This is a genomic window from Achromobacter sp. GQ309 (assembly GCF_059759315.1).
In genome coordinates this window covers 513,082-570,752 of sequence record NZ_JCAXDP010000004.1, presented here as the reverse complement: position 1 = coordinate 570,752, position 57,671 = coordinate 513,082, and the positions used below count along the sequence as shown (strand labels likewise).

Sequence of the window (57,671 nt, the reverse complement as noted above, 5' to 3'; positions counted from 1 at the left end):
CGACGTCGAACATCGTGCTGGCAGGGTTCTCGCAAGGCAGCGCGATGACCCTGCACACGGGTCTGCGCTTGAAAGAGAAGCTGGCCGGCATGATGGCGCTGTCTGGCTATCTGCCGCTGCTGGACACCGCAGAAGCTGAGCGTCAGCCTGCCAACAATGCCACGCCTATCTTCATGGCGCATGGCCAATACGATCCGGTGGTGTCGCTGGCGCGCGCCGAAGCGTCGTTGGCGGAATTGAAGCGCCTGGGTTACGACGTGCGCTGGCGCACGTATCCGATGCCGCACTCGGTCTGCGCCGAGGAAGTGGCGGACATTTCGGACTTTTTGAACGAAGTGCTGGTCTAGCGCAGCACGGGCCAGGAACGACGACGGGCGGCGTGCAAGACGCGGCTCGTGTTCCTGGCTGATGGGCGCGCCGGCATTGCGCGCCTACGATGGGATGAGCCCTGCCCCGTCACGATTCAAATCTGAAGCGGCTCAAAATCCTATTTTGTATACCAACTGGTATTCCAGCCTCGCATTGTCCCGGCTCGGAAGGCTTGCGTCCATAGAGAAAAACGCCAATCTCAAAACGCTTGTCGCCTCCTTGTCTTGAATATAGTATTCGATCCAAGTCCTACCGGCCCGGGCCTTCTCTGTTCGGGCTTCCCTGTTGTTGCAGTCGATCCATCCCATTGGCCGTGTTGCGCCGATCCGTCGGCGCATTCAAGACGCAGGAGAAAGTCCCGTGAAGACCTTGCCCTTGCCCCGCCTGGCAGGCGCGGCGCTGCTCGCGCTGCTTGCCCCTCTGGCCGCTCAGGCCGAAGCCCTGAACCCTCCCGTGAAGGTGCGCTACGAAGAAGTGGTGCGATCGATCCTTTACGTGCCGAAGTATGTCGCGCTATCGCAGGGCTATTTCAAGGACGCCGGCCTGGACGTGTCCATGAAAACCTCGCAAGGCACCGACAAGGGCATGACCGCCCTGCTGTCGGGCAGCGCGGACATCGTGCTGATCGGGCCCGAGGCGTCCATCTACGTGCAGAACAGCGAATCACCGGTCAAGCCCAAGATCTTTGCCGGCCTGACCGCCACGGACGGCTTTTTCCTGCTGTCGCGCAAGCCGGTCGACAAGTTCGACTGGTCCATGCTCAAGGGCAAGGAAGTGATCGGCTTTCGCCCGGGATCGAATCCCATCGTGTTTCTGGAGACCGCGCTGCGCAAGCATGGCCTGGATCCTCAAAAAGACGTGAAGCTGCTCAACAACATCGGCATCCCCGCGCGCGCGGGCGCCTGGATGGCGGGCCAAGGGGAGTACGGCATCTTCCTGGAGCCCGAGGCCGGCGAACTGGTGCGCAACGGCAAGGGGCACATCGTCGCGTCCGTGGGACATGAAGTGGGCCAGGTGGACTACACGGTCTTCACCGCCACCGACAAATACATCCGCGACAACCCCAAGGTCATCCAGGCCTGGACCGATGTGGTCGCGCGCGCCGAGAAATACGTGAAGGACACGCCGGCCGCCACGCTGGCCCCGCAGATCATGACCTTCTTTCCCGGCATGGACCAGGCCGCGGTGACCGAGGCGATCGAACGCTACAAGCAATATCAGATCTGGAAGACCACGCCGCTGGTGACCGCGCAGGCGATGACGCAACTGCAGGACATGCTGGTGGCCAGCGCCGTGATGAAGGACACCGCCCGCGTCAAGTACGAGGACGTGGTGATCGCCGACTTTGCCAAAAAGGCGCAATGATGGGCGCCGCCATCCATAACCTGAAACCGGCGCCCGCCACGGCCAAGATCGAACTGCGCGAGGTCTGTCTTTCGTACTTCACACCGGAAGGCGAGACCGAGGCGCTGTCCAACGTCTCGTTCAGTCTGGCGCCGGGCGAGTTCGTCAGCCTGATCGGGCAAAGCGGCTGTGGCAAGAGCACGCTGCTGTCGTTGATCGCGGGTTTGATTCCGCCGACCTCGGGCGCGGTGCTGGTCGACGGGCAGGCGGTGACCAAGCCGAATGCCCGCATCGGCTACATGCTGCAGCAGGACTATCTGTTCGAGTGGCGCACCATCCTGGACAACGTGATGCTGGGCGCCGAGATCCAGGGGCGGCGCGACGCGCGCAGCGAGGCGCGCGCCGTGCACCTGCTTGAAAAATGCGGCCTGGGCGCGTTTTTGTCGCACACGCCGCGACAGCTGTCCGGCGGGATGCGTCAACGCGCGGCGCTGGCGCGCACGCTGGTCACCGAGCCCGACGTGATCCTGCTGGACGAACCGTTTTCGGCATTGGATTCGCAGACGCGGCTGGCGATTTCCGACGAAGTGGTGGACATCCTGCGGCGCGAAGGCAAGACGGTGGTGCTGGTGACACACGATATCGGCGAGGCCATCGCCATGACTGATCGCGTGATCGTGCTGTCGCGCCGGCCGGGACGTTTAAAGAGCCAGTACCGCATTCATTACGGCGACGGCCAGGTCCGACCCACGCCGTTCCAGGCGCGCTCGCGGCCGGAGTTCAACACCTACTTCAAACAGCTCTGGGACGAGCTGGATGTTCACGTGGAGGGCTGACCCATGAACGCGCCGATTGCCAATACCGTTCCGCTGCGCGCCGTGCCCGGCCCCAGCGAGAAATACCTGAACTACCTGCGCCGCGACCGCGCGCGCCGCCGCAACATCCGCGTGGCCCAGGCACTGCTGCTGGTGGTCTTTCTATGCGCGTGGGAAATCCTGCCGCGCATGCACATCGTCAATCCGCTGCTCACCAGCTATCCCAGCGCGCTGTGGCCCACGTTCCTGGAACTGTGGAACCACGGCAGCCTGGGCAAGCACATCATGACGACGCTGTCGGCCACGCTGGTCGGCTTTGTGCTCAGCATGGGCATCGGGATCGTGGTGGCGGCCGCACTGTGGTGGTCCGACTTTCTGTACAAGGTGCTGGACCCCTTCCTGGTGGTGGCCAACGCCATGCCCAAGATCGCATTCGTGCCGATCTTCTATCTGTGGCTGGGTTCCGATTACGCGGTCTACGGCATGGCGGTGGCCATTGCGGTGTTCGTGACCATCATGGTCGTGTACGCGGGATTCCGCGGTATCGACCTGAACAAGGTGAAGCTTGCCCACACCTTTGGCGCCAGCCGTTGGCAGGTGCTGACCAAGGTCGTGCTGCCGGGCAGCGTGCCCACGTTGATCGCGGCCGTGAAGATGAACATCGGCCTGGCGCTGGTGGGCGTGATCGTGGGCGAGTTCCAGTCGGCGGATTCGGGCCTGGGCTTTCTCATCATGAACGGCAGCCAGGTGTTCAAGCTGAACATCGTCATGACCGCCATCGTGATGCTGGCGCTGATTTCCAGCGTGATGTATCTCATCATCTACCGCGTCGAGTCCGCCGTGGCGCGGCGTTACGGCTAAGGAGGCAGCATGGAATTCCCCCAGTGGGTGAAGGATCGCGTCATGGCCCGTCAGGGCTGCCTGCATCCCTATGACGAACTGCCGGCCGCGCGCACCGCGGTGGTGGTGATCGACATGCAGCAGTATTTCCTGATGCCGGGTTATCAGGGCGAATGCGCCCCCGCGCGCGAGATCATCGACCCCATCAACCGCCTGTGCGGCGCCGTGCGCGATGCCGGCGGGGTCGTGGTGTGGGTGCAGACGGCGTCGGACAACGCGGACGTATTCTGGTCGCATCATCATGGCGTGATGCTCACGCCCGAACGCAGCGCCCGCCGCCTGGAGACCCTGCGGCGCGACTCGCCGGGCTTTGCGCTGCATCCGGACCTGCACGCGCAGGCCACGGACCCGCGCGTGGTCAAGCGTTTCTACAGCGCCATGGCGCCGGGTTCGTCGGAATTGGAACCCCTGCTGCGCGGGCTGGGCGTGGATACCCTGCTGATCGCCGGGACGGTCACCAACGTGTGCTGCGAATCCACCGCGCGCGACGCAATGATGCGGGACTTCCGGACCATCATGATCGACGACGCGCTGGCCGCGGTGACGCCGGCCGAGCACGAAAACGCGCTGCACGGCTGGATGCTGTTCTTCGGCGACGTGCTGTCGGTGGACGAAGCGGCCGCGCGGCTCAAACCCGCGCAGCCGACGCGCCGGACCGCCTGAAGCGATCCGGCGCGACGGGTGACGGGTCCAGACCCGGGCCCAGCCCAAGGTCCAGACCCAGATCCTGAATCAGACTCAGCCCAGGTCCAGCCAGACCCGGCGCATCGTCGGGTCCTCGGGATCGCGATCGTTCGTGAAGCCCAGGCTGGTCATCAGCGCCAGCATGGGCCGGTTCGTCGACAGCACCAGGCCGTCGATGTATTCCAGGCCCTGCTCGCGCGCGGCGTCGATCAGCGCCGTCATGAGCTGACGTCCCAACCCGCGCCGTTGCCAGTCGTCGCCGATCACCAGCGCGTATTCCGCGCCCCGGCCGTCGGGATTGCGCAGGTAGTGGGCAAAGCCCACCAGCACCTCGCGCGGATGGCCGCGATTGGCGGGATTGGGCACCTGCGTCGCCGCCACCAGGGCGAGTTCGCGGTGATAGTCCACCTGCGTGTAGCGCGACACCATGCGCGGCGTGAGTTCGCGCATCATCGACACGAACCGCATGTAGCGCGACCGCTCCGACAGGCCGCGAATGAATTCCTGCAGCGCCTCGCCGTCTTCCGGGCGGATCGGGCGCAGCACCCACGGGATGCCGTCATCGAACCGGCGCACCTGCACCAGCCGAGCCGGATACGGGTGGATCGCCATGTGCGGGTAGCCCGTGGTCTGCGGCGAAGCGCAGCCCGGCGTATCGGTCAGCGTCATGCGTAGGCCGCCGGCGCGCAGATGCGTTTCGCCCGCATAGAGCGGGTCGATGTCCAGGGATTCGATGTCGGGCAGTTCCGACACCAGCTCGGACACCAGCACCAAGGTTTGCTGCAGCGCCTCGGCGGCCAGGTGGCCGACCCGGGGGGCCAGCACGCGCCGCCACAGCCTGCTGCGCTCGATGAGTTGGCGCGCCAGATAGCCGTTCAGCGGCGGCAAGTCCATGCCGCGCTCGGCCAGCGACAGCACCGCGTCCGGCCCGCCCGCGCCAAAGCGGATGACAGGGCCGAATTGCGGATCGCGACGCACGCGGATCGCCATGGGCCGTGATTCGGCTTCGGCTGCCGTAGCCGACGCGGCCGCGTCGGACAGCGGCACATAGAACAGCGACAGCAACGTGCGGATTTCAGCCGTATTCAGTTCGCGCCGGCAATCGGCGCGCACGCGCGCGACGATCTCGCGCGCTGCCGCCAGATCCGGCACGTGGCTGGCAGGTTCGGGCGGCTGCGTCTGCAACAGCAACTGCTGGTTGTAGTGGTGCGACGCCAGCACGCCGAACGCGTCCGCGGCCGACTCGGGCGTGCGGAACGCCGACGTGCCCGCATCGTCCAGCATGCGCCGCAACGGACGCATGCCGGCGTCGCCCATGAAGCAGGTCACCACGGGTTTCTTGGCGGACGGCGCGATCTGCGCCAGTTCGCGCGCCACTGCGGGCATGTCGGCCAAGGCGTCGGGCGCCAGCAGCACCAGCACACCGTCCACGCCGGTGTCGTCCAGGACGGCCTCGAGCATGGCGCGGATGCGCTCGGGCGTCATCGGCAGATAGGTGATGACGGGGTTGGCGGTGCCGGCGTCGGGCTCCAGCATCTCGGCCAGCGCGCGCTGCGTGGCGGGCGCCAGGTCGGCGCGCAGGACGGCGGCGTCGGGGCCGATCAGATCCATGGCGAGCTGCGGGGGTCCGCTGCCGTTGGAGATGAGCGCCACCCTGCGGCCCTTGGGGCGGCGCGTGTAGCCCAGCACCTTCACGGCCGAGAAGAGCTGCACGAAGTAGCGCACACGCACCGCGCCAGCCCGGCGCAGCGCCGCATCGAAAACGGCGTCGCTGCTGTCGGCATCGGAGCGGCCGGCCTTGAGCACGATGACCGGCTTGATGCTGGCCGCGGCCCGCAGCGTGCTCATGAACTCGCGGGCGGGCCCGACGTCTTCCAGGTAGAGGACGATGCTGTCCGTGCGCGGATCGCTGGCCAGGTAGTCCAGCAGCTTGGGCAGGCCCACCACGGCTTCGTCGCCCAGCGACACGGCGGTGGAAAAGCCGATGTGCACGTCCTCGGCCCAGTCCATGACGGCGGCCATGATGGAGCGCGACTGCGCCACCAGCGCCACGCGGCCGCTGCGCGCCAGCACCGGGTGTTGGCTGAAGTTCAGGCCCGCGTGCGGCCGCTGCGCGCCGAAGGAGCGGGGCCCCAGCAGTTCGCAGTGGTTTTCCTCGGCCCAGGCCCGGCACAGCGCCAGCGTGCCGCGCGGGTAGGGGTCGGGCAGTTCGTGAGGCAACAGGATCACGGCGCGCGGCGACAACGGCGCCAGGCGGCGCAGCGTCTCGGGCAGCACGGCGGGCGACACGCAAACCAGGGCCAGATCAGGCCGGTCACCCGCGGCCAAGCCTTCAAGCCTGTCCGGCAGGTCGGGGGCTGCGCCGGGTTCGACGGCGGCAACCGTGGTCTTTGCCTTCAGGGCGGGAGACAAGGAACTTGCCGCGGGCAGCGGCCGATCGGCCACGATCACCAGCGAGGCGGGTTCGAACATCGGCGCAAGAGCGTGTCTCAACATGGGGAGGTCGGGCCAGGGCCTGTTCACACTAATCTAAAATAGCGTTCATCGTATCAAGACAAGCCCGCTGTCCGCTTGATGAGGACACTGCCCGACGCCGCTTTGTGGCGCCGCAGCCGCTAACACTGCCACCTATGACTTCCAACGCCACTACTCCCATTCGCACCCGCTTTGCGCCTTCGCCCACCGGTTTCCTGCATCTGGGCGGCGCGCGCACCGCGCTGTTCTCCTGGGCCTTCGCGCGCCACCACAAGGGCACCTTCGTGCTGCGCATCGAGGACACGGACGTCGAGCGGTCCACGCCGGAAGCGGTGCAGGCCATCCTGGACAGCATGGAATGGCTGGGCATGCAGCCGGACGAAGGCCCGTTCTACCAGATGCAGCGCATGGACCGGTACCGCGAAGTCGTGGCCCAGATGCTGGCCGCCGGCACCGCCTACCATTGCTACAGCTCGCCCGAAGAAGTCGAAGCGATGCGCGAGGCCGCCCGCGCCCGCGGCGACAAGCCGCGTTATGACGGCACCTGGCGCCCGGAACCCGGCAAGACGCTGCCCGCCATCCCCGAAGGCCGCAAGCCGGTGGTGCGCTTCAAGAATCCCCAGGACGGCGCCACGTCCTGGAACGACATGGTCAAGGGCACGATCAGCTTCGACAACACCGAACTCGACGACCTGATCATCGCGCGTCCGGACGGCACGCCTACCTATAACTTCTGCGTCGTGGTCGACGACTGGGACATGGGCATCACGCACGTGCTGCGCGGTGACGACCACGTCAACAACACGCCCCGCCAGATCAACATCCTGCGCGCGCTTGGCGCCACCCTGCCGGAATACGGCCACGTGCCGATGATCCTGGGCCCGGACGGCGAAAAGCTGTCCAAGCGCCACGGCGCGGTCAACGTCATGGAGTACGACAACGAAGGCTATCTGCCCGAAGCCATGATCAACTACCTGGCCCGTCTGGGCTGGAGCCACGGCGACGACGAACTCTTTTCGCGCGACCAGCTCGTGTCGTGGTTCGACACCAAGCATCTGTCCAAGTCCGCGTCGCAGTGGGATCCCAAGAAGCTGAACTGGGTCAACGCCCACTACATCAAGCAGATGGACAACGCCGAACTGGCCGAACGCGTCGCCACGCGCGTGGCGACGCGCGGCGGTTATCCCGAGCAGATCGACCTGCCGGGCGTCATGGGCCTCCTGAAGGACCGCGCCGAAACGCTGGAGCAACTGGCCGATGGCGCCATGCTGTTCTGCGGCGAATTCAAGGGCGCGCCGGCTGAGCTGGCCGAACAGCACCTGACCGCGCCGGCCCGCGAGGCGCTGGCCGATTTCGCGCAGCGTGCGCAGGATGCGGAGTGGACGCGCGAAGCGCTGTCCGCGCTGATCAAGGGCGTGCTGGCCGACCGCGGGCTGAAGATGCCGCAACTGGCCATCCCGCTGCGCGTGGCGGTCACCGGTCAGACGCAGACGCCTGCGGTGGATGCGGTGCTGGCACTGCTGGGCAAGGAAACCGTGCTCAAGCGGCTGTCGGCGATCTGAATCCGGGTGTCAGACACCCTCCGAAAGCCTACCGCCCAGGTGTCTGACACCCTTGAGAGATAACGGCCACAAACCCGCGACGGTCTCGGCAGGGTGTCTGACACCTGCATAATCCAAGGATGCCTGACACCCCCATAAACAAAGGGCCTTTTCATCCAACGATGAACAAGGCCCTTTCTGTTTTCAATCTGGCGTAACGCCAACGCCCTCACCCCTGCTGCATCCCCGCCCTCGCCTTGAGCGCCCGGGCAAAGAACGCCCCCAGCAGCGGCAACAGCACGGCCGAGCCGCCGAACAGCGCGCCCGGTCCGATCTCGTCCACCACCGCCCCCGCCAGCGCCACGCCGGCCGCCTGCCCCATGAACAGGCACGACGCGAACCACGCGACCGCCGTGCCGCGCGCCGACGGCACCATCTGCGTTGCGTTCGTCTGCAGCGTCGCGTGCAGCAGGTAGTACCCAAAACCCGCCAGGACGCTCGCCAGCAGGCTCCACATCCACACCGGCCCCAACAGGTACGACAGAAACGCCACGCCCAGCACCAGTCCGCCCGCGACAGCCAGGCCTCGCTCGCCGAGCCGCTTGAGGATGCGCCCCGCGACGACCGTGTAGATCAGCCCGCCCACCGCGTACACGGCCACCAGCGCGCCCGCGGCCGTCAGCGAGATATCGAAGCGCTCATGCAGGTACGACGGCGCAAAGGCCAGCGCGCCGAACACCAGCAAGCCTTCGATGAACACCGTCGCCAGCACCACGCGCGCCCACCGCGTGCCGAGCACCAGCCGCGCCTGCGCGATAAAACCTTGCCGTGGCGCACCGGGATCGACCTGCGCAAATCCGGCCGCGCGCTGGCGACGCACTTCCAGATGCAGCAGCACGCCCACGATCAGATAGCCCGCCACGAGCGCGGCAAAGGCCCAGCGCCAGCCGACGGTATCGGCGAACAGGCCGCCCGCAAGCTGGCCGGCGGACATGCCGAGGATGGTGCCGGTCAGAAAGCGCGCCAGCGTCGCCTGCCGGCGTTCATAGGGGACGTTGTCGCCGATCCAGGCCATGGACAGCGGCACGATGCCCGCGCCCGCGGCGCCCGACAAGGCGCGGCAGAACACCAGCATATCGAGCGATCCGGCCATGACGGCGCCGGCGCTGCCCAGCGCGCACGCCACGGTGGCGACGCTGACCACGCGGTATTTGCCGTAACGGTCGCCCACCGGACCGAAGAACATCTGCAGCACGCCATACGCCACGGCAAACGCCGTGACCGCGCGCGCGGCCTGGCCGGTGGTGGTGCCGAATTCCGCCGCCAGTTGCGGCAGCATGGGATCACAGATACGGAAAGCGCTGGCGCTGACGAAGGCGGCCAGCGCCAGCAGCGCGATCGCGCGTGCTTCGGAGGACAGGGCGGGCATGGATAACCGGCGGCGGGGCGAAAGTCGAAGCCCGCACCTTACCGCAGCCCGGCCCGCTTGGCGAAACCGCCGGGCGAAGTGTCCGCCCGGCGCAACGCTCAGTAGGCGAGGCGATAGCCCGCCGGCATGCGGCGCGCCGTGAGCAGCATGCCGCCGCTCTTGAGTTCACGCAGCGACAGCTTGGATTGCTCGACCTTTTCGACGCGGTAGCGGTTCAGATAGATCGGATCGGTGGGGTCCACCGGCTCGCCCGCCGACTTGGTCGTGCGCATCGTGTAGACGCCGTTCTCCACGCTCCAGCAGCCCGTCTCACGCAGCGCGGGACGCGTCTTGCGGCCGATCTTGAGCAGGGATTCGTAGGACATCGTGCCGTCGGCCGACAGCACGATCAGCGCTTGCATGTCGCCGGCCACGTCGCGCGGACGCGAATTCGACAACCAGGTGCCGACCATCGGGTCACCAGCCTTGGCGGGCGTGCACGCCACCGGCTTGGGCGGTTCCGCGGGCTGGGCCTCGGTGATGGCGGCGGGCTTCCTGGCGGCGCAACCGGCCAGGATCACGAGGGCGCAGGCAACGCCTGCCGTACGCAAAAACACACTGCTCATGACTTCCTCAAGACGTCCGCCGACGCGCCGCGCCGATCACACCGGCACGTCCCAGGCGCAGCGGACTTCACGCACTCTAAATAGGCGCCAGGGAAGAATCAACGAGGATCCGCGCCGTGTGCAAATGCGCAACAGTGCGGCCGCGAGCGCGCCCGGAATCCGCGCGGAAACCGCAAAAATGCGTTGGTTTCAAGCGACAGAGCCTCTCTATATATAGAGCGCCCCGAAACGGCTACAGCGGCAGCCGCTGTTCGTGCTTGATCTCGCGCAGCGCCACGATGGTGCGCGTCTGCCGGATGCCCGGCATGTTGAAGAGGAAGCGATGCAGGAAGCGGTCATAGGCTTCGGGGCTTTCCACCAGGATCTTCAACAGGAAGTCCGAATCCCCGGTGACCGCATAGCACTCCAGGATTTCCGGCGCATCGCGTACCGACCGCTCGAAGTGTTCAACGGTGTTGGCCGAGTGCCGCTCCAGGCTGATCTGCGCAAACATGCAGCCCAGCCCCACCTTGCTGCGGTCGACCTGGGCGCTGTAGCCCTGGATCACCCCGCTCGCCTCCATTGCCTTCACCCGCCGCCACACCGGCGCGGCCGACAGCCCCACCTTCTCGGAAAGCTGCTGCGCCGAGGCCCGGCCGTCTTCCTGCAGGGCCTTGAGGATGCCGATATCGGTCTTGTCCATTCGTTTGTCTCCTGATTTTTTTGGAATACGAAATGTTCATTGCGAATTATAGGGATAGCACGATCCAAAAACGCAATAAACCTGATCCCTCGCGAACCTATCATGGTGCCAAATACGAGGAGCATTGACTATGGACGGTACCCCCGCCGCCGCACCCGAGCTGGACCTTGAGTATCAGCTCGCCGACAACCTGACGCGCGAGTCCGGCCGCATCTTCCTGACCGGCACGCAGGCCCTGGTGCGCATGATGCTCACGCAGCGCCGGGTGGACCGCGAGCGCGGCCTGAACACGGCCGGTTTCGTGTCGGGGTACCGCGGATCGCCGCTGGGCGGCGTGGACATGGCCATGTGGAAGGCGCAGAAGGCGCTGGACGCCAACCAGATCACCTTCCTGCCGGGCATCAACGAAGACATGGCCGCCACCGCGGTGATGGGGACGCAGCAGGCCGGCGTGCGCGACGACCGCAATGTCGATGGCGTGTTTGCCATGTGGTACGGCAAAGGCCCGGGCGTGGATCGCGCCGGCGACGCGCTGCATCACGGCAATGCCGCGGGCGCCTCGCGCAACGGCGGCGTGCTGGTAGTGGTAGGCGACGACCACACCGCCGTTTCCTCCTCGATCCCGCACGCCAGCGAGGCCTCGCTCATCGGCTGGCAGATGCCCATCGTGCATCCGACGTCCATCGACGAATACGAGACTTTCGCGCTGTGGGGCTGGGCGCTGTCGCGTTATGCCGGCACCTGGGTCGCCTTCAAGGCGGTGTCCGAGACCATCGAAAGCGGCCACTCCTTCACCCCTGCCCCGATCCAGACCTACGACATGCCCGCGGATCCGGACATGCCGTCCGGATCGCTTGAATATTCGGCCCGCGACTTTCTGTCCCTGGCGGTCGAGACGCGCATGAACCAGCGCATGAAGGCGGTGGCTGCCTTCGCGCGCCGCCACAGCCTGGACAAGCTGACCTGTCCGGCGCCCAAGGCAACGGTGGGCATCGTCACCGTGGGCAAGGCGCACCTGGACACCATGGAAGCGCTGGCGCGACTGGGCGTGGATACGGTCACGGCGAACGCGCCCGTACGCATCTACAAGCCGGGTCTCACCTGGCCGATGGACGAGGGCCGTCTGCTCGAATTTGCACGCGGCCTGTCGCACATCCTGGTCGTCGAAGAAAAAGGCGCGGTGGTCGAAAGCCAGATCAAGGACATGCTGTTCAACCTGCCCGAGCGCCCCACGGTCGTGGGCAAGAAGGGTCTGGACGGCGAGCCGATGGTGACGTCGGCCGGCCAATTGCGCCCGTCGCTGCTGGCCGCGCCGCTGGCCGGCTGGCTGTCGCGCGCCGCAGGACTTCCGGTGAACCGCGACCTGTCGGCATTCGAATGCCAGGCCCCGCTGTCCAACGACGCGGACGGCATGCGCCGCCGCCCTTACTTCTGCTCGGGCTGTCCGCACAGCACGTCGACCAAGGTGCCCGAGGGCAGCCAGGCGCTTTCCGGCGTGGGCTGCCACTACATGGCGGCCTGGATGGACCGCGACACGGGCGGCCTGACGCAGATGGGCGGCGAAGGCGTCGACTGGATCGGCCTGTCCCGCTACACGAAGATGCCGCACATCTTCCAGAACATGGGCGAAGGCACGTACTACCACTCGGGTTACCTGGCCATCCGCCAGGCCGTCGCGGCGCGCGCCAACATCACCTACAAGATCCTGTTCAACGATGCCGTGGCGATGACGGGCGGGCAGCCGGTCGATGGCCCGATCTCGGTCCCGCAGATCTGCCAGCAGTTGCGCGGCGAGAACGTGGCGCGCATCGTGGTCACCACGGACGAGCCCGAGAAGTACCAGGGCGTGGACCTGGGCCCCGGCATCAAGGTCCACCACCGCCGCGAGCTGGACGCGCTGCAGCGCGAGCTGCGCGAAATCCCCGGCGTGACCGTGCTGATCCATGACCAGACCTGCGCCGCCGAAAAGCGCCGCCGCCGCAAGAAGAACCAGTTCCCGGATCCGGCGCGCCGCATGCTGATCAACAGCGCGGTGTGCGAAGGCTGCGGCGACTGCGGCGTGAAGTCGAACTGCCTGTCGGTCGTTCCGCTGGAAACGCCTTTTGGCCGCAAGCGCGCGATCGATCAATCCAGCTGCAACAAGGACTATTCCTGCGCGGAAGGCTTTTGCCCCAGCTTCGTGTCCGTGATGGGCGGCAAGCCCAGAAAGAGCGCGGCGCCGAAGGCCGACCAGGAACACCTGCGAGGCCTGATCGCCGGCTTGCCGCTGCCCGACATCCACGCGCTGGAGCATCCCTATCGCCTGCTGGTCGCCGGCATGGGCGGCACGGGCGTCATCACCATCGGCGCCATCGTGTCGATGGCCGCGCACCTGGAAGGCCTGTCGGCTGCCGTGCTGGACCTGACCGGGCTGGCGCAGAAAGGCGGCACCGTCGTCAGCCACATCCGTCTAGCCCCCGCCGGCGCAACCGCCGGCCCCGTGCGCCTGGACTGGCAGCAGGCCGACGCGGCCATCCTGTGCGATCCGGTCGCCGCCGTCGCGCCCGATTCGCTGGGCGCCCTGCGCCGCGGCCACACCAAGGTCACGGTGAACACCTACGTGGCGCCGGTCTCCGACTTCACGCGCAATCCCGACGCCGCGATGCGCCCCGAAGCGCTGCTCGCCAAGATCCGCCACGCGGCCGGCGACACGCACACCGCGGCGATCGACGCGCACGAAGCCGCCCTGGCGCTCTTCGGCGACAGCATCCTGTCGAACATGTTCATGCTGGGCTATGCCTGGCAACGCGGCGGCGTGCCGCTGTCGCAGGCGGCCATCTACCGCGCGATCGAACTGAACGGCGTGGCGGTCGCGGCCAATCGCGCCGCCTTCGACAACGGCCGGCTCGCGGCGCATCAACCTGACGCGCTGCAAGGCGCCTTGCGTCCCCGGGCCCAGGTCGTGCAGCTTCACGTCCCCGAAACGTTCGAACGCGCCGTGGCGCGCCGTGTCGAAGACCTGACGGCTTATCAGGACGCCGCGTACGCCCGCACCTACCAGCAGGTCGTCGACGCCGTCGCGGCACGCGAGCGGGAGCTGGCGCCGGACGCCAAGTCGCCGCGCCTGGCGATGGCGGTGGCGCGCGGCCTGTACAAGCTCATGGCTTACAAGGACGAATACGAAGTGGCGCGCCTCTATACCGGCGACGCGTTCAAGGCGCAGCTGGAGGGTCAGTTCGAAGGCGAGTACAGCCTGCGCTTTCACATGGCCCCGCCGATCTTCGCGCGCAAGGATCCGCGCACCGGCGTGCCGCGCAAGATGACGCTGGGTCCGCGCACGATGTCGGCACTGAAATTGCTGAAGCGTCTGAAGGGCCTGCGCGGCACGTGGTTCGATCCGTTCGGCCACACGGCCGAGCGCAAGATGGAACGGGCGCTGGTGAAGGAGTACCGCCAGACCATAGACCAGCTCGTTGCAGGGTTGACCTCGGACAACCTCGCGCAAGCGGCTACAATCGCCGCCCTGGCAGAAAACATTCGCGGTTTCGGCCACGTGAAGGCCGCGAATGTCGACAAGTATCGGACCGATCTGGCCCGGCTCATGCAGAGCTATACAGCACCGGCCTCACACGCCGTCCCCTTGCGGAAAACCGCATAAACAGCCGGTCTGAGTGGTCACTGACCTGGGCGCGCCTTACGGGGCGCGCCTAGTGCATTTGGTTACAATCTTTTGTGGGATTCGTCTTATCTTCTTCTTGTCCCTGTAAACCTCGATCACTAGAATTAGTGGCCAACGAGGGGTGCTACACTACATCTTGTGGTCGCCCAAGCGCGGATTCCCGCCGGCCACGCCTTACGGACTAGCCTGTCCGGACGTTGCGACCCCCATCACAAGATCCAATTTTGACCCGACATGACGCCGTCATGCCGTTATCTACGCGCTTTTACGCACAGGAGCTTCCATGCAGACTACGATCGCCTCTGTGACCCGGCCTTCGGCCGTGCCGCCCTCCCAAACCGACTCCCCCGCCGACGCCAATAGCGGCAAATGGGCCAGCTACAACATCATCCGCCGCAATGGCTCGGTGGTTGGCTTTGAGCCCAGCAAGATTGCCATCGCCATGACCAAGGCCTTCCTGGCCGTCAATGGCGGCCAAGGCGCCGCATCCGCCCGTGTGCGCGAACTCGTCGAAACGCTGACCGGCCAAGCCGTCAACGCGCTGGTTCGCAACCGCCCCAACGGCGGCACCTTCCATATTGAAGACATCCAGGACCAGGTCGAACTGGCGCTGATGCGCTCTGGCGAGCATGACGTCGCGCGCGCCTATGTCCTGTACCGCGAAAAGCGCACGCAGGAACGCGCCGCTGCTGCTGCCGCCGAAGGCCAGCAGAAGGCCGCCGCCGCGCCGCAGGAACACGTGCTGAACGTCACCGACGGCGGCGTGCGCCGTCCGCTGGACGTCGCCGAACTGCGCGCGACCATCGTCGCCGCCGGCGAAGGCCTGTCTGAATTCATCGACGCCGAAGCCATCCTGAAGGAAACGGTCAAGAACCTGTACGACGGCATCCCCGTCGACGAAGTCTTCAAGTCCGCCATCCTGTCCGCGCGCGCGCTGGTCGAAAAGGATCCGGCCTACAGCCAGGTCACCGCCCGTCTGCTGCTGCACACGATCCGCAAGGAAGTGCTGGGCGAGGAAGTCTCGCAAGACGGCATGGGCGCGCGTTACGCCGAATACTTCCCCACGTTCATTGCCCGCGGCATCGAAGGCGGCCTGTTGTCGCCCGAACTGGCCAACTATGACCTGACCAAGCTGGGCAAGGCGCTGAACGCCAAGCGCGACCTGCAGTTCGGCTACCTCGGCCTGCAGACCCTGTACGACCGCTACTTCCTGCACATCCGCGGCACCCGCATCGAACTGCCGCAGGTGTTCTTCATGCGCGTGGCCATGGGCCTGGCGCTGCGCGAAACCGACCGCGAAACGCGCGCCATCGAGTTCTACGAGATCCTGTCCTCGTTCGACTTCATGAGCTCCACGCCCACGCTGTTCAACTCGGGCACGCTGCACTCGCAGCTGTCGTCGTGCTACCTGACCACCGTCTCGGACGACCTGGAAGGCATCTACGACGCCATCAAGGAAAACGCGCTGCTGGCCAAGTACGCCGGCGGCCTGGGCAACGACTGGACCCCGGTCCGCGCGCTGCGCAGCCACATCAAGGGCACCAACGGCGAAAGCCAGGGCGTCGTGCCGTTCCTGAAGGTCGTCAACGACACGGCCGTCGCCGTGAACCAGGGTGGCAAGCGTAAGGGTGCGGTCTGCACGTACCTCGAGTCGTGGCACCTGGACATCGAAGAATTCCTGGAACTGCGCAAGAACACCGGCGACGAACGCCGCCGCACGCACGACATGAACACGGCGAACTGGATTCCCGACCTGTTCATGAAGCGCGTCATGGAAGGCGGTGAGTGGACGCTGTTCTCGCCGTCCGACTGCCCCGACCTGCACGACAAGTATGGCCGCGCGTTCGAAGAAGCCTACGTGGGCTACGAAGCCCGCGTCGCCAGCGGCGAACTGAAGCTGTTCAAGAAGATGCCGGCGCTGACGCTGTGGCGCAAGATGCTGTCGATGCTGTTCGAAACCGGCCACCCGTGGATCACGTTCAAGGATCCGTGCAACATCCGTTCGCCGCAGCAGCACGTGGGCGTCGTCCACAGCTCGAACCTGTGCACCGAGATCACGCTGAACACCAACGAATCCGAAATCGCGGTTTGCAATCTGGGTTCCGTGAACCTGGTCGCACACATGAAGCCGGCTGCCGGCGGCGGTTTCGAACTGGACCACGACAAGATCAAGCGCACGGTCAGCATCGCGATGCGCATGCTCGACAACGTGATCGACATCAACTACTACGCCGTCGACAAGGCCCGCAATTCCAACGCGCGCCATCGTCCGGTGGGCATGGGCATCATGGGCTTCCAGGATTGCCTGCAGATGATGCGCGTGCCGTACGCATCGCAAGCCGCTGTTGAATTCGCGGACCGTTCGATGGAAGCGGTGTGCTATCACGCGTACTTCGCGTCGAGCCTGCTCGCTGAAGAACGCGGCCGCTATCAATCGTATGAAGGCTCGCTGTGGTCGCGCGGCATCTTGCCGCAAGACACGTTGAAGATGCTGCGTGATGAACGTGGTGGTCACGTTGAGGTTGATGAATCGAGCACGCTCGATTGGGATACGTTGCGCACGCGCATCAAAGAACACGGCATGCGCAACTCCAATTGCATCGCAATCGCCCCAACCGCCACTATTTCCAATATCATTGGCGTATCTGCGTGCATCGAACCCACTTTCCAGAACTTGTACGTCAAATCGAATCTCTCCGGCGAGTTCACGGTCGTTAACGATTACCTCGTGCGTGACCTGAAGAAACTCGGTCTCTGGGACGAAGTCATGGTCGCCGACCTCAAGTACTTCGACGGCAGCCTGTCCCGCATCGATCGCGTTCCGTCCGAACTCCGCGAACTCTACGCCACCGCGTTCGAAGTCGAACCGAGCTGGCTGGTTGAATGCGCGTCGCGCCGTCAGAAGTGGATCGATCAAGCCCAGTCGCTGAACATCTACATGGCTGGCGCATCGGGCAAGAAACTGGACGACACCTACAAGCTGGCATGGACGCGTGGCCTGAAGACCACGTACTACCTGCGCACCCTTGGCGCCACCAGCGCCGAGAAGTCCACCGGACGCGGCGGCGAACTGAACGCCGTCAGCGCAGGCAATCCGTCCACTGCTTCCGCCGTTGCCGCAGCACCTGTTTTGCCGGAACCCGAAGTTCTCGGGGCGGTTTGCACCATGCGGCCGGGCGACCCCGGCTTCGAAGAGTGCGAAGCCTGCCAATAACCGCCTCCGGAGAATGAATCATGATTAATTGGGACGACGACACCACCGCCACGCAACCTGCACAACCTGCCGCGCCCGCGGCGGGCGGTCAGGCTGCCCCGGAAGTCCGGGCGGCGACGGGTGTTTTCGGCGACACCGCCATGCCCACGCCGGCCGCGCCTGAACACGCTGCCGGCCTGGCCGCCAGCGGCTCGGCCACCTCGCAGCGCGTGAAGGTTGCCGACAAGCGCATCATCAATGGCCAGACCGACGTCAACCAGCTTGTGCCTTTCAAGTACAAGTGGGCGTGGGAAAAGTACCTGGCCACTTGCGCCAACCATTGGATGCCGCAAGAGATCAACATGTCGCGCGACATCGCCCTCTGGAAGAACCCGAACGGGCTCACCGAGGACGAGCGCCGCATCGTCAAGCGCAACCTCGGCTTCTTCGTGACCGCCGACTCGCTGGCCGCCAACAACATCGTGCTGGGCACCTACCGCCACATCACGGCTCCCGAATGCCGCCAGTTCCTGCTGCGCCAGGCCTTCGAAGAAGCCATCCACACGCACGCCTATCAATACATCGTCGAAAGCCTGGATCTGGACGAAGCCGAGATCTTCAACGCTTATAACGAAGTGCCGTCCATCCGGGCAAAAGACGAGTTCCTGATCCCGTTCATCGACGCGATCGCTGATCCCAACTTCAAGACGGGCACGCCCGAAGCCGACCAGACGCTGCTGAAGTCGCTGATCGTTTTCGCTTGCCTCATGGAAGGCCTGTTCTTCTACGTTGGCTTCACGCAGATCCTGGCGCTTGGCCGCCAGAACAAGATGACCGGCGCTGCCGAGCAGTACATGTACATCCTTCGCGATGAATCCATGCACTGCAACTTCGGCATCGATCTGATCAACACCGTCAAACTGGAAAATCCGCATCTCTGGACGCCGGAATTCCGCGAAGAAATTCGAGAACTCTTCCGCAAAGCGGTCGAACTCGAATACGCTTACGCCGAAGACACGATGCCGCGCGGCGTGTTGGGCTTGAACGCACCCATGTTCAAATCCTACCTGCGCTTCATCGCCAACCGTCGTTGCCAGCAGATCGGTATCGAACCTCTGTACCCCCAGGAAGAAAATCCCTTCCCGTGGATGGCGGAAATGATCGACCTTAAAAAGGAACGCAACTTTTTTGAAACTCGCGTGATCGAATACCAAACCGGTGGCACGCTGAGCTGGGAGTAACGCAGTACGCCATCGAGCCCGGCGCGGGCACGCCCTCTTCTCGTTGATGGGCGTCGCGTTCGCGACAGGCTTGATGGCAATCTCCTTGGTCAGGGTGTCTTCGAACACGTAGAACAAGCGGTCGGCGGCCTGTGGACAGGCTGCCTGCCGGCGCCATTTGAAATGGCTCGCGCCAAAGGAGCGGGGGCCATATCAAATGGCTGTGCCGAATTCATTAGCGCAAACCGTAGTAGCTGTTGCTCGCACAGAACAGCGGCATGCGCCGATGAATAGCCCGGGCACGGTCCGCCGATTGGCGGGTCGGGGCACGGGTTTAAGTTCTGGGACCCCTGAACCTAAGGAGCATGACCATGGCAACAGCCAAGAAAGCCGTCAAGAAAGCAGCGGTGAAAAAACCCGCCGCCAAGAAGGCAGCAGCAAAGAAGGCCGCTCCGGCCAAGAAAGCTGCCGTCAAGAAAGTCGCAGTGAAGAAAGTCGCAGCCGCCAAGAAGCCGGCCGTGAAGAAGGTTGCCGCCAAGAAGGCGCCGGCCGCCAAGAAGGCCGTTGCCAAGAAGGCAGTCGCCAAGAAGGCCGTAGCAAAGAAGGCTCCGGCCGCCAAGAAGGCCGTTGCCAAGAAGGCAGTTGCCAAGAAAGCCGTCGCAAAGAAGGCCGTAGCCAAGAAGGCTGTCGCCAAGAAGGCGGTTGCCAAGAAAGCTGTAGCCAAGAAGGCCCCGGCCGCCAAGAAAGCGGTTGCCAAGAAGGCTGTCGCCAAGAAGGCCCCGGCCGCCAAGAAAGCCGTAGCCAAGAAGGCTGCTGCCAAGAAGGCCCCGGCCGCCAAGAAAGCGGTTGCCAAGAAGGCCGTAGCCAAGAAGGCCCCGGCTGCCAAGAAGGCTCCCGCTGCCAAGAAGGCTCCCGCTTCCAAGCCGGCTGTCGCCGCAAAGAAGCCCGCCGCCGCCAAGAAGCCCGCTGCGAAGAAAGCCGCTCCGAAGAAGCCCGCAACGCCGCCCACCACGGCTGCTGCCCCGGGCGCGAAGACCGCGCTGAACCCCGCCGCGTCGTGGCCGTTCCCGACGGGTGGCCGTCCCTAATCCGGACGCGCCGAAGCGTTAGCTTCATCAGAGCCGCCTGGTATTTACCGGGCGGCTTTTTTGTCGTCCCCGCGTCAATGCCATGCAAATGGCTGCCCCTTTGCACTAGACCTGAAGCACTAGGACCGTACGCAATTTTTACGTCTGGCCGTGCGACAATTGACTCCTCTTTTTTGGGGTGATCGCGTCCATGCTCGGTGAAATCTTCCGCTTCCTTCTCGAAATCGTGTTCACGCTGTTTGGCGCGGCACTGATTGCACGCGCCTGGATGCACGCGATACGGCTGCATCCCTTCAACCCGCTGGCGCGCGCGATCTACGGCGCCACCAACTGGCTCGTGATGCCGCTGCGCAAGATCATTCCCGCCGGCAACAAGATCGACTGGACCAGCCTCGTGTGCGCATGGCTGTCGGCGCTTGTCTATCTGGTGCTGCTGTGGCTGGTGGCCATCGGCGCGCTGATTCCCGCCGCACTGCTGCCCGCCGCCATGGGCTCGGCGCTCATCATGACCGCGAAGTGGGCGCTGAATCTGGTGGTCTGGTTGACGCTGATCCAGGCCGTGCTGTCGTGGGTCAACCCGATGGCGCCCATGATGCCGCTGCTGCAGTCGCTGACCGCGCCGTTGCTCGATCCCATCCGCCGCATCCTGCCGCGCACCTCGATCGACTTCTCGCCGCTGATCCTGCTGGTGGCCGCGCAGATCCTCTTGATGGTGCTGGCTCGCCTGAGCTACGGCATGATGGGCGTGTAATCGCCCGCCGCACCATTGCTTTGCACAGCGCCCCCATCAGCGGGGCGCTGGTCCATCCGGCCGGCGGCGTCTTGCGCTAGACCGGAATGGCGCTGTAGATCTCGATCAGCTTCTTGCGATCGATCTTGTGGTTGTTCGACATGGGCAGCGCCGGGCAGGCAACCAGCTCTGACGGCACCATGTACGGCGGCAGGCGCTCGGCCAGCCGCTCCTTCCAGCCGGACAAGGTCTCCGGCGCAAGCAGCGACGCCTCCTGCCCCGCACCGTCCAGCCCAGTCACGAAGCCGATCAACCGCACCGCGGTGCCGTCGGGACGGCGCAGCACCGCGCAGGCGCTTCCTTCCACCCCCGGCAGGCCGTGCAAAGCCTCGTCGATCTCGGCCAGCTCGATACGGTAGCCGTTCAGCTTGATCTGATCGTCCATCCGGCCGCGGCAAAACAGCAGCCCGCCCTCTTCCATCAGACCCAGGTCGCCCGTGCGGAACGCGCGGCGCCCATCGTCATAGGTGTAGAGTTTGGCCGCGTTCAGGTCGGCGCGGTTCAGGTAGCCGCGCATGACGTGGTCTCCCACGATGCAGATCTCGCCCTCGTCCACGAGCAGTACGCTGTCGGGCTTGGCGTGTCCGATCGGCAGCGGATCGTGCGCCGCCAGCACCGCATCGGTAACTTCGATCCAGGTGGTGGCGACCGTGGCTTCGGTCGGGCCGTAGGTGTTCAGGATGGATGCGTCGGGAAAACGCTGGCGCAGCTTCTTGGCCAGCGCCGCCGGCAGCGGCTCGCCGCAGAAGAGGAACGTGCGCAGCGTCGGCAGCGTGGCGGGCGAGAAGTCGCGGTTGGCTAATTGCTGGTGGGCGAACGACGGCGTGGACACCCACACCGTGATGCCGTGGCCGGCCAGCCGTTCCATCCACGGGCCGGGCGCGGCGATCTGTTCGCGCGCGTTGAGCACGCAACTGCCGCCGGACGCCAGCGTGGCGAAGACCTCGTACATCGACAGGTCGAAACTGAACGGCGCCTGGTTCATGAAGACGGGCGCCTCGCCCAGGCCAAAGCTGCCGAGCATCCAGTCGCCGAGCAGGCCGACGCTTTCGCGGCCGATCTGCACGCCCTTCGGATCGCCCGTGCTGCCCGACGTGAACATCACGTAGGCCAGACCACGCTCTTGCAGCACTTCGCCCTCGCCCGCCGTGAAGGTGCCGGCTGCGGCATCGAAGACGGCGGCGGCGCGCACGATCTCGACGATGCGGCGCAGACGCTCAGCAGGGTAGATGGTGTCCACCGGAACGAACGGCGCGCCGATGAGCAGCGCACCGACCATCGCGACGAAGAACGCGGCTTCCTTGTGACCGTAGATGGCCACCGGCACGTCGGGCGCCACGCCGTGCTGGCGGGCGGCGTCGGCCCAGGCCTCGGCCTCGGTGCGCAACTGCGCCCAGGTCAGGCTGCGGTCGGCGGCGGCGACGGCCAGCGCGTCGGGCGCGCGGCCGTCGTCGGCGAACTGGAAGGACTTCAAGTCGAAACGCATGCCGAAGCTCCGGGCGTCAGATGGGACTGCGGCCGCTGAACACGTACAGCGCCAGCGCGGCCAGAATCAGGGTGAGCACGCGCCCCAGAAAGCGCATGACGGGCTTGGCCAGCAGCGCCTGCAGACCGGGCCGCGTGCGCGCGGCGTTGATCAGCAGGTTGTGGCCCACTGAATACGCGCCAAACATCAGGCCGCTGACGATGTAGTGCAGCGACAGTCCGTTCCACACGCCCATCGCCAGCAGCGTCGCGAAGATGCCGATGTTCTGCGCCGCAAGCCGGTGGCGGCCGAAGAAGCTGGTCTTGCTCAATGCCTTGTAGATCGGCATGAACACGACATCGCGCAGCCATTCGGACAGGCTGATATGCCAGCGCCGCCAGAAATCCTGCGGGTTCAACGTGGCCAGCGGATTGCGGAAGTTGATCGGCAGCGTGAAACCGAACAGCATGCCGATCCCGATCGCCATGGTCGAGTAGCCGGCAAAATCGAAGAACAGGTAGGCGCTGTAGAGCGAGGCATTCAGCGCCACACCCGTGAACGAATAGTCGTGCGCGTCCAGCGTGGCCAGCCCGTAACGCCAGATGAGCTCGGCAAGGCCGAATTTCTGGATCACGCCCACCATGATGAGTTCCAGTCCGGTCAGCCAGGTGTTCAGGTTGACGCCTTCGTAGCCGCGCTTCAGATCGGCCTGGAAGGCGCGCCAGCGGTACATGGGACCGGCCAGCAGCGTCAGCGGGAAGAACAGGTAGATGAAGTAATCCAGCGGCGAGACGCGCTCGTTGCGCGGCGCGAACAGCAGCACGTCGATGGCTCGGAAGGTGGCGAAGGACAACCCGAGCATGGCGCCCAGGTGCGATACGCCGGTTTTGACCAGCAGCAACGGCGTCATCGTGATGATCACCGCCAGCCAGGTCGGGATGTAGTTGCGGCGCATGGCCCACAGCGCGGCGCCGGAGATGGCGAAGAGCGCGATGGGCTGGTACGGCCGCGCCCAGAACACCGCCATCCAGACGCCCAGGCAGATGACGCCGATGATGTGGCGATAGCCGATGCGCAGCGGCATGCCGGACGATCGGTAGGCGACCAGGCCGAGGCCGCCGAACAGGGCGCCGCCGAAGAAGCTCAAGCTTGCGAAGAGTTCCATGGTGCGCTCAGAACTGCTGGTATTGGAATTCGACCTTGATCGGTCCGCCGCTGCCCGTCGTGGGCTGCGCCTGCAGCACGAACACGAGGATCACGCCCACGTACAGGCACAGGTGCCAGAAGAAGCGGCGCGCCCAGGCCACGCCCGCATTACGGGCTTCGTCTTTACGAAAGAGTTTCATCGGGAAAAATACTCCGCAATGCCTTGATCGGCCATGGCCCAGCCAAGTTCGGCCAGGTGCATGTCATCGCGCAGCATGCCCGGCTCGAAAGGAATGCTGTAAAGATCCAGGCACCCCATTTGGTACCGCGTGCACATGCCGGTGATGGCGGCCACCACGGGGTCGAACCGTTCGACGTCCAGGATGAGCTTGGGGTTGAACGGCTGGATGACGAAGTACGCCTTGACCTTGCGCTTTTGCAGCAGCGCCATCACACGTGAGAGGTCGCCCAGCTCGGTACGGGTGATGGGATCGACGTCCGCGAATTCATTGCGCGCGGGCGAGTACAGCGGCGCGAGGTACTGCTGGTAGTAGTCGTCGCGCACATCGTAGGGGTTGTTGCCGCCCAGGTTGTGTTCGACGACGCGCGCTTCGTGCGTGATCCGCGACCACTGCCCGGCATTCAGGCGGGCGGACATCGGCCAGGACACGTAGCGGTGCGCGGGCACGGACAACTTGGTGCGCGGCTTGTCAGGGGCCGGCTCCTGGCGGGCATGCCACCACAGCGCCAGCTTGTCTTTCAGCTCGGACACCTGACCATTGGCGATGAGCCACAGCAACCCCCAGTTCGCGTTGTCGCTGATCCAGTTCTGCATCTGCTCGCGCGTACTGGGCTGGTCCCACAACCGGTCCCAGACCGGTCCCGTGACGTGCTCGGCAAACGCGCTGCGCGGCAGCTGCCCGCCCGACGCGAACCAGGCCGGCGACAGCATGATGACCAGGCGCGTGTTGGGCGTGAGCGAGTCAGATACCGATTCCAGCACGCTGACGATGCCATACGACTGGAACATCGCGTGGCCGTACGCGAGCGTCGGCACCTTCAGCTCTTCGGGAAAGAAGCGGTAGGGAACGAAGCGCAGGTCGTGGCTGGACAGCTCGGAAGAGCCCAGCACCACCAGCGTGCCGTCGCTGAGCGCGTTGCCCAGACGGTTCAGGTTGACGTGCTGGGTGCCCCAGTCCGGCCCGAGGTTGGGCAGGTAGTTGCTCTTGTCGGCTGCGATGGCCGAAGGCGATGACGACGGATTGACGACGCGGCTGAGCAGATCGTCCGCCCCGCAATACGCCCCTACCGCCAACGCCACCGCCGTCGCTGCCGCCGCGACGTGCGACAGGAACCGGGTATTACGAAGTATGGGCAGCGACATAGCCGGCAAGCACGCGGACCGACTGAAGGTGCTCTGCAATTTCGGGAGCCGGGATACTGCATCCGTACTCGGACTCGACCGCCAGCGTGATGTCCACGGCGGCGAGCGAATCGACCAGGCCGGTGGCAATCAGTTGCGTGTCGGGGGTGACTTTCTTCATGACGATCGACTCGACGATCTCGCCGATCTTGGTGTGGAGTTCTTGCTCGGTATGCATAGGTATTGCAGCGTAACGTTGCCTGTTCGGCAAACCATCCCCCGCCCCGGGATTCAGGCGACGAGGATACAGAAAACAGCTGAAACCAAACTGAAAAATTCCAGCCAGCAAGCGGGGCTTCCGGAAGCACGTGGTTACATTAAATCCGGACTGCCGCGCCGTCGCAATCATTGCACTTCGGCCGTCGAATCGCCATGAAACTTATGGAGGAAATGGCGAGAAAACGCTTGGAAAGGTAACGTTCGCGGGTAAATCCCGGGGGGCTGCGTTGCGAGCGAGCGACAAAAAAGCCCGCTTGCGCGGGCTTTTTGATTGCGGGCTGGGCCGATTACATCGGCGTGACGCGGGTCGGACCGGCGCCGCTGATCACCTGGACGCGCTGGCCCACGCTGATGGGCACGTCGGCTTCCTGGGCGACCACGCGGGTCTCGCCGTTATCCAGGCGCACCGTGATCTCCAGGCCGGAGTTCTTCTGTGCGCGGTTTTCGACGGCGTTGCCCGCCAGCGCGCCAAGGATGACGCCGCCGACCGTGGCGATAGTGCGGCCCGTGCCGCCACCGATCGCGTTGCCGGCCACGCCACCCAATGCACCGCCGGCCACCATGCCGACGCCGCTGGACTTGTCGTTCTGGATGACGATCGGACGCACGCCGGTGACCGTTCCGTTACGGACGATCTGTTCGCGCTGCGCTTGATCGTAGCTGTACACGCCGCTGGAGGCGCTGGGGTTTGCGCAACCGCCAAGCACTGCCATCGACGTCACCACAGCCGCGACAGCCAGCCAACGGCCGGTACGCGGCGTCACCAGGGAAAAAGACTTTATATGATTCATTTGGACTCCTCATTCGGGCACGACCGACGGTGACTGATGATACTCCGCCCGCAACGCCCGGCAAGCGCACCCGCAACAGACTGAAACGCTCCGCCAGAAGCTGCAAACTCAGGCGCGAAACAACGGGCTACAGCCCGTTGCCATTGAATATGCGCTGACGTTCGACCTGTGTGCGAGGTGTCGGTTCCCGGGGAGTCCTGGCCGATCAGGCAGGCAGATGGATGCCGTAGGTGGCGTGCAGCACGGCGTCGATCTCGGCACGCGTCGGCACATGGTTCTGCGGGCCGCGCGAAGCGATCTTGAGGGCGCCCATGACATTGCCCAGGCGGCAGCTGTCTTCCCAGCTCCAGCCGCTGGTCAGGCCGTACAGCAGACCACCGCGCTGCGCGTCGCCGCAGCCGGTGGGATCCACCACCTGCGAGGCGCGCACGGGTTCGATCTGGATGGTCTTGCCTTCGGTGTGCAGGGTGGCGCCTTCGGCGCCACGCGTCACGACCACCGCCTGCAGCGTGCGCGCAATGTCCGCGACGCTGCGGCCGGTACGCTGCTCGACCACGCCGGCTTCGTAGTCGTTGACCGTGAGGGCCTGCGCCAGCTTGAGCATGCGCTCGAGGTCGGCGCCGTCAAACAGCGGCATGGCCTGGCCCAGGTCGAAGATGAAGGGGATGCCGCGCTTGTGCAGGCGCTCGGCGTGGGCAAACATGCCTTCCTTCGCGTCCGGCGCAACGATCGCCCAGGCGGCGTCGGCGTCGCTCAGGTCGTTTTGCGCGGCAAACGACATGGCGCCCGGGTGGAAGGCAGTGATCTGGTTGTCGTCCAGGTCGGTCGTGATGAAGCACTGTGCGGTGAACGTGTCGGGAATGACCTTGACGCGGCTGACGTCGATGCCCAGGCCCGACAGCCGCTGCATATATTCGCCGGCGTCTTCACCGATGGTGGCCACCGGCACCGGCGCGCCGCCCAGCAGGTTCATGTTGTAGGCGATGTTGCCCGAGCAGCCGCCAAATTCCTTGCGCATGCTGGGCACCAGGAACGACACGCTCAGCGACTGGATGCGGTCGGCAAGAATGTGTTCCTTGAAGCGGCCTTCAAACACCGCAATGGTGTCGAACGCCATCGAACCGCAGACCAGAACAGGGGTTGCCATGCTTGTCATCCTTTACGGGAAAAACTTGTCGAGTTGGTAGCCATTGACCTGAACGCCGGTCACTTCAATGGGGACTGAAATCTTCAATGCACCCTGGGGACCGAACGGTCCCTTCAACTGCTCGGGCGTGAGGTAATTCTCGGGCATCAGCACCTTGCGCACGACCACCGTATCCGACAGGTCGTTCAGTTCAAGCACCAGCGCCGGCCAATGCTGCGGCTTGTCGTAGCGGTTGTGCAGCATCACGGTCAGCACCAGGCGGGTGCGCCCGTCATCGATGGCGGCAGCGCCCTTGGGCGGCTGCAACGACGACGATGAAATGCTGATGAGATCGCGGCGGCGCGCGTAGCCGACCGTGCAGTCCAGCGGCTTGCAGGCGGCCTCCAGGACCGGTCGCAGCGCCGGCACGGAATTGGCGATATCGGTGCGGTATGCGTAGAGCAGTTGCAGGGCAAGCACGATCAGGCCGATGAGGCACGCGTAGGCCCACAGCTTGCGCACCAGGCCGCTGCGCTCGATACGGTCCTGGTCCAGGAACTCGGGCGGCGCACGGCCCACGTCGGTGGCGCTGGAATAACGCGTGCGCGTGTCGCCCAGCACCGGTTCGTGGGCGGCGTGATCGAGGTCGTCTTCGTCCTCGTATTCGTCGTCGCGCTCGATGTCGCGGACATCGTCGCGATGCTGGTCGCGAAAGTCGTCGGCGATGTCGTGGCGAGGATCTTGGCGGGGGCCTTGGCGCGGGTCGTGGCGAACATCATGGCGCGGATCACTGCGCACGTCGCTGCGCGGCTGCCCGGCGCGCCAGTCCAGCGTTGGCTCGCCGGACCGGCTGGCGACGATGGGTTCGTTGCGAAACACGGGGGGCCGCGGCGCGGGCGCGGTGCGGGGCGGCTCCGGCTCGCGCAGGAATGGTTCGCCGTCATCGTCGAGATACTCGTCGTCGGCGTGGTCATCCGGCATGGCCGCTTCCGGCTCGGCGCGCTTGCGGATGTCGTCGCGGCCGCGCAGCACGGCGGGCGGAATCGAAGGCGCGGGCGGCGCCTCGGGCTCGTCTTCCCAGGGCAGAATCACACGCGGCTCAGCCGGCACGGCGGGCGTTGCGCGGGGCGGCACGATGGCGGGCGGCGGCACATGCGGCGGCACATGGGGCGGAACCGCCGCCGGACGCACCGGGGTGAAGGCGGGTGCAGGCGCCGGGGTGAAGGCCGGTGCAGGCGCCGGGGCCGGTGTCGATACCGGCGTAAAGGCCGGTTCCGGAAACGGTGCGGCGGGCGGATGCGGCTCGGGCGCGGCCAGCACGGGCGCGGCCACGGCGGCGGCGGACGATGGCAGCGGCGCCGCGGCCGGCGGGGTAATCGCGACAGGCGCACCCGGCGCGGACACCAGGCACGCACGGCCATCGAAAACGGTCGAGCAGGCGCCGCAACGCACCAGGCCATTGCGGACCCGAAGCTGATCAGGCACCACCTTGAACGAGGTGCCGCACTGCGGGCAGCGGGTGGTCAGAGCCATGAGGCGTGCTCCTGCTGCCGGGACTCAGGACTTCTTGCCGTGCAGGCAGACCCAGCCGTCGCGCGCACGCCAGACCGACATGGCCAGCCAGGGCGCATAGACGGCCGCGACCTCCTCGGCCTGCCGTTCCAGCACGCCCGACAACACCAGGTGGCCACCCGCGGCAACGCGTCCGGCCAGCATGGGGGCCAGCACCTTCAAGGGGTTGGACAGAATGTTGGCGACCACGACTTCGAACGTGCCGTCCGCCAGTCCGTCGGGCAGCATGGCCTGCAGCTCGACCTTGTTGACCTCGGCGTTGAACACCGTGCTCTGCACCGCCTGCGCGTCGATATCGACCGCCTGCGTGGGGCCGGCGCCCAGCTTGCGCGCCGCGATGGCCAGGATGCCGGATCCGCAGCCGTAGTCCAGCAGGGTCGCGCCGGCGGGAAGCTCGGCTTCGAGCCACGCCAGGCACAGGTGTGTCGTCGGGTGGCTGCCGGTGCCGAACGCCAGGCCCGGGTCCAGTTCGATATGAATGGCGCCGTCCTGGTCGGGCAAGGCCGTGTCCAGGCCGGGCACATCGGGATTGTCGCGGTGCCAGCTGGGCACGATCCAGAGACGTTCGGCGATGTGGATCGGGCCGAACTGCGATTGCGTCAGGCGCACCCAGTCGGCGTCCGGCACGTCGCGCAGGCTCCAGCCGTCGAACACCGAGGCATCGAGCTCCCCGGTTTGGGCGGCTTCTTCCATGATCTGCGCGGGATCGGCGCCGTCGGGCAGCAAGGCGACGACGAGATTGCGGTCCCATGCCTGGACGTCGGGCTCGGTGCCCGGCTCGCCGAACAACGGCCGTTCGACTTCGGTGCCGAAGTCGGCGTCTTCGACGGAGACCGACAGCACGCCGGCTTCGAGCAAGGCGTCCGACAGGGCTTCGGCCTGCGTCTCCGAGCAATGGAGCACGAGTTCACGCATGATTTTTCTCTTCCATCTGGTCAACGGGCCGCGGCATCCGCCGCGGCCCGATCAACCTTAAAACATCAACAAGGTAAAACGCAAAAGGGGCCGTGAGGCCCCAGAGTCGGTCAGGGACGCTGCGCCAACTTGTGTTCCAGATAGTGGATGCTGGTGCCGCCTTCGATGAAGCGGGCGTCCTGCAGCATTTCGCGGTGCAGCGGGATGTTGGTGGAAATGCCTTCCACCACCATTTCCGACAGCGCGATGCGCATGCGCGCCAGCGCCTGGTCACGCGTGTCGCCGTACGTGATGACCTTGGCGATCATCGAATCGTAGTTGGGCGGCACGAAGTAGCCATTGAACGCGTGCGAGTCGATACGCACGCCAGGACCGCCAGGCGTATGCCAGTTCGTGATACGGCCCGGGCTGGGCACGAAACGGAACGGATCTTCGGCGTTGATGCGGCATTCGATCGCATGGCCGCTGAACGTGATGTCACGCTGACGCAGCGTGAACTTCTCGCCGGCGGCGATCAGGATCTGCTGCTGCACCAGATCGACGCCGGTGATCAGCTCGGTGACCGGGTGTTCGACCTGGATGCGGGTGTTCATTTCGATGAAATAGAACTCGCCGTTTTCGTACAGGAACTCGAACGTGCCGGCGCCGCGATAGCCCATCTTGCGGCAGGCGTCGGCACAGCGGTCGCCAATGCGCTCGATCAGGCGGCGGGCGATGCCGGGCGCCGGCGCTTCCTCGATGACCTTCTGGTGGCGGCGCTGCATGGAGCAGTCGCGCTCGCCCAGCCAGACCGCGTTGCGGCCGCCGTCGGCCAGCACCTGGATTTCGATATGGCGCGGGTTCTCGAGGAACTTCTCCATATAGACTTCCGGGTTGTTGAACGCGGCGCCTGCTTCGGAACGCGTCATCGTGACGGCATTGAGCAGCGCGGCCTCGGTGTACACCACGCGCATGCCGCGGCCACCGCCGCCGCCTGCTGCCTTGATGATGACCGGATAGCCGACTTCGCGCGCCGTGCGCAGGATTTCCTGCGGATCGTCGGGCAACGCGCCTTCCGAGCCCGGCACCACCGGCACGCCGGCTTCGATCATGGCGCGCTTGGCGCTGACCTTGTCGCCCATCAGGCGGATCGTGTCCGGGCGGGGGCCGATGAACACGAAACCGCTCTTCTCGACGCGATCGGCGAAGTCGGCATTTTCGGACAAGAACCCGTAACCCGGGTGGATTGCCTCGGAATCCGTGACTTCGGCGGCCGAGATGATGGCCGGCATGTTCAGGTAGCTTTCACGCGACGGCGCGGGCCCGATGCACACGGATTCATCGGCAAGGCGCACGTACTTGGCTTCGCGGTCGGCCTCGGAGTGCACGACGACGGTCTTGATGCCCAGCTCGCGGCAGGCGCGCTGAATGCGCAGGGCGATTTCGCCCCGATTGGCGATCAGGATTTTTTCGAACATGTTCAGCTATCAGCCAATGACGAACAGGGGTTGACCGTACTCGACGGGCTCACCGTTTTCGACCAGGATTTCTTTGATGACGCCGGCCTTGTCGGCTTCGATTTCATTGAGCAGCTTCATGGCTTCAATGATGCACAGCGGATCGCCTTCCTTGACGGTGGCGCCCACGTCGATGAACGGGGCGGCGCCCGGGTTCGGCGAACGGTAGAACGTGCCGACCATCGGGGCCTTCACGACGTGGCCTTGAATGACCGGGGCAGCGGGCGCGGCCGGCGCAGCGGCGGGCGCGGCGGCGGCGGCGACGGGCGCGGCGGGCACGCCGGCTTCGGGCTGGTGGTAGGCCACCGGCTGCAGCGTCTGCGAGAACTTGACGATTCTGACCTTGCCTTCGCCTTCGGTGATTTCCAGCTCGGCGATGCCCGATTCAGCCACCAGGTCGATCAGGGTTTTGAGTTTTCGAAGATCCATAGAAGCTGCTTCCCGAGATAGTGTCGGCGTCGTCCCAGCGTCGGGGTTCGCGCCGTATAAGATGTAAAAGCGTTGATTTGATGCGAGATCAGTGCCGCACTGCGTAACGCAGCGCGGCCTCGTAGCCGTCCGCGCCCAGGCCGCTGATCAGGCCCTGCGCCAAGTCGGACAGATAAGAGTGATGCCTGAACGGCTCTCGCTTATACAGATTGGACAAATGTACTTCAATAAATGGGATCGCGACCCCGGCCAGCGCGTCGCGAATCGCGACACTGGTGTGCGTGTATGCCGCTGCGTTGATGATGATGAAGTCCGTGCCGTCCTGCCGTGCCGCCTGAATGCGGTCAACCAGCGCACCTTCGTGATTGCTTTGCCACACAGTCAGCGTGGCGCCCAATTCGCCCGCAAGCAGCTCGAGACGCTCATTGATCTGGGCCAGAGTAAGACTGCCGTAGATATGAGGTTCCCGGGTGCCAAGCAGGTTCAGGTTCGGGCCATGCAATACCAGTATGTTTTGCGCCATGCGCGTGCCAAATTGTGGATTGCCAATTGTTGGCAAAACAGCCGATAAACCAGCTTTTTACGCCAATTCCTACTATTTGTCCAACAGACTTACGCCTTCAAACCCGAAAGGGTGCGATCCAGATCGTCGGGCTGAACTTCACCCAATATCTTCCGGTTAATGCTGCCATCTGCGTTGAAAACGATAGTAAAAGGCAGACCACCGCTAGGATTACCCAGCTTACGCAGCGTATCGATGGCGCCGGCGCCGATCACCCATAGAGGGTATGAAACCTGTACTTTCTCGACAAACTTCTGCATGTTGGCGGCAGAATCAACGCCGATGCCAACAAAGCGTACTTGCGGGTATTTTTTCTGCAAAGCGTCGAGCGCGGGCATCTCTTTGACGCACGGCGCGCACCACGTTGCCCAGAAATTGACCAGGATGGGCTGGCCCTTCCAGCCGGCCAGCGAATGCGAGGCGCCGTTCAGATCCGGGAGCTGCATCTGCATGAGTCGCGCGACTGGATCGCCCGCGTCAGCCGGCGCGGCATCGTTCTTGGGCTTGCGGCCCATCAGCGTATAGCCGCCCGCGACAGTCGCGGCCACCGCCACGGCGGCGGAAAGAAGTAGGCGTCGATTCATGGCGCGATGATAACCGTTGCGGCCGTTTTACGCCGCAGGCGCGAGGCGCCGGCTTGTCGGGCCGCTATATATACAATGCGGGGCAGGAGATTTATCAATGCACCTGCACATTCTTGGCATCTGCGGCACCTTCATGGGCGGACTGGCGCTGATCGCGCGCGCCGCCGGCCACAAAGTCACGGGTTGCGACGCGGGCGTGTACCCGCCGATGAGCACCCAGCTTTCCGAACAGGGTATCGAACTGATCGAAGGCTTTGGCGCCGAGCAACTGGCGCTCAAGCCTGACCTGTACGTCATCGGCAACGTGGTCAGCCGCGGCAACCCGCTGATGGAAGCCATTCTGGAATCCGGGGCGCGCTATGTGTCCGGGCCGCAATGGCTGGGCGACAACATCCTGCCAGGCGCGCACGTGTTGGCGGTGGCCGGCACGCACGGCAAGACCACCACAAGCTCGATGCTGGCGTGGGTGCTGGAAGCCGCAGGCATGGCCCCGAACTTCCTGATCGGCGGCGTGGCGCAGGACCTGCACGTATCTGCCCGCTACGACCCGGCGCGCCGCCCCTTCGTCATCGAAGCGGACGAATACGACACGGCGTTCTTCGACAAGCGCTCCAAATTCGTTCACTACCGCCCGCGCACCGCCATCCTGAACAACCTGGAATACGATCACGCCGACATCTTCCCCGATCTGACGGCGATCGAAACGCAGTTCCACCATCTGGTTCGTACGATCCCCGGCTCGGGCCGTATCGTCCGACCGACGCAATCGGACGCGCTGGACCGCGTGATTGCACGGGGATGCTGGTCGGATACCGTCACGTTCGGTCCGGAAGGGCAGTGGCAGGCATCGCCACCGGACGCTGACGGCGCGTTCGAGGTCACGCGCGCCGGCGTCCACGCCGGCACCGTCCGCTGGTCGCTCACCGGCGAACACAACCGCATGAACGCGCTGGCCGCCCTGGCTGCCGCTGAACACGTTGGCGTGCCCGCAGAACAGGGCATCGACGCCCTCACCCGCTTCGGCGGTGTCAAGCGTCGCATGGAGCTGCGCGGCACGGTCAACGGCATCAAGGTCTACGACGACTTCGCTCACCATCCCACCGCCATCGCCACCACGCTGGAAGGTCTGCGCCGTCAAATTGGATCGGCGCGAATCCTGGCCGTGCTGGAGCCGCGCTCCAACACCATGAAGCGGGGCACCATGGCCGCCAGGCTGCCCGAGGCGCTGGCCGACGCTGACCTGGTGTTCTGCTTTGGCGCCAGCGAGGGCAAGCATGCGCTGGGCTGGAACCCGGCTGAAGTGCTGGCGCCCCTGGGCGGGCGGGCTTCCAGCTACGATGACATCGGCGCGCTCGTCGACGCCGTTGCGGGCGCCGCCCGGCCGGGCGACCAGGTGCTGGTGATGAGCAATGGCGGTTTCGGCGGCATCCATGGCAAGCTGCTGGATGCGCTGCAGGCGCGGGGCTGATTCCGCCCGCTTGGCCGAACCCGGCAAAGCGCGCCCTGCCGGACATGCCGGGCTGGCCCTGCCAGACCCGCATGTCCGGAATTCAAGCCCTCAGCCGGCCGCCTCCCGCAACGCACACGGAAACAGCAAACAATGATCCTCTATCTACACGGTTTCCGATCGTCGCCCGATTCTTTCAAGGCCCGCCTGATGGCGGACGCCATGACCGCGCGCGGCCTGACCGATGCGTGGGCCTGCCCGCAACTGCCCGCCAGCCCGCGCCAAGCCATCGACCTGGCGCTGGGCATGGCGCGCGACCGGCTGGCGGACGCCGATTCGCCGCGCGAACTGACTGTCATCGGCTCGTCGCTGGGCGGTTTCTACGCCACCTGGATCGCCGAGCAGCTGGACTGCAAGGCCGTGCTGCTGAATCCCGCCGTCCACGCCGCGCGCGACCTTGCCACCCAGGTCGGCGAGCACCACATGTATCATTCCGGCGCGCCGTTCGTTTTTTTGCCCGAATATGTGGACGAACTGGCCGCCATCCATGCGCCGCGCATCACGCAGCCCGATCGGTATTTCCTGGTGGCCGCGACCGGCGACGAAGTGCTGGATTGGCGCGAGATGCGCGACCGTTACGCCGGCTGCCGTCAGCGCATCGTGCAAGGCAGCGACCACGGCCTGTCCGATTTCGCGGATTGGATGCCGGAAGTGCTTGAATTCGCCCTAGGCGGCAAGCCGGTACGCACCTGATAATCAATATCGACTTTCAACACCCACAAAGCTGCGCAAGGCGGCGCGAGGCCGCCGCCCAGGACGATCCCCACCATGTATGTGTTTTACGAAGATGACGGCAGCTTCAAGGCCGGCAATATCCTGTCCGAGACCGACGCCAGCCTGCAGGTGGAGTCGGAGTCGGGCAAGCGCAGCAAAATCAAGCGCGCCAATACCCTGTTCAACTTCGCCTCGCCGGATCCGGCAGCCCTGATGACCCAGGCGGCCGCCACGGCCGAGACGCTGGATCTGCAATTCCTGTGGGAATGCGCGCCGCAGGAGGAATTTGACTCGCCCGCCCTGGCCGCCGACTACTTCGGCCACGCCCCCACGCCCGTCGAGCAGGCCGCGCTGCTGATGCGCCTGCACGGCGCGCCGGCGTACTTCCACCGCCGCGGCAAGGGCCGCTACCGCCCCGCCCCGCCGGACATCCTGGCCGCCGCGCTCGCCGCGCTGGAAAAGAAGCAGCGCCAGGCCGAACAGCAGCAGGAATGGGTCGACGAAATGGCCGCGGGCCGCCTGCCCGAACCCATCGCCCAGGCCGCCGAATCGCTCCTGATCCGTCCGGACAAGAACTCGCAGCAATGGAAGGCCCTGGACGCCGCGTGCGCCAAACTGGGCAAGACGCCTGACCGCCTGCTGCTAGAACTGGGCGCCTGGCCGCACGCGCTCGCCCTTCACAAGCGCCGCTTCCTGGCCGTCAACTTCCCCCGCGGCCTGGCCTTCCCCCACGTGGAACTGCCGCCCATCGACCGCGAACTGCCGCTGGCCGACGCCGAAATCTATTCCGTGGACGATGTCACCACCACGGAAATCGACGACGCGCTCTCCGTCTCCACGCTGCCCGACGGCCGCGTGCGCGTCGGCGTCCACGTCGCCGCGCCCGGCCTGTCCGTCACCCGCGACAGCGAACTGGACAAACTGGCCCGCGCCCGCCTGTCCACCGTCTACATGCCCGGCGACAAGATCCCGATGCAGCCGGACAGCGTCATCCAGGCGTTCTCCCTGGACGCCGGCCGCGAAGTGCCCGCGCTATCGCTGTACGTCACCGCCAATCCCGAAACCGGCGAAGTCATCGAATCGGAAACCCGCCTGGAACGCATCGTCGTGCGCGAAAACCTGCGCCACAACATGCTGGACAGCCAGGTCACCGAGGCAAGCCTGTCCGATCCGGACGCCGACCTCCCCTACGGCCACTGGCTGCGCCCGCTCTGGAAGCTGGCCCAGGCCCTGTCCGCGCAACGCGAAAACGTCCGCGGCAAGCCGGAAAACAATTCTCGGGTGGAATACAGCTTCTACCTGGACGGCAACCCCGACGATCCCGACACCCCCGTGCGCCTCGTCCCGCGCCAGCGCAATGCGCCGCTGGATCGCATGGTGGCCGAATACATGATCCTGGCCAACAACCTGTGGGGCGGCCTCTTGAACCAGCACGGCGTGCCGGGCATCTACCGCTCGCAGCAAGCTGGCCGCGTGCGCATGAGCACGCAGGCGCTGCCGCACGAGGCCATCGGCGTTCCCCAATACGCGTGGAGCACGTCGCCGCTGCGCCGCTACGTCGACCTGGTCAACCAATGGCAACTGATCGCCGCGGTGGAACACGGCGTCTCGGCCCGCCTGATCGCCCCCTTCAAGCCGCGCGACGCAGACCTGTTCGCCATCATCGGCGCCTTCGACGCGCAATACGCGGCCTGGGCCGAGTTCCAGAGCGCAATGGAACGCTACTGGTGCCTGCGCTGGCTGAAGCAGAACGGCGTGACGCGGACGGTGGCACATGTGCTGCGGGATGATCTGGTGCGGTTTGCGAATGCGCCGTTGGTGACTCGGGTGGGAGGGATGCCGGAGTTTGAACGCGGGACTGCGGTTGAGGTGGATATTCTGGGGATGGATGAGTTGTCTCTGGAGTTGGATTGTCGATTTGTGGGCGAAGTTAAGGGGGAGGCTGCGGCTTCGTAGGTCGCATTCTTCCGATCTTCGTCGGTCGCTTTCTTCGGTTCTTCGTAGGTCGCTTTCTTCAGTTCTTCGTAGGTCGCTTTCTTCAGTTCTTCGTAGGTCGCCCGACGCCGCGGTCACCGGGGAGGCGATCGCCCACGATTGCGGTCCGGAGCCTTCGCTCCGGACTGCCCCGTCGTCATCTTCGTTGTCGCCTTCGGCGACTGCCTTCAGATTCCCTCGGGCGCATCGACGGCGCTCGCCTCCCCGGTGACCGCGACGCCGTGCTGCCAGGGTCTTTGGTTTGCGCGCTACAAGACCCGTGGTCAGGGAAGGAGATCTGCGGGGCCGCCGGGTTGCTGCCGCCCGGACGGCGGCAACCCGGCATCGGGTCCGTGGGGCGTCGTGGCGTGTGCGCTGCGCGCTGGCGGGGATTGGTTTGCTAATGGTTCGCCTCACGGGGGGTGGGGCGGTGATGGGCGGCGCCGCGACGATTCGCCACAACCTGCCGACCTGTTCGCGCCGCCCATCGGGCACTTGAGTTCAAGTGTCGATTAGCAGCGAGCCGTGCTCGCACGAAGGTGTCAGACACCGGAACCAGTCCTACGAATCTGCTGGTGTCTGACACCCGAACCAGTCTTACAAGTCCGCGGGTGTCGGGCACCCGGACAAACTAGCGCCTTCGCCAAGGGATGGGAGTCTGAAACCTGGGAGCACACTTCGAGCCTGTAGCCAGTCTTCGCGGGTGTCAAAAACCCAAGCGTTACCTACTCGCGAAGCGTCATCATTTCAACGCAAGACGCCGCGTAAGTCTCCGGAGGCCACCCGCGCGGCCGAACGGAGACGGGCATCGCAAGATGCTTCTGGCCCGAAATGCTCTGCGCAAAAATGCCAAGAAAACTGACCGTCCCGGCGACTAGAAGACTTGAATTGCCAGAGTCCGGTGCGGTGGCGTCCCGGGGTGCGCGGGGCGTCGATAAGCCCGAGGGAATCTGAAGGGAAGGCCGTAGGCCTGGACGAAGATGACGACGGGGCAGTCCGGAGCGAAGGCTCCGGACCGCAATCGTGGCCCCGCGCGCCCCGGGACGCCACCGTGCCGGACGTCTTAAGAACCGAAGTCGCCGCAGCACTGAACGCCTAAAGAACCAAAGCAGCCAAAATTCGAGAACCAGCACGCGCCCAAGTCGAAAAACCCCCAACCCGAATCCCAACGCAACGCTAACGATCTCCCCGTTAAACTCCCAACAAAAAAGCAAACGGAGGAGAAGACATCATGCGCATTCTGCTGGTCGAGGACAATCTCGATCTTGGCGATGCCGTTGAGAGCAAGCTGCGTTCGGCAGGTCATAGCGTGCAGTGGGCGCACGACGGCGTGCAGGCCTCGCGATGGGCGCTGGACGAGACCTGGGACGCGCTCGTGCTGGACATCAACTTGCCCGGCAAGGATGGCTTCACGCTCATCCGTGAATTGCGTGCCGCCGGGCTCGACGCGCCCGTGCTCGTCATGACCGCGCGCGCCGAGATCGAGGACAAGATCGACATGCTGGATCTTGGCGCCGATGATTACCTCGTCAAACCCTTTGACCTGCGCGAACTCGAAGCACGGCTGCGTGCCCTGTTGCGGCGGCCTGCGGGGCAGACCACCAGTGTTGCGCATTACGGCAATCTCAGTCTGGACCTGGCGAACAGGCATGTCGAACTGGCCGGCGCCCCGCTCGAACTCGGCCGGCGTGAATTCCGGTTGCTTGAGATTCTGGTCGGAAAGCTGGGTCAGACCGTCGCCAAAGAACGCCTCATGAATCAGATCTTCGACCTGGACGACGGCTCGCTCAATGCGCTTGAGTTGCTGATCTCGCGCCTGCGCAAGAAACTGGCCGGCGCGTCCGTGGACATCGTCACCGTGCGGGGCGTCGGGTATCAGGCCCGCAGCCATGAAAATCCCTGAAAGCTTCTCCATCCGGCAACGCGTCTTCACGCTGGGCGCCGTGTTGCTTGCGTGCGCGCTCATCGGGCTGGTGTTCTTCCTGCGCGGCTACGCCCAGCGTGCTGCGGAACAGGCGTTTGATCGCTTGCTCGCCGCCTCCGCGTTGACCATCGCCGGATCGGTTCAGATCGAAGACAACGAAGTCACCGTCGAGCCGCCAGTCTCGTCGCTTGCCATGCTGTCCGGCGGCGAGCGCGTGTTCTACGAGGCGCGCACCTCCAACGGACGGCTCATCACCGGGTACGGCGACCTTGCGCCCGGCCTGCCGCTCGCGCAGTCCGCCACGCCCGTCTTCACGTACTTGCGGTATCACGACGAACCCATCCGCGTTGCGACCGTCGGCCGCCTCGTGTCCGCCAGCCAGCATGCCGGCTGGGTCACCTTGCGCGTCGCCGAGACGTTGGGGTCGCGCGAGGCGCTGGCCGGTGAAATTTTGCAGCGCAGCGTGTTGCCGCTGCTTGCCGTATCGCTGGTCGCGCTCGGCCTCTTGTGGTTTGGCGTCCAGCGCGCCTTTGCGCCGCTTGCCGTCGTCGAACGCGAATTGCGGCGTCGGGCGCCCGATGATCTGGAGCCGCTGTCCAAGCCCGTGCCGCGCGAGGTGCGGCGGCTCATCGAAGCGCTCAATGGCTTCATGCAGCGCCTGTCCGGCGCCATGGACAGCCTCAACACCCTGGTGGCCGACGCTGCGCATCAGGTTCGCACACCGCTCGCGTCGCTGCGCGCGCAGGCCGAGGTCGCCCTGGACGAGACCGATCCGCAGCGATTGCATGCGCGGCTTGAACGCATCCATCTGAACGCCACCCACGCCAGCCAACTCATCAACCAGTTGCTCATGGACGCCACCATCACTCACCGCATGGGCAAGGGCGCCCGCGCGCTTGTCGGCGTGGCGGAGACTGTCAACGAAACGCGCCGGCGCATTGGACCTCTGGATGCGCAGCGGCTGCGCATCGCCATTGCGCCTGAAGTGCGCCGCGCGCGCATCGCAGGGGATCGTGTCGCATTGCGCGAAATGCTGCGCAACCTGGTGGACAACGCCTTGCGTTACGCGCCGGATGGACCCGTTGAGATCCAGGCCATGCCGGTTGCCGGATATCGTGTCGCGCTGACCGTCTCGGATCGTGGGCCTGGCGTGGCCGACGATGAAAAGGAAACCGTACAGCAGCGGTTTTCGCGCGGCCGTGCGGGGGAATCGCTGCCCGGGTCCGGATTGGGACTGGCCATCGTGCGGTCCGTGGCCGTCGCGCATGGCGGCTCGTTGTGGCTGCTCGACCGGCCCGGCGGCGGCCTGACGGCTCGCGTCGTGCTGCCCTTGGCGCGCGGCGGCGCCGGGCGCGCGCTGACCACAGCCGCAGCGGCGTTCTGCACCGCATGCCTGCTGCTCGCTGCGCCGTCCGCTGAGGTCCGCGCGGCAGGCGCGGCTGAGCCGGCGCGGGTCACGTCAGATCCGGTTGCCGCTCCCGCCGCTGCCAAAACTGCCGACACCCTCCGCCCCTCGCAAATCCCGGAAATCATCACCCGCTACCCCGCCCCCCAGCCCTCCTCCCGCGTCCTCACCATCGCCGGTCCAACCGACACGCCCGTCGTCGCACCGCTCATCCAAGGCTTTCAGTCCCACCGCCCCGACGTCAGCGTCGTCTACCGCGAAATGGGCAGCCGCGAGCTCTACGAGGCCGCCATCGAAGGGCGTTTGCAGGACGTGGACGTGCTGATGAGTTCGGCATCCGACCTGCAGATCCGGCTGGCCAACGACGGGTACGCGCAAAGCTATGCCTCGCCCTACGCCGCGCGGCTGCCGTCCTGGGCCATCTGGCGGCATGAGGTCTACGGGTTCACGTTCGAGCCCGCGGTCATCGTCTATAACCCCAAGCGGTTTGCCGAGGCGGCCGTGCCGCGCTCGCGCCAGGACCTGCTGCGGCTGCTGGAACAGGACCCCCTGCGCCTGCGCGGACGCATCGGCACCTACGACATTGCCGCCAGCAGCCTGGGCTATCTGCTGGCCGAACAGGACGAACTGGTCTCGTCCAACTTCTGGGGGCTGGCCAACGCAATGGGCCAGGCCGGCGTGCGGCTGGCCGCCACCAGCGCCGAGATCCTGGACGCCATCGAGCGCGACGAACTGGACATCGGCTACAACATCCTCGGCTCGTACGCCTTGTCGCGCCAGGCCGCGGGCCGGCCCATCGGCGTGGTGTTTCCGCAGGACTACGTGCTCGTGCTGGCGCGCTCGGTGCTGATCGCGCGCACCGCCCCCAATCCCGATCTGGGACGTGCCCTGGTCGACTGGCTGCTGTCGCCCGCCGGCCAGCAGGTCGCATCCAGCCATGCCGCGCTCGGCTCCATCATGGAAGACACGCCGGGGCGCTGGACCTCCGAAGCGGTGCTCGCGCGGTCGCAGGGCATCGTGCAGCCGGTGGTGTTGAGTCCGGCGTTGCTGGTGGGACTGGATCAGCGGCGGCATTCGCGCTTCGTGCAGAACTGGATACGGCTCGTCACCGATACGCCGCAGCGGCCGTAATAGAGACGTGGGCCCGCCACGAACATAGAAAACGTGGGCGGACCACGGGCACGCCCAAGACCGCCCCCGCCGCCATGCCCAGGGATTTCCCCTAGACGCTGCCTGCCGCCATGACAGGACGACGACAGACGCGCACTCCTAAGATGGCTGCACGCGGGCCCCAGAGTCCGCAACAAGCCAAATCAATCGGAGACATCCCCCATGCTTGCCAAGTCCAAACTGGCGGCCGCCTGCGCCGCCGCATTCGCCATCGCCTCCGGCAGCGCCTTTGCGCAGGCAGTGCCCGCAGGCTACCCGGCCGACTACCAGAAGATCCTGGACGGCGCCAAGAAGGAAGGCAAGGTCGTCATCTATTCGACCACCGACACCAAGGCCGCCGGCCCCATCATCAAGGGCTTCGAAGCCATGTATCCGGGCGTCAAGGTCGAATACAACGACATGAACAGCACCGAGCTCTACAACCGCTACATCAGCGAACAGGCGGCGGGCGGCGGCAGCGGCGACATCGTCTGGAGCTCGTCGATGGACTCGGCCCTGAAGCTGGCCACCGATTACGCGCTGAAGTACCAGTCGCCCGAGGCAGGCAAGCTTCCGGCGTGGGCCAACTGGAAGGATTCGGCCTACGGCACCACCTACGAGCCGGCCGTCTTCATCTACAACAAGCGCCTCATTCCCGCGAATGAAGTGCCCACGACGCACGGCGCGCTGGCCAAGCTGATCGCCAGCCAGCCCGACAAATTCAAGAACAAGGTCACCACCTACGACATCGAGAAGTCCGCCGTCGGCTTCATGCTGGCCGTGCAGGACAAGGCCAACGATCCCAAGTATTTCGACACCCTCAAGGACATCGCCAAGGGCGGCCTGATCGTGCAGTCGTCCACCGGCACGATGATGGAACGCGTGTCCTCGGGCGAAAACCTGATCGGCTACAACATCCTGGGCTCTTACGCCGAAACGCGCGCCAAGAACGATCCGTCGTTGGGCGTGGCCTACCCCACCGACTACGCGCTGGTGCTGTCGCGTGTTGCATTCATCAGCAAGAAGGCCAAGAACCGCAACGCCGCCAAGCTGTGGATGGACTACCTGCTGTCGCAGAAGGGCCAGGAGATCATGGCCAATCAGGCCGACCTGGCGTCCGTGCGCGATGACATCGAAGGCGACAACGACGTGGACGGCATGACCAAGAAGCTGGGCGCCTCGCTCAAGCCGATTCCGGTCAACGAAACGCTGCTGGACTACCTGGAGCAGAACAAGCGCCTGGAATTCATCAAGCAATGGCGGGCGGCAGCGGGCAAGTGATGCCCCGGCTCCGGGCGGTCACGCGGCCCGGAGCCGCCGCCAACGCAGCGGACGGCGCGCCGTCCGCCTGACCCTGCCCCGGGGCCATCGCCCCGGCGGCGCGGCCACCGCGTCATTTCCGAACACAGGATTTCCCATGCAGTCATTGCGCAGAAAATGGCAGTCCCTGCCACGCGGCGTGGTGGTGCTGATCACGGCGCTCGCCATCTACGTGCCGCTGTCGTTCATCATCATCCAGAGTTTTCTCTCGGCGCCCTTCTTTGCCCCGTCCAAGAGCTGGAGCCTGGACGCCTTCCGCTTCATCTTCGCGGATCCCGATTTCTACAAGGCGCTACGCAGCGGCTTCATCCTGGCATTCGGCCTGGCCGCCATCGCCATTCCGCTGGGCGGCATGCTGGCGTTCCTGATGATCCGCACCGACCTGCCCGGCCGCCGCTGGATCGAGCCGCTGATCCTGGTGCCGGTGTTCGTGTCTCCCATGGTGCTGGGCTTCGGCTACGTCGTCGCGGCCGGTCCGGTCGGCTTCTTCTCGACCTGGGTGCAGAACATTCTTGGCTTCGTGCCCTGGAACGTCTATTCGCTGACCAGCATCGTCATCATCGCCGGCCTCACGCACGTGCCACACGCCTACCTGTACATCTCGTCGGCGCTGCGCAGCATGGGGTCCGACGTGGAGGAAGCCGCCCGCGTGGCCGGCGCTTCGCCGCTGCGCGTGATGGTGTCGGTCAGCCTGCCCATGGTGCGGCCGGCCATGCTGTACGCCACCGTGCTGCTCTTCTTCCTGGGTCTGGAAGTGTTCGGTCTGGTGCTGGTGCTGGGGGATCCGGAAGGCAACCTCGTGCTGGCGACGTATCTGTACAAGCTCACCAACAAGCTGGGCATCCCGTCCTATCACCTGATGGCCGCCGTGGCCGTGGTGCTGATCTGCATGACCATTCCGCTGGTGATGCTGCAGCGCCGCCTGATGCGCACCGCCAACCGCTTCGTCACCGTCAAGGGCAAGGCCTCGCGCGCGCGTCCGCTGCCGCTGGGCAAGTGGCGCTGGGTCGCGGGCGCGGTCGTGGCGTTCTGGCTGTTCGTCACCATCATCGTGCCGCTGACCGGCGTGCTGCTGCGCGCGTTCGTGTCCAACTGGGGGCTGGGCGTCTCGCTCTTTGACGTGTTGTCGCTCGACGCCTTCCGCACCGTGTTCTCGCAGCCCAACCTGATGCGCGCCATCGTCAACTCGGTCGCCATTGGCGTCTTCGGCGGCGCGCTGGCGGTGATGTGCTACATGTTCGTGGGCCTGGCGATGCACCGCAAGCCGGACAACGTCACGCGCTTCATGGACTACAGCGTGCTGGTGCCGCGCGCCGTGCCGGGCCTCCTGGCCGGTCTGGCGTTTTTGTGGGTGTTCCTGTTCGTGCCGATGTGGCTGGACAACGCGCTGGACGTGGACGAAAACGGCTGGCTGTCGGCCCTGCCCTTCGCCGAATGGCTGCGCGAGAACTTCGTCGAATGGCTGCGCGCCCTGCGCAGCACCATCTTCAGCGTGTGGCTCGCCTACACCGTCGTGTGGATGGCCTATGGCCTGCGCCTGATTTCCTCGACCCTGCTGCAAGTGGGGCCCGAACTGGAAGAAGCCGCCCGCACCGCCGGCGCGCGCCGCGGCCAGGTCACCCGTCATGTCACGGTGCCGCTGGCCAAGTACGGCCTGATCGGCTCGTGGCTGCTGATGTTCCTGATCTTCGAGCGCGAATACTCCACCGGCGTCTATCTGCTGTCGCCCGGCACCGAGACCATCGGGTCCATGCTGGTGTCGCTGTGGGCGTCCGGCGCCATCGACATCGTGGCCGCGCTTTCCTTCATCAATATCGTTCTGGTCGTGATCGGCCTGGGCATCGCCCTGCGATTCGGAGTCAAACTTCATGATTGAGCTTTCTGTAGAAGACCTGCACCTGGACTACGGTGACAACCCGGTGCTCAAGGGCGTGTCGATGCAGCTGCGCCAGGGCGAAGTGGTGTCGCTGCTGGGCCCGTCGGGCAGCGGCAAGACCACCCTGCTGCGCGCCGTGGCCGGCCTGGAAGGCCCCAAGCGCGGGCGCATCACCATCGGCGAGAACGTCGTCTACGACGGCGCGGCCCGCGCCGAGATCCCGGCCGAAGAGCGCAACCTGGGACTGGTGTTCCAGTCGTACGCGCTGTGGCCACATAAAACGGTATTCGAGAACGTCGCCTATCCGCTCAAGCTGCGCAAGACGCCGGGCGCCGAGGTGCGCGAACGCGTGCAGGCCGTGCTGGACCAGTTGGGCCTGGGCAAGCTTGGCCAGCGCCACCCGCACGCGCTGTCCGGCGGCCAGCAGCAGCGCGTGGCCATCGGCCGGGCGCTGGTCTACAGCCCGCCCGTCATCCTGCTGGACGAGCCGCTGTCCAACCTGGACGCCAAGCTGCGCGAGGAAGCGCGCGCCTTCCTGCGCGAACTCATCATCCGCCTGGGCCTGTCCGCGCTGATGGTGACGCACGACCAGAGCGAAGCCATGGCGATCTCCGACCGCATCCTGCTGCTGAACAACGGCAAGATCGAGCAGCAGGGCACGCCGCAGGAGATGTACGGATCGCCGTCCACCCTGTTCACGGCCGAATTCATGGGCAGCAACAACCGGCTGGACGGCAAGGTCACCGAACTGCGCGACGGCCAGGCCCGGATCGAGGGCGCCGGCTGGTCGCTATGGGGCAAGGCCGGCGCTGGCGTCGCCGCAGGCCAGGACGCCACCGCCGTCATCCGCGTGGAGCAGGTCCGTCTGGCCGATGACCCGCACGGCAACCATGTCGACATGCCGCTTCTGACCAGCATGTATCTGGGCGACCGCTGGGAGTACCTGTTCCGCACGCCGGACGCCGATCCGGCCCGCAGCCTCGCCCTGCGCGCCTACGGTCCCGAGGGCCGCGAGCCGGGCCCCTGCCGCCTCGCGCTGCCCGCCGACAAGGTCTGGATCTTCCCCCGGGCGTCCGCCTGACGGGGTCTAGGCTGTCCGTCCGAGGGTGAATACCGCCTTCGGACGGACCGCGCGGCGGGCGCGGACTCGCCTTACAATGCGCTGGTGCAACGCGCTGATTCCCCCTCCATGCTGAGCCGTTACCTCTGGTGGCTGGGCGCCCCCGCCCAGCACTACCTGCGTATCGGCATCGCGATATCGCTGTTGGTGCACGCCGGCGCGCTGGCGTGGCGTTTCAGCGCGCCCACGCAGACGCGCCCGCCCGTGACCAGCCTGGAAGTCGTGCTGCTCAATGCCCGCAGCGAGACGCCGCCGGAAACCCCGCGCACCGTCGCGCAGAACCAGATGACGGGCGGCGGCAACGCCGACCGCGGCGTGTCCACCACGCCCCTTCCCCAGACCGGCAGCTCGGCCGAGACCATCGTCCTGGAAGCCATGCGCCAGCGCCAGGTGCAACTGGAGGCCGAACAGGCCCGCCTCATGACCCAGCTGCGCTCGCCGCACAACGCCGGCCCCGAGCGCCAGGCAGTCAACCCGTGGCCCGACGGCGCCGACGTCGGCCAGGACGCCCAGGACCAGGCCAGCGTCATCCAGAACGCCCAGGTGGCGGCGCTGGCGGCGCGGGTCCAGCAGTACAGCGCCGAGCCGCGCAAACAGTTCATCGCCCCCTCTGCCGAGGCGTCCCGCTACGCCGGCTACCTGGATGCCTGGCGCACCCGGATCGAAACGGTCGGCACCCAGCATTACCCAGACGAGGCGCGCGGCCGCATTTACGGATCGCTGCGCATCACCGTGTCGGTGCGCGCCGATGGCAGCATCGCCGAGGTCGAGATCGACCAGCCCTCGCCGCACGCGGTCCTGAACCAGGCGGCGCGCCGCATCGTCCAGCTGGCAGCGCCCTTTCCCCCCTTTCCTCCCGATATCGCCCGCGATACGGACGTGCTGGTCATCACCCGCACCTGGCATTTCGTCAACGACACTCTGGAAACACAGGCCCCATGACCGAGGCGATTCCTCAAGCCCGCTACGCCGTCATCGGCAATCCCATCGCGCATAGCCGCTCGCCTCAGATCCACGCCATGTTTTCGCAGCAGACCGGCAAGCCGCTGCGCTACGAGCGCCTGCTTGCCCCGGTGGACGGCTTTGCCGACGCCGTCGCCGCCTTCGTGGCGGACTGCGGCCTGGGCCTGAATGTCACGGTGCCGTTCAAGCTGGACGCCTATGCGCTGGCGGCGGACCATCTGTCGAATCGCGCGCGGCTGGCGGGCGCGGTCAATACCCTGTCGTGGCGCGATGGCGTCTGGCACGGCTGCAACACCGACGGTGTGGGCCTGGTCAACGACCTGCTGCGCCTGGGCGTACGCCTGCCGGGCGCCGCCGTGCTGCTGGTCGGCGCCGGCGGCGCGGCGCGCGGCGTGCTGCAACCCCTGGCCGAGGCCGGCTGCGCGCGCATCCACATCGTGAACCGCACCGCCGCCCGCGCCGAGGAACTGGCCGCCGCGTGGGCCGCGAGCGGCGTGTCGCCGCAAACCCAGGTGACCGCGGGCGCACTGGCCACCGCCGCCGTGCCCGGCGGCTGGAACCTGGTCATCAACGCCACCGCCAGCGGCCTGCAGAACGCTGCGCCCGACCTCCCGCCCGGCCTGTACGCCGACGGCGCCGCCGCCTACGACATGATGTACGGCGCGCAGCCCACCGCGTTCATGCGGCAGGCCCGGACCGACGGCGCCGGCCTGACGGCCGACGGGCTGGGCATGCTGGTCGGCCAGGCCGCCGAAAGCTTCTTCATCTGGCACGGCGTACGCCCCGACGCCGCGCCCGTCCTGGCAGCGCTGCGCGAGGCGCTGGCCGCCGGAAGCTGAACGGCATGGCGACGCGCACGGGCCGCAGCGGCGGCCGCAATTGGTTCCGGATCACCACCGGCTTGGTAATGGCGCTGGTGTGCGCGATCCTGCTGTACCAATTCTGGCTGTTCGCCCAGGTGGTCTGGTACAACTACCGCGACCCGGGCAGCAGCGCGATGATGCGCGAAGAGCTGTCGCGCCTGCGCAAGGAAGACCCGGGCATCGAACTGAAATACGAATGGGTGCCGTATGACAAGATCAACCGGTCGCTCAAGCGCGCGGTGATCGCGTCCGAGGACTCCAATTTCACGGGTCACGATGGGGTCGAATGGGACGCCATCCGCAAGGCCTGGGAATACAACCAGAAACAGGAAGAGGCCGGACGCTCCAAGATGCGCGGCGGCTCCACCATCACCCAGCAACTGGCCAAGAATCTATTCCTGTCAGGTTCACGCAGCTACCTGCGCAAGGGCCAGGAACTGGTCCTGGCTTACATGATCGAACACGTCATGAGCAAGGAACGGATCCTGGAGCTCTACCTGAACGTCGCCGAGTGGGGCGTGGGCGTGTTCGGCGCCCAGGCCGCCGCCAAGCATTATTTCAATACCACCGCCGCCAACCTGGGCAACAGCCAGTCGGCCCGGCTGGCGGCCATGCTGCCCAACCCGCGCTTCTATGACAGCCATCGCAAGTCCAACTATCTGAATTCCCGAGTCGGCGTGCTGACGCGCCGGATGCAGATGGTCGACATCCCCTGAAAGGGGAACCGGACAAATCGGTCCTGCCGGCCGTCTTCCCGCTGCGGGATTTGTTAAGCTTTCACGTTTACGCGCTCCACTCCTTTTTCCTTCATGCGTACTGCACGTCGCTACCTGGCCCGAGAGGTCTATCGCTCTTGCGCAGTGGTCCTTCTGGCCCTGCTCGGCCTTTTCACGTTCTTCGCACTGGTGGACGACCTGGACAACGTGGGCGACAAGTTCTCCATGATGGCCCTGCTGTACATGCAGGCGCTGGCGATCCCCACCCGTCTCTATGACCTGCTGCCCATCGGCCTCCTGATCGGGGCCATCCTGGCGCTGGCGGGCCTGGCCCAGCGCAACGAACTCGTCATCCTGCGGGTCTCCGGGGTCAGCGGCATGAAGCTGCTGCGGATGCTCTGGATCGTCACGATCCCCCTGATGATCGGCGCGGGCCTGCTGTCCGAGTACGTGACGCCCTGGGCCGAGGTCAAGACCGGCGAAGCCAACCTGATGTTCCGCGGCAAGGCCGGCGGCGACCGCCTCAAGAGCGGCTACTGGTTCAAGGAACCCACCGCCAATGGCGGCACCCGCATCATCAACATCGCCGAACTGAAGGGCGACGGCCAGGTGGCGGGCGTGACCCTCTACGAATTCAAGAAAGACCTGACGCTGTCGGCGCTGTCCACCGCCCCCACGGGCTCGTTCACGCGCGGCGACCTGGTGCTCAAGGACGTCTCCGAAACCCGCCTGGACGCCGAAGCCGCCGAGGCGCTCGCCAACGCCCGCCCGCCCAAGAACCCGCCGGCCACCGTCATCAAGCTGCCCGAACGCTCCATCGACACCACCCTCAGCGCCGAACGTCTGCTGGCGCGCGTGCTGACGCCAGAACGCATGTCGATCGTCACGCTGCTCGACTACGTGGAATACCTGAGGGACAACCAGCTTCAATACGACCGCCAGGTCGTCGCCCTGTGGCGCAAACTGGCCTACCCCTTCACCCTGCTGGTAATGATCACCATCGCCGCCCCCATCGGCCTCATGCAAACCCGCCGCGGCGGCGTCGGCGCCAAGGTCTTCGTGGGCATCCTGCTGGGCGTGGGCTTCTTCATGCTGAACCAGCTTGCGCTCAACGTCGGCATGCTGGGCAAGTGGCCGCCCTGGCTGACCGCCCTAGGCCCGAACCTGGGCGCCATGGCGCTGGCGCTGGGCGCCATGAGCTACATGGAATACCGCCACACCATCACCCGTCTCGTCCAACAACGTTGGCCCTGGAGCAAGAGTCCCGCATGAACGGCAGTATCTGGATGATCGGCGACGTGCAGGGCTGCTGCTCGCCGCTGGATCGCTTGCTGTCCCACCCCGACCTGGTCGGCGACCCCAAGTCGCGCTTCTGGTTCGCTGGCGACCTGGTCAACCGCGGCCCGCAGTCGCTCGAAACCCTGCGCCGCATCATCGACCTCGGTGATCGCGCGACGGTCGTCCTAGGCAACCACGACCTGCACCTGCTGGCCGCGGCCGCGGGCGTGCGCAAACCGTCCAAATCGGACACGCTGGAATCCATCCTGCGCGCGCCGGACGCCACTGACCTGCTCAACTGGCTGCGTTTCCGGCCGCTTGCGCATTTCGAGCAGAACCATCTGCTGGTCCATGCTGGCACGCTGGCCAAGTGGGACGTGGCCAAGACGCTGGCCCTGGCCGGCGAAGTCCAGGACGCCCTGCGCGGCCCGAACTGGCAGAAGGCGCTTCAAAAGATGTACGGCAACGAGCCGGCCACCTGGAAGGAAGACCACAAGGGCGGCAAGCGGATGCGGGTGATCATCAACGCGCTGACGCGGATCCGCTTGTGCACGCCGAACGGGCACATGGAGTTTGCAACGAAGGTGACGCCGGGGGCTTGGCCGCCGGGGCTGGTGCCTTGGTTCGATGTGCCTAATCGGGCGACGCGTAATGTCACGACGGTGTTTGGACATTGGTCGACGCTGGGGTTGTTGCAGCGGCCGGACGTGATCTGCCTGGATACGGGATGTGTTTGGGGTGGGTCGTTGACTGCGTTGCGGTTGCAGGATCGGAAGCTCGTGCAGGTTAAGTGTTCGCAGTTTCAGGATCCTTTGGCGGAGTGAAGCGTCGGGGTTCTGCTTTGGCGGCTTCGTCGGGCGTTTTCTTTAGGTCTTCGTAGGTCGCTTTCTTTCGTTCTTCGTAGGTCGCCCGACGCCGCGGTCCCCGTGGGCACGATCGCCCACGATTGCGGTCCGGAGCCTTCGCTCCGGACTGCCCCGTCGTCATCTTCGTCCGCCTTCGGCTCCCTTCAGATTCCCTCGGGCGCATCGACGGCGCTCGCGCCCACGGGGACCGCGACGCCGTGCTACGAGGGTCTTTGGTTTGCGCGCTACAAGACCTGTGTTCAGGGAAGGAGATCTGCGGGGCCGCCGGGTTGCTGCCGCCCGGACGGCGGCAACCCGGCATCGGGTCTGTGGGACGTTGTAGCGGGGAGCGCTTCGCGCTGGCGGGGATTGGTTTGCTAATGGTCCGCCGTCACGGTGGGTGGGGCGGTGATGGGCGGCGCCGCGACGATCCGCCACAACCTGCCGACCTGTTCGCGCCGCCCATCGGGCACTTGAGTTCAAGTGACGATAAGCAGCGACCCGTGCTCGCACGACGGTGTCAGACACCCGCAAAAAACGAGCGCTTTCGCCAAGATGGGTGTCTGACACCCTGGAAGCACTCTTCAGGCCTGTAGCCCGTCTATGCGGGTGTCAGACACCCAAGCGCCGCCTACTCGCGAAGCGTCATCACAACTACGCAAGACGCCGCGTAAGTCTCCGGAGGCCGCCCGCGCGGCCGAACGGAGACGGGCATCGCAAGATGCTCCGAGCCCGAAAGGAACTGCGCAAAAATGCCAAGCACGCCGACCGCCCCAGCTGCCTGAAAACTTGAATTGCCAGAGTCCGGTGCGGTGGCGTCCCGGGGTGCGCGGGGCGTCGATAAGCCCGAGGGAATCTGAAGGGAGCCGAAGGCGGACGAAGATGACGAAGGGGAAGTCCGGAGCGAAGGCTCCGGACCGCAATCGTGGCCCCGCGCGCCCCGGGACGCCACCGTGCCGGACGCCTCAAGAACGATACTCGCCACCGCACCGGACGTCTCAAAACCCGAACCACGTCACCGTGCAGGACACGTCAAGAACGAACACCGCATCACCAGCAAGCAACGTACAAAGACCTACGGTGCTAGGTCAAAGCCAGCCAGAAATCACGCAAATCAAAGCACCGAAGCAATCGCATCCCGAGCCTGATGCGACAGTTCCAACCGCGTCGGCAGACTCCCGTCCGGATGACGCGCAGCCAGCGGCGGCAGAAACACCACTTCGACGGATAAACCCGTCACGCCCAGCACCCGCCAAAGGTTTCCCACCAAAGACTCCTCCCCCACAAACGCCGCATATCCGCTGCGCTTGCCGTGCTGCATGAACCGCAACGCCACGGGTTGGATTTCAACCGCCGCCGCGCGGGCGGGTTCGAAGAGGCTGGCGTGGAAAGGGAGGAGCTCGAAGCCTTCGGTCGTCGTGCCTTCCGGAAACAGGCCGACCGCGTCGCCCTGTTTGAAGCGCGCCTGCATCGACTCGCCCATCGCGTGCACCGCGTGGCGCTGGCCGCGTTCAATGAACAGCGTGCCTGCGCCGGCGACCAGCCAGCCGATCACCGGCCAGGCGCGGATCTCGCTCTTTGCCACGAAAGACGTCGCGCGGGCCGAGTTCAGGACGAAGATGTCGACCCACGACACGTGGTTGGCCACCAGCAGCACCGGTCCTTCCAGGCGTGGTTCGCCCTTGAGGATGACCTTGATGCCACAGGCTGCCATCAGCCAGCGTGACCACCGGCGGTTCAGCCGGGCGCGGGCTGCGGGGCGCATCAGGGGGTAGGCTAGGCCCACGCTCAGCAGGCCGAAAATGATCAGGGGCAGGACAAGGCTCAGCCGTAGGACAAAGCGCAGCAGCTTCAAACTGGAGTCTCCCAGGCCGGTTGGCCACCGACCACGGTGGCTCGTACTCGACCGGGCAGCATCATACCTGCGAAAGGTGTCTGGGCGCTGCGGCTTTGCAGTGCTGCCGGCATCACCATCCATTCGGTGTCCAGGTCCACCAGACACAGGTCTGCCGGCGCATCCACACCCAGATTGCCGCATGGACCCAGGTGCGGCGCGACGGCGGACAGCACGGTGGCCGGGCCCGACGTCACGCGTGCCAACGCGTCGCCGACTGAACGGCGGCTGTCGCGCGCCCACTTCAGAGCCAGCGACAGCAGCAGTTCAAGACCGGTTGCGCCCGGTGTGGCGGCCGCGAACGGGGCGGCCTTGCCTCGTGCGTCCACCGGCGTGTGATCCGAGCACAGCGCGTCGATCACGCCCTCCGCCAGCGCCGACTGAAGCGCGTCGCGGTCACGCTGGCCGCGCAGCGGCGGCGACAGGCGATGATTCGTGTCGAAGAAGCCGATGTCCACGTCCGTCAGCAGCAGGTTGTTCATGGACACATCCGCCGTGACCGGCAGGCCTTCCCGGCGGGCCGCGCGCAACAGATCCACGCCGGCCGCTGTCGACAGGCGCGACAGGTGCACGCGCGCGCCGGTCGCGCGCTGCAATTCGAAGATCGTCTGCAGTGCCACCGTCTCTGCCTGCGCCGGCATGCCTTCCAGGCCCAGGCGTTCCGCGTACGCGCCGCTGGCGGCCGAGGCGCCCCGTGCAAGCCAGGGGTCTTGCGCACGCAGCCACAGCGTCTGGCCCAGACCGCTTGCGTAACGCATCGCGCCCCAAAGCACCCGCGTGTCCGCCACGAGCGACTCGCCCAGTGCGAACGCGATGCAGCCTGCCCGCGCCAGCAGCGCCATTTCGGTCAGTGTTTCGCCGGCCAGGCCCACGGTCATCGCGCCCAGCGGGTGAACTGCGCACTGCCCCGCCTGCGTGTGGCGCAGCAGCGCCTCGAGCTTGGTCGGTTCGTCCGGCGGATTTTCGGCATCGGGCGGCAGCACCAGGCGCGTCACGCCACCGGCCAAGGCAGCGCGCAGTTCACCGGGAGCAAATCCCGCGTTGCCCGGCTGCGTCACGCGCGCCGACAGATCGATCAGGCCCGGCAACACGGCCAGGCCCGTTGCATCAATACGCCGATCCGCCTGGAAGGCGTCGGGCGCCGCGCCCACAGCGACGATGCGGCCCGCGGCAATGTAGAGATCGTGCTGACCATCCACGCCGTTTGCGGGATCGATCAGCCGGCCGTTGGCTATGTGCAGTCTCATGGCGCCGCTCCGGCCAGCACGCGCAGCACCGCCGTGCGCAGGGGTTGTTTAAGCGCCGCGACGCGTGCCTCGGCGGGTTCGAGGGCGGCGGCGATGTCGCCATCCACTTCCACGCCCGGCACCAGCCCGCCCGCTGGCAGCAGCAGCACATCCGGCTTGGCAAACGCCAGCGCCGCGAGCGTGATGCCGTGGGTGCAGGCGTATTCGCGCGCCGACGGAAGCTGCGCGCCGCTGATTTCTTCGACATTCAGCGGCAGCGCGATCACCACGTCCGCATCGCTCAGGCTTTCCTGCAGCTTTGCGCACGCGCGCACGCCCAGTTGCGCCAGGCCGTCAGGCAGCAGCGTGCGTGGCGCGGCGACGCGCACTTCGGGCACGCCCAAAGTGGTCAGCAGATGGATGACGGAACGCGCCACACCCGAATGGCGGATGTCGCCCACCAGCGTCACGACGAGGCTGGTGAGGTCAGGTTTGATCTCGATGATGGCCTGCACCAGCGCTAACGCGAGGACGGGATCGGCATGCCGGCCATCACCCGCATTGAGTACGTGCAGGCCGGGCGAGGCATGGGCCACAGCGCAATGGGCCGCGCCGCTCTGGCCGTGGCGCAGGATCAGCACACCCGGCGCCAGCGCAGCGGCCGTTTCCGCAAGGGCCTCAATGGCTTGCGGTTCCAGCGACACCGGCAGCATCGACAGGCTGGCCGCGGCAGCGGCGTAGGCGTCGCGGGCCGCAGTGTCCGTGTCGGGCAGACACAGAAATATCGGCATATCCGGCGCGATGGACGGCGGCGAATCGTCGGACGCCGACGGCGCGCGCGCCATCTCGAGCAGCCGCTCGACGTGCCGGCGCGGCAGCCCTTCGGTAGTCAGCAGATGCGTGAGTTCGCCGCGGCGGTCGAGTTGCGGATTGAGCATGGGCAAGACAGGCCGCGGCCGTCAGACCGCGGGCAAGGCATCCAGATAGCGTTGCAGGATAACCGCCGCCGCCATCGCGTCGTCCGCGGCATGTGTGCCGAGCAGGCGTTGCGCCTCCATGCTGGAGCCGCGTTCGTCCACCAGTTCCACGGCGATGCCGAAACGGCCATTCAGTTGGTTGGCAAAGCGGCGGCAGCGTGCCGTGGCGGGTTGTTCGCCGCCTTCTGCGTCCAGCGCCAGACCGACGACGACGCGGTGCGGCTGCCATTCCTGCAGCAGTGCCGCGATGCGGCCGAAGCGCGCGTCGCGGACTTCACTGAAGATGATTTCGAGCGGACGCGCCTGCCGCGTCAGCGTATTGCCGATGGCAATGCCGATCTTCTTTTCGCCGAAATCGAAGGCAAGCAGGGTTTCTTCAGGCATGGCCAGCGTCGCCCGCCAGCATGACCGGGTCGATGCCCAGCAGCTTGAGCGCGGCGGGGTAGCGTTCCTCGGGCGGCACGTCGAAGATGATGTGCGCGTCCGCGCCCACGCTCAGCCAGGCGTTCTGGCCCATTTCGCTTTCTAGCTGGCCTGCGCCCCAGCCGGCGTAGCCCAGCGTGACCAGCATGCGTGCCGGCCCGTTGCCATCGGCCACCGCCTGCAACACATCGCGCGAGGTGGTCAGCGCCATGTCGCCCAGCTTGATGCTGGAACTGTAGTCGCCGGCGGGCGCGTGCAGCACAAAGCCGCGATCCGTCTGGACCGGTCCGCCAAAGAAGACGAACGTGTCCTTGACGGGTCCGATCTCGAGCGTCAGGTCGATGCGTTCGAACAGCGTGCCCAGCGTGAGATCGGTGGGACGGTTGATGACCAGTCCCAGCGCGCCGCGGTCAGTGTGCTCGCACACGTAGATGACGGAACCCGCCAGGCTTCCTTCGACCATGCCCGGCATGGCGATCAGGAACTGGTTGGCGAAGTTGGCCGCCTCGGTGCTGGCGTTTTCGTGGTGTTTTTCCGTCATGGCAACCCCTTCATGGGTAGTCTGAGAAAACCGTTGGGAGTGATTGCGCAGACGCAAACGTCATGCCTGGCGGCAGTCCGGCGGTTACGAAGAATGGGGTATGCCCCATCTTACGAGCCCTGGCGGAAGTTGTCGGCGTGACGGTTTCAGATTTCCATCAGTTCGAAGTCCTCTTTGCGGGCGCCGCATTCGGGACAGACCCAGTTTGGCGGCACGTCTTCCCAGCGGGTGCCGGGTGCAATGCCTTCGTCGGGCAGGCCGGCCTCTTCGTCATAGACCCAGCCGCAAATCAGACACATCCAAGTACGCATAGTTCTCTCTTACATCAAAACCCCACCGGCGTCCCCGCGGTGGGGCAAAGGTGAGGGGCTTCCATTAGAATGGGGACAATCTTACCGAAACCCAATAGGGGTTCCCCTGATTCATGCCAAATGAGCCGGGGCGCCCTCAATCAAGCACTGTCACGTGGCCCCCGTTACTCCCCCTCTCGTTTTGGTCTTCGGCCCGCTCGATCCCTCGGGATCAGACGGTTTGCCCGCGGATGCCGTCACCTGCGCCCGTCTGGGCTGTCATGGCCTGGCGGCCGTAACCGCGCTGACCGTGCAGGACACCGCCGGCATCGAAGAAATCCACCCCGTTTCCCCCGATCTGCTGGACGACCAGGCGCGTTGCCTGCTCGAAGACATGTCGGTTCAGGCCATCAAGGTGGGCGGACTATACACCGCGGAAACGGCAAGCGTGGCGGCGCAGGTTGCCGCCGACTACAGCCAGGTCCCGCTGGTGCTGCACCTGGGCCAGCGCGCGCAGGTGCCCGCCAATGCCGCCGACGAGGACGAAGCCGACGACCTGCTGGCCGCGACCCTCGAACTGGTGCTGCCGCAGACCGACCTGCTGGTCATTGAACACCTGCGCCTCGCCCAGTGGCACGCCGACGGCGACATCGATATCGGGGACGCACCTACGCCCATGCACGCCCTCGTGGCGGCCGGCGCGGCGTGGGTGCTGGTGCTGGGTAGCCCCCAGCGCCCCGGCCACTTCGCCAACGTACTGCTCGGACCCGGCGGCCAGACCCATACGTGGCCCTGGCAGGCGCCCCCCGACCGCAACGGCGATGCCGGCGGGCTGGCCGCCACCGCAATCACCGCCATGCTGGCGCAGGGCCTGGAAATGCCGGAGGCCGTGCGCCAGGGTCTGGTCCACGCCGACGCCGCCGTGGCCGCCAGCTTCCTGCCGGGCATGGGCCGGCGCATTCCTAATCGGATTCTGCCTCAATGAAATCGCTGCGTTTTCCCACCGGCCTGTATGGCGTGACGCCTGAATGGGACGACACCGACCGCCTGCTCAAGGCCGTGCGTGACGCGGCCGCGGGCGGCATGCGGTCGCTGCAATTGCGCCGCAAGAACGTGCCTGACGCCGTGCGCGCCGCGCAGGCCCGCGCCCTGGCGCCGCTGTGCCGCGAACTAGGTGTGGTGTTTCTCATCAATGACGACTGGCGCCTGGCGCTGGACGTCGGCGCAGACGGCGCGCACGTGGGGCGCGACGACGAAAGCCTGGCGCACATCCGCCGCGAAGCCGGCCCCGATTTGATCCTGGGCGGCTCCAGCTACGACGACCTGACGCGGGCACGTGAATTGCTCGACGCGGGCGCAGACTACATCGCGTTCGGCGCCATGTTCCCGTCCACCGTCAAACCCGACACGGTGCGCGCGCCGCTATCCGTCCTGACCGAAGCCCGCCGCCTTGCCGACGAGCGCGACGCGCCCCGGCCCGCCGTGGTCGCCATCGGGGGCATCACGCCCGCCAATGCGCCGCTCGTGGCCCAGGCCGGCGCCGACGCCATCGCCGTCATCACGGCGCTGTTCGAGGCGCCCAGCGTCCGGGCCGCCGCCGTGGCCTGCTCCGCGCCCTATTCCGCCAACTCCAACCGTAAGCCTTGATCGCCATGTCCAGTAACGCTCAGCTCTTCGACCGCGCCTGCCGCAGCATTCCCGGCGGCGTCAACTCGCCCGTTCGCGCTTTCCGCTCTGTGGGCGGCACGCCGCGCTTTATCAAGCGCGCGCAAGGCCCGTACGTGTGGGATGCGGAAGACAAGCAGTACATCGACTACGTCGGTTCGTGGGGCCCGGCCATTCTGGGCCACTCGCACCCGGAAGTGGTGCGCGCGGTTCAGGAAGCGGCCGTCAACGGCCTGTCGTTCGGCGCGCCGACCGAAGCGGAAATCGAGCTGGCCGAAGTGCTGATCTCGCGCCTGCCGTCGCTGGAACAGGTGCGACTGGTCAGCTCGGGCACCGAAGCCACCATGACGGCGATCCGTCTGGCGCGCGGCGCCACCGGCCGCGCCAAGATCGTGAAGTTCGAGGGCTGCTATCACGGCCATTCGGACAGTCTGCTGGTCAAGGCCGGATCGGGGCTGCTGACTTTCGGCAACCCCAGCT

At 65.9% G+C, this 57,671-nt stretch carries 50 protein-coding genes (2 of these 50 only partly in view); 27 read left to right on the top strand and 23 right to left on the bottom strand.

Annotation, left to right across the window (positions count from 1 at the left end):
- From AC6CIE_RS15800 to AC6CIE_RS15780, 5 genes are all read left to right on the top strand, one after another.
- A protein-coding gene (locus AC6CIE_RS15800) for an alpha/beta hydrolase (protein ID WP_239214281.1) crosses the window boundary here: on the top strand, positions 1-347 show its 3' portion. Its footprint begins 328 nt before the window's first position; 347 of the gene's 675 nt are visible here — the last part of the coding sequence; its start codon lies beyond the left edge, outside the window; the stop codon is at positions 345-347.
- Between the two features lie 382 nt (positions 348-729).
- A complete protein-coding gene (locus AC6CIE_RS15795) occupies positions 730-1,734 on the top strand; it encodes an ABC transporter substrate-binding protein (RefSeq protein WP_175125491.1) in 1,005 nt (334 codons plus the stop codon).
- Complete coding sequence (locus AC6CIE_RS15790; RefSeq protein ID WP_056564409.1) at positions 1,734-2,549, top strand: ABC transporter ATP-binding protein; 816 nt, start codon at positions 1,734-1,736, stop codon at positions 2,547-2,549. Before AC6CIE_RS15795 ends, AC6CIE_RS15790 begins: the two co-directional genes overlap by 1 nt.
- A 3-nt stretch (positions 2,550-2,552) precedes the next feature.
- The gene (locus AC6CIE_RS15785) at positions 2,553-3,389 is read left to right on the top strand and encodes an ABC transporter permease (RefSeq protein WP_191578201.1); all 837 of its coding nucleotides are present in this window, start codon (positions 2,553-2,555) and stop codon (positions 3,387-3,389) included.
- A gap of 9 nt (positions 3,390-3,398) precedes the next feature.
- Complete coding sequence (locus AC6CIE_RS15780; RefSeq protein WP_239214279.1) at positions 3,399-4,091, top strand: cysteine hydrolase family protein; 693 nt, start codon at positions 3,399-3,401, stop codon at positions 4,089-4,091.
- A 75-nt stretch (positions 4,092-4,166) separates the two neighbouring features.
- Here the strand turns inward: AC6CIE_RS15780 and AC6CIE_RS15775 are convergent, their stop codons facing one another.
- On the bottom strand, positions 4,167-6,608 hold the full coding sequence (locus tag AC6CIE_RS15775; protein WP_498092786.1) for a bifunctional acetate--CoA ligase family protein/GNAT family N-acetyltransferase: 2,442 nt from the start codon (positions 6,606-6,608) through the stop codon (positions 4,167-4,169).
- Positions 6,609-6,742: 134 nt separating this feature from the next.
- Here AC6CIE_RS15775 and gltX point away from each other — a divergent pair, with 134 nt between their 5' ends.
- Entirely contained in the window at positions 6,743-8,149 is a 1,407-nt protein-coding gene (gene gltX / locus AC6CIE_RS15770) for a glutamate--tRNA ligase (protein WP_175125500.1), read from the top strand.
- 208 nt (positions 8,150-8,357) lie between these two features.
- On the opposite strand, the gene AC6CIE_RS15765 is transcribed toward gltX, so the two are convergent.
- The 3 genes from AC6CIE_RS15765 to AC6CIE_RS15755 all read right to left on the bottom strand — a co-directional run bounded on the left by AC6CIE_RS15765 (position 8,358) and on the right by AC6CIE_RS15755 (position 10,844).
- Positions 8,358-9,557: an MFS transporter gene (locus AC6CIE_RS15765; RefSeq protein ID WP_218342178.1), complete on the bottom strand. Its 1,200-nt coding sequence runs from the start codon at positions 9,555-9,557 to the stop codon at positions 8,358-8,360.
- Positions 9,558-9,655: 98 nt separating this feature from the next.
- Complete coding sequence (locus AC6CIE_RS15760; protein WP_367351407.1) at positions 9,656-10,162, bottom strand: hypothetical protein; 507 nt, start codon at positions 10,160-10,162, stop codon at positions 9,656-9,658.
- Between the two features lie 232 nt (positions 10,163-10,394).
- Positions 10,395-10,844 (bottom strand): Lrp/AsnC family transcriptional regulator, encoded by a 450-nt coding sequence (locus AC6CIE_RS15755; RefSeq protein ID WP_175126229.1) that lies wholly within the window; start codon positions 10,842-10,844, stop codon positions 10,395-10,397.
- Between the two features lie 130 nt (positions 10,845-10,974).
- Here AC6CIE_RS15755 and AC6CIE_RS15750 point away from each other — a divergent pair, with 130 nt between their 5' ends.
- The 5 genes from AC6CIE_RS15750 (at position 10,975) to AC6CIE_RS15730 (ending at position 20,754) form a co-directional block, all read left to right on the top strand.
- On the top strand, positions 10,975-14,481 hold the full coding sequence (locus AC6CIE_RS15750) for an indolepyruvate ferredoxin oxidoreductase family protein (protein WP_498092783.1): 3,507 nt from the start codon (positions 10,975-10,977) through the stop codon (positions 14,479-14,481).
- Positions 14,482-14,785: 304 nt separating this feature from the next.
- On the top strand, positions 14,786-17,716 hold the full coding sequence (locus tag AC6CIE_RS15745; protein ID WP_175139128.1) for a ribonucleoside-diphosphate reductase subunit alpha: 2,931 nt from the start codon (positions 14,786-14,788) through the stop codon (positions 17,714-17,716).
- 20 nt (positions 17,717-17,736) lie between these two features.
- On the top strand, positions 17,737-18,936 hold the full coding sequence (locus AC6CIE_RS15740) for a ribonucleotide-diphosphate reductase subunit beta (protein WP_056564436.1): 1,200 nt from the start codon (positions 17,737-17,739) through the stop codon (positions 18,934-18,936).
- Between the two features lie 350 nt (positions 18,937-19,286).
- Positions 19,287-20,003 (top strand): histone H1-like DNA-binding protein, encoded by a 717-nt coding sequence (locus AC6CIE_RS15735; protein WP_175139129.1) that lies wholly within the window; start codon positions 19,287-19,289, stop codon positions 20,001-20,003.
- A gap of 190 nt (positions 20,004-20,193) precedes the next feature.
- Positions 20,194-20,754, top strand: a complete 561-nt coding sequence (locus AC6CIE_RS15730; protein WP_056566878.1) for a YggT family protein — start codon at positions 20,194-20,196, stop codon at positions 20,752-20,754.
- 76 nt (positions 20,755-20,830) lie between these two features.
- Here the strand turns inward: AC6CIE_RS15730 and AC6CIE_RS15725 are convergent, their stop codons facing one another.
- The 13 genes from AC6CIE_RS15725 to AC6CIE_RS15665 form a co-directional block, all read right to left on the bottom strand.
- The gene (locus AC6CIE_RS15725; RefSeq protein ID WP_498092781.1) at positions 20,831-22,279 is read right to left on the bottom strand and encodes a D-alanine--poly(phosphoribitol) ligase; all 1,449 of its coding nucleotides are present in this window, start codon (positions 22,277-22,279) and stop codon (positions 20,831-20,833) included.
- Positions 22,280-22,295: 16 nt separating this feature from the next.
- Complete coding sequence (locus AC6CIE_RS15720; protein WP_175126234.1) at positions 22,296-23,423, bottom strand: MBOAT family O-acyltransferase; 1,128 nt, start codon at positions 23,421-23,423, stop codon at positions 22,296-22,298.
- Positions 23,424-23,430: 7 nt separating this feature from the next.
- The gene (locus AC6CIE_RS15715) at positions 23,431-23,604 is read right to left on the bottom strand and encodes a hypothetical protein (protein ID WP_175126235.1); all 174 of its coding nucleotides are present in this window, start codon (positions 23,602-23,604) and stop codon (positions 23,431-23,433) included.
- Complete coding sequence (locus AC6CIE_RS15710; RefSeq protein ID WP_175126236.1) at positions 23,601-24,788, bottom strand: D-alanyl-lipoteichoic acid biosynthesis protein DltD; 1,188 nt, start codon at positions 24,786-24,788, stop codon at positions 23,601-23,603. Before AC6CIE_RS15710 ends, AC6CIE_RS15715 begins: the two co-directional genes overlap by 4 nt.
- A complete protein-coding gene (locus tag AC6CIE_RS15705) occupies positions 24,766-25,005 on the bottom strand; it encodes an acyl carrier protein (RefSeq protein ID WP_008159625.1) in 240 nt (79 codons plus the stop codon). Before AC6CIE_RS15705 ends, AC6CIE_RS15710 begins: the two co-directional genes overlap by 23 nt.
- Positions 25,006-25,333: 328 nt before the next feature.
- Positions 25,334-25,837, bottom strand: coding sequence for an outer membrane lipoprotein (locus tag AC6CIE_RS15700; RefSeq protein WP_175126237.1), 504 nt, complete (start codon positions 25,835-25,837; stop codon positions 25,334-25,336).
- Between the two features lie 205 nt (positions 25,838-26,042).
- Positions 26,043-26,984, bottom strand: a complete 942-nt coding sequence (locus tag AC6CIE_RS15695; RefSeq protein WP_498092778.1) for a carbohydrate kinase family protein — start codon at positions 26,982-26,984, stop codon at positions 26,043-26,045.
- Positions 26,985-26,996: 12 nt separating this feature from the next.
- Positions 26,997-28,496, bottom strand: a complete 1,500-nt coding sequence (locus AC6CIE_RS15690; RefSeq protein WP_498092776.1) for a DUF3426 domain-containing protein — start codon at positions 28,494-28,496, stop codon at positions 26,997-26,999.
- A 24-nt stretch (positions 28,497-28,520) separates the two neighbouring features.
- On the bottom strand, positions 28,521-29,450 hold the full coding sequence (gene prmA, locus AC6CIE_RS15685) for a 50S ribosomal protein L11 methyltransferase (protein ID WP_498092774.1): 930 nt from the start codon (positions 29,448-29,450) through the stop codon (positions 28,521-28,523).
- Between the two features lie 110 nt (positions 29,451-29,560).
- A complete protein-coding gene (accC, locus tag AC6CIE_RS15680) occupies positions 29,561-30,907 on the bottom strand; it encodes an acetyl-CoA carboxylase biotin carboxylase subunit (RefSeq protein WP_175139132.1) in 1,347 nt (448 codons plus the stop codon).
- A 9-nt stretch (positions 30,908-30,916) separates the two neighbouring features.
- Entirely contained in the window at positions 30,917-31,375 is a 459-nt protein-coding gene (gene accB / locus AC6CIE_RS15675; protein ID WP_175139133.1) for an acetyl-CoA carboxylase biotin carboxyl carrier protein, read from the bottom strand.
- 88 nt (positions 31,376-31,463) lie between these two features.
- Positions 31,464-31,898 (bottom strand): type II 3-dehydroquinate dehydratase, encoded by a 435-nt coding sequence (gene aroQ, locus AC6CIE_RS15670; protein ID WP_498092771.1) that lies wholly within the window; start codon positions 31,896-31,898, stop codon positions 31,464-31,466.
- Between the two features lie 89 nt (positions 31,899-31,987).
- On the bottom strand, positions 31,988-32,521 hold the full coding sequence (locus tag AC6CIE_RS15665) for a TlpA family protein disulfide reductase (RefSeq protein ID WP_498092769.1): 534 nt from the start codon (positions 32,519-32,521) through the stop codon (positions 31,988-31,990).
- A gap of 97 nt (positions 32,522-32,618) precedes the next feature.
- Here AC6CIE_RS15665 and mpl point away from each other — a divergent pair, with 97 nt between their 5' ends.
- From mpl to AC6CIE_RS15600, 13 genes are all read left to right on the top strand, one after another.
- Positions 32,619-33,989 (top strand): UDP-N-acetylmuramate:L-alanyl-gamma-D-glutamyl-meso-diaminopimelate ligase, encoded by a 1,371-nt coding sequence (gene mpl / locus AC6CIE_RS15660; RefSeq protein WP_498092767.1) that lies wholly within the window; start codon positions 32,619-32,621, stop codon positions 33,987-33,989.
- A 132-nt stretch (positions 33,990-34,121) separates the two neighbouring features.
- A complete protein-coding gene (locus tag AC6CIE_RS15655; protein WP_498092765.1) occupies positions 34,122-34,721 on the top strand; it encodes a YqiA/YcfP family alpha/beta fold hydrolase in 600 nt (199 codons plus the stop codon).
- A 75-nt stretch (positions 34,722-34,796) separates the two neighbouring features.
- Entirely contained in the window at positions 34,797-36,698 is a 1,902-nt protein-coding gene (locus AC6CIE_RS15650) for a ribonuclease catalytic domain-containing protein (RefSeq protein ID WP_279975190.1), read from the top strand.
- Between the two features lie 1,249 nt (positions 36,699-37,947).
- Entirely contained in the window at positions 37,948-38,619 is a 672-nt protein-coding gene (locus AC6CIE_RS15645) for a response regulator transcription factor (RefSeq protein WP_239214253.1), read from the top strand.
- Positions 38,606-41,176, top strand: coding sequence for a sensor histidine kinase (locus tag AC6CIE_RS15640; RefSeq protein ID WP_218342195.1), 2,571 nt, complete (start codon positions 38,606-38,608; stop codon positions 41,174-41,176). Before AC6CIE_RS15645 ends, AC6CIE_RS15640 begins: the two co-directional genes overlap by 14 nt.
- Before the next feature lie 201 nt (positions 41,177-41,377).
- A complete protein-coding gene (locus AC6CIE_RS15635) occupies positions 41,378-42,475 on the top strand; it encodes an ABC transporter substrate-binding protein (RefSeq protein WP_217467873.1) in 1,098 nt (365 codons plus the stop codon).
- Positions 42,476-42,611: 136 nt separating this feature from the next.
- Positions 42,612-44,390, top strand: coding sequence for an ABC transporter permease (locus tag AC6CIE_RS15630; protein WP_175126245.1), 1,779 nt, complete (start codon positions 42,612-42,614; stop codon positions 44,388-44,390).
- Complete coding sequence (locus AC6CIE_RS15625) at positions 44,383-45,471, top strand: ABC transporter ATP-binding protein (RefSeq protein WP_175126246.1); 1,089 nt, start codon at positions 44,383-44,385, stop codon at positions 45,469-45,471. The genes AC6CIE_RS15630 and AC6CIE_RS15625 overlap by 8 nt, the downstream gene beginning before the upstream one ends.
- 81 nt (positions 45,472-45,552) lie before the next feature.
- Entirely contained in the window at positions 45,553-46,452 is a 900-nt protein-coding gene (locus AC6CIE_RS15620; protein ID WP_175126253.1) for a TonB family protein, read from the top strand.
- Positions 46,449-47,312 (top strand): shikimate dehydrogenase, encoded by an 864-nt coding sequence (aroE, locus tag AC6CIE_RS15615; protein ID WP_498092762.1) that lies wholly within the window; start codon positions 46,449-46,451, stop codon positions 47,310-47,312. Before AC6CIE_RS15620 ends, aroE begins: the two co-directional genes overlap by 4 nt.
- Positions 47,313-47,317: 5 nt before the next feature.
- Positions 47,318-48,052 carry a monofunctional biosynthetic peptidoglycan transglycosylase gene (gene mtgA, locus AC6CIE_RS15610; RefSeq protein WP_218342198.1) on the top strand — a complete coding sequence of 245 codons (735 nt, stop codon included), beginning with the start codon at positions 47,318-47,320 and terminating at the stop codon, positions 48,050-48,052.
- 93 nt (positions 48,053-48,145) lie between these two features.
- Positions 48,146-49,324, top strand: coding sequence for an LPS export ABC transporter permease LptG (gene lptG, locus AC6CIE_RS15605; RefSeq protein WP_175126249.1), 1,179 nt, complete (start codon positions 48,146-48,148; stop codon positions 49,322-49,324).
- Positions 49,321-50,154, top strand: coding sequence for a symmetrical bis(5'-nucleosyl)-tetraphosphatase (locus AC6CIE_RS15600; RefSeq protein ID WP_175126250.1), 834 nt, complete (start codon positions 49,321-49,323; stop codon positions 50,152-50,154). Before lptG ends, AC6CIE_RS15600 begins: the two co-directional genes overlap by 4 nt.
- Positions 50,155-51,289: 1,135 nt before the next feature.
- Here the strand turns inward: AC6CIE_RS15600 and AC6CIE_RS15595 are convergent.
- From AC6CIE_RS15595 to AC6CIE_RS15570, 6 genes are all read right to left on the bottom strand, one after another.
- Complete coding sequence (locus AC6CIE_RS15595; protein WP_279975174.1) at positions 51,290-52,030, bottom strand: lysophospholipid acyltransferase family protein; 741 nt, start codon at positions 52,028-52,030, stop codon at positions 51,290-51,292.
- The gene (locus AC6CIE_RS15590) at positions 52,027-53,316 is read right to left on the bottom strand and encodes a dihydroorotase (RefSeq protein WP_498092759.1); all 1,290 of its coding nucleotides are present in this window, start codon (positions 53,314-53,316) and stop codon (positions 52,027-52,029) included. The genes AC6CIE_RS15595 and AC6CIE_RS15590 overlap by 4 nt, the downstream gene beginning before the upstream one ends.
- Positions 53,313-54,233: an aspartate carbamoyltransferase gene (locus tag AC6CIE_RS15585; protein ID WP_498092757.1), complete on the bottom strand. Its 921-nt coding sequence runs from the start codon at positions 54,231-54,233 to the stop codon at positions 53,313-53,315. The genes AC6CIE_RS15590 and AC6CIE_RS15585 overlap by 4 nt, the downstream gene beginning before the upstream one ends.
- Positions 54,234-54,254: 21 nt before the next feature.
- Positions 54,255-54,656, bottom strand: coding sequence for a Holliday junction resolvase RuvX (gene ruvX / locus AC6CIE_RS15580; RefSeq protein WP_175125920.1), 402 nt, complete (start codon positions 54,654-54,656; stop codon positions 54,255-54,257).
- On the bottom strand, positions 54,649-55,236 hold the full coding sequence (locus AC6CIE_RS15575; protein WP_498092755.1) for a YqgE/AlgH family protein: 588 nt from the start codon (positions 55,234-55,236) through the stop codon (positions 54,649-54,651). The genes ruvX and AC6CIE_RS15575 overlap by 8 nt, the downstream gene beginning before the upstream one ends.
- A 146-nt stretch (positions 55,237-55,382) precedes the next feature.
- Positions 55,383-55,547, bottom strand: coding sequence for a rubredoxin (locus AC6CIE_RS15570; protein ID WP_003814980.1), 165 nt, complete (start codon positions 55,545-55,547; stop codon positions 55,383-55,385).
- Between the two features lie 139 nt (positions 55,548-55,686).
- On the opposite strand from AC6CIE_RS15570, the gene AC6CIE_RS15565 reads away from it, so the two are divergent.
- The 3 genes in view from AC6CIE_RS15565 to hemL are tightly spaced (at most 5 nt apart) and all read left to right on the top strand, a layout consistent with a single transcriptional unit that may run on beyond the window.
- Complete coding sequence (locus tag AC6CIE_RS15565) at positions 55,687-56,511, top strand: hydroxymethylpyrimidine/phosphomethylpyrimidine kinase (RefSeq protein WP_349677776.1); 825 nt, start codon at positions 55,687-55,689, stop codon at positions 56,509-56,511.
- The gene (gene thiE, locus AC6CIE_RS15560; RefSeq protein WP_498092753.1) at positions 56,508-57,173 is read left to right on the top strand and encodes a thiamine phosphate synthase; all 666 of its coding nucleotides are present in this window, start codon (positions 56,508-56,510) and stop codon (positions 57,171-57,173) included. Before AC6CIE_RS15565 ends, thiE begins: the two co-directional genes overlap by 4 nt.
- A 5-nt stretch (positions 57,174-57,178) precedes the next feature.
- A protein-coding gene (gene hemL / locus AC6CIE_RS15555; RefSeq protein WP_498092751.1) for a glutamate-1-semialdehyde 2,1-aminomutase crosses the window boundary here: on the top strand, positions 57,179-57,671 show its beginning. 785 nt of this gene lie beyond the right edge of the window; the window shows 493 of its 1,278 coding nt (coding positions 1-493); it begins with the start codon at positions 57,179-57,181; its stop codon lies beyond the right edge, outside the window.

Bases quoted from the DNA above. Each gene is read 5' to 3' on its own strand.
- AC6CIE_RS15710 (WP_175126236.1), bottom strand. From the start codon at position 24,788: ATGTCGCTGCCCATACTTCGTAATACCCGGTTCCTGTCGCACGTCGCG.
- AC6CIE_RS15590 (WP_498092759.1), bottom strand. From the start codon at position 53,316: ATGAGACTGCACATAGCCAACGGCCGGCTGATCGATCCCGCAAACGGC.
- aroE (WP_498092762.1), top strand. From the start codon at position 46,449: ATGACCGAGGCGATTCCTCAAGCCCGCTACGCCGTCATCGGCAATCCC.
- lptG (WP_175126249.1), top strand. From the start codon at position 48,146: ATGCGTACTGCACGTCGCTACCTGGCCCGAGAGGTCTATCGCTCTTGC.
- AC6CIE_RS15665 (WP_498092769.1), bottom strand. From the start codon at position 32,521: ATGAATCGACGCCTACTTCTTTCCGCCGCCGTGGCGGTGGCCGCGACT.
- AC6CIE_RS15725 (WP_498092781.1), bottom strand. From the start codon at position 22,279: ATGCGTTTCGACTTGAAGTCCTTCCAGTTCGCCGACGACGGCCGCGCG.
- thiE (WP_498092753.1), top strand. From the start codon at position 56,508: ATGAAATCGCTGCGTTTTCCCACCGGCCTGTATGGCGTGACGCCTGAA.
- AC6CIE_RS15720 (WP_175126234.1), bottom strand. From the start codon at position 23,423: ATGGAACTCTTCGCAAGCTTGAGCTTCTTCGGCGGCGCCCTGTTCGGC.
- AC6CIE_RS15625 (WP_175126246.1), top strand. From the start codon at position 44,383: ATGATTGAGCTTTCTGTAGAAGACCTGCACCTGGACTACGGTGACAAC.
- AC6CIE_RS15650 (WP_279975190.1), top strand. From the start codon at position 34,797: ATGTATGTGTTTTACGAAGATGACGGCAGCTTCAAGGCCGGCAATATC.
- accC (WP_175139132.1), bottom strand. From the start codon at position 30,907: ATGTTCGAAAAAATCCTGATCGCCAATCGGGGCGAAATCGCCCTGCGC.
- prmA (WP_498092774.1), bottom strand. From the start codon at position 29,450: ATGCGTGAACTCGTGCTCCATTGCTCGGAGACGCAGGCCGAAGCCCTG.
- AC6CIE_RS15600 (WP_175126250.1), top strand. From the start codon at position 49,321: ATGAACGGCAGTATCTGGATGATCGGCGACGTGCAGGGCTGCTGCTCG.
- AC6CIE_RS15585 (WP_498092757.1), bottom strand. From the start codon at position 54,233: ATGCTCAATCCGCAACTCGACCGCCGCGGCGAACTCACGCATCTGCTG.
- AC6CIE_RS15735 (WP_175139129.1), top strand. From the start codon at position 19,287: ATGGCAACAGCCAAGAAAGCCGTCAAGAAAGCAGCGGTGAAAAAACCC.
- AC6CIE_RS15765 (WP_218342178.1), bottom strand. From the start codon at position 9,557: ATGCCCGCCCTGTCCTCCGAAGCACGCGCGATCGCGCTGCTGGCGCTG.
- AC6CIE_RS15730 (WP_056566878.1), top strand. From the start codon at position 20,194: ATGCTCGGTGAAATCTTCCGCTTCCTTCTCGAAATCGTGTTCACGCTG.
- AC6CIE_RS15750 (WP_498092783.1), top strand. From the start codon at position 10,975: ATGGACGGTACCCCCGCCGCCGCACCCGAGCTGGACCTTGAGTATCAG.
- AC6CIE_RS15780 (WP_239214279.1), top strand. From the start codon at position 3,399: ATGGAATTCCCCCAGTGGGTGAAGGATCGCGTCATGGCCCGTCAGGGC.
- AC6CIE_RS15760 (WP_367351407.1), bottom strand. From the start codon at position 10,162: ATGAGCAGTGTGTTTTTGCGTACGGCAGGCGTTGCCTGCGCCCTCGTG.
- ruvX (WP_175125920.1), bottom strand. From the start codon at position 54,656: ATGCCTGAAGAAACCCTGCTTGCCTTCGATTTCGGCGAAAAGAAGATC.
- AC6CIE_RS15630 (WP_175126245.1), top strand. From the start codon at position 42,612: ATGCAGTCATTGCGCAGAAAATGGCAGTCCCTGCCACGCGGCGTGGTG.
- accB (WP_175139133.1), bottom strand. From the start codon at position 31,375: ATGGATCTTCGAAAACTCAAAACCCTGATCGACCTGGTGGCTGAATCG.
- AC6CIE_RS15775 (WP_498092786.1), bottom strand. From the start codon at position 6,608: ATGTTGAGACACGCTCTTGCGCCGATGTTCGAACCCGCCTCGCTGGTG.
- gltX (WP_175125500.1), top strand. From the start codon at position 6,743: ATGACTTCCAACGCCACTACTCCCATTCGCACCCGCTTTGCGCCTTCG.
- AC6CIE_RS15635 (WP_217467873.1), top strand. From the start codon at position 41,378: ATGCTTGCCAAGTCCAAACTGGCGGCCGCCTGCGCCGCCGCATTCGCC.
- aroQ (WP_498092771.1), bottom strand. From the start codon at position 31,898: ATGGCGCAAAACATACTGGTATTGCATGGCCCGAACCTGAACCTGCTT.
- AC6CIE_RS15575 (WP_498092755.1), bottom strand. From the start codon at position 55,236: ATGACGGAAAAACACCACGAAAACGCCAGCACCGAGGCGGCCAACTTC.
- AC6CIE_RS15705 (WP_008159625.1), bottom strand. From the start codon at position 25,005: ATGCATACCGAGCAAGAACTCCACACCAAGATCGGCGAGATCGTCGAG.
- AC6CIE_RS15645 (WP_239214253.1), top strand. From the start codon at position 37,948: ATGCGCATTCTGCTGGTCGAGGACAATCTCGATCTTGGCGATGCCGTT.
- AC6CIE_RS15695 (WP_498092778.1), bottom strand. From the start codon at position 26,984: ATGGCAACCCCTGTTCTGGTCTGCGGTTCGATGGCGTTCGACACCATT.
- AC6CIE_RS15655 (WP_498092765.1), top strand. From the start codon at position 34,122: ATGATCCTCTATCTACACGGTTTCCGATCGTCGCCCGATTCTTTCAAG.
- AC6CIE_RS15715 (WP_175126235.1), bottom strand. From the start codon at position 23,604: ATGAAACTCTTTCGTAAAGACGAAGCCCGTAATGCGGGCGTGGCCTGG.
- mpl (WP_498092767.1), top strand. From the start codon at position 32,619: ATGCACCTGCACATTCTTGGCATCTGCGGCACCTTCATGGGCGGACTG.
- AC6CIE_RS15755 (WP_175126229.1), bottom strand. From the start codon at position 10,844: ATGGACAAGACCGATATCGGCATCCTCAAGGCCCTGCAGGAAGACGGC.
- AC6CIE_RS15740 (WP_056564436.1), top strand. From the start codon at position 17,737: ATGATTAATTGGGACGACGACACCACCGCCACGCAACCTGCACAACCT.
- AC6CIE_RS15785 (WP_191578201.1), top strand. From the start codon at position 2,553: ATGAACGCGCCGATTGCCAATACCGTTCCGCTGCGCGCCGTGCCCGGC.
- mtgA (WP_218342198.1), top strand. From the start codon at position 47,318: ATGGCGACGCGCACGGGCCGCAGCGGCGGCCGCAATTGGTTCCGGATC.
- AC6CIE_RS15570 (WP_003814980.1), bottom strand. From the start codon at position 55,547: ATGCGTACTTGGATGTGTCTGATTTGCGGCTGGGTCTATGACGAAGAG.
- AC6CIE_RS15690 (WP_498092776.1), bottom strand. From the start codon at position 28,496: ATGGCTCTGACCACCCGCTGCCCGCAGTGCGGCACCTCGTTCAAGGTG.
- AC6CIE_RS15640 (WP_218342195.1), top strand. From the start codon at position 38,606: ATGAAAATCCCTGAAAGCTTCTCCATCCGGCAACGCGTCTTCACGCTG.
- AC6CIE_RS15745 (WP_175139128.1), top strand. From the start codon at position 14,786: ATGCAGACTACGATCGCCTCTGTGACCCGGCCTTCGGCCGTGCCGCCC.
- AC6CIE_RS15700 (WP_175126237.1), bottom strand. From the start codon at position 25,837: ATGAATCATATAAAGTCTTTTTCCCTGGTGACGCCGCGTACCGGCCGT.
- AC6CIE_RS15790 (WP_056564409.1), top strand. From the start codon at position 1,734: ATGGGCGCCGCCATCCATAACCTGAAACCGGCGCCCGCCACGGCCAAG.